This window comes from Fusicatenibacter saccharivorans (assembly GCF_027667425.1).
GTDB classification, from domain to species: Bacteria; Bacillota; Clostridia; order Lachnospirales; family Lachnospiraceae; genus Fusicatenibacter; species Fusicatenibacter saccharivorans.
In genome coordinates this window covers 405,503-462,879 of sequence record NZ_JAQEGR010000001.1, presented here as the reverse complement: position 1 = coordinate 462,879, position 57,377 = coordinate 405,503, and the positions used below count along the sequence as shown (strand labels likewise).

Below are 57,377 nucleotides of genomic sequence, written 5' to 3'. Positions count from 1 at the left end.
CCTTTGCCAACACTTAAAATACACATCAAGGCTACGCCGATACCCGTTCCAACAGATACCAGCAGGAAGTCTTTCAATAATTCCCACATTTTTTCATCACTCCTAACTTTCTACTAAATCTTTTGCAGGGGTCGTCTGCTGTTTGATTATCATTTCATGCTTTTCTGTGAGCTTTGCCTGCTGTTCGATAGTTTTCATGTAGTCTGTTCCGTTTCCCTTATCAATCCTTTTCAGCATTTTCAAGGTCGGTGCTACCTGCCGTTGTACCCACCGCAATGTACGGTCTAAGGTGTAAGGCTCTGGCTTTGTCGTCAGCTTCAAGCTCTGTCTGTTATCGCCGATAAACCACGCCCAGCGGTCATTGAGTTTCCAGTCATTTTTTCGCTTGTCTGCTTCTTCATCAACAAACCGCACATACTGGTTGATGATAGAAAAGGCAGTCTGCTCTGCGTCATAATAGGTCAGCAAATCTCGTACTGCATAATAGGCACGTTCATTTCTAAGCCGTATCTCAAAACGGTTGATAATGTCGGCTTCTTCCAGCGGTGTCCCTAACTTGACGTACTGCTCATAGTCCTTTTCATAGATACAGAAATACACATCTGATTTTAGCGAACCAAGATAAAGGGTGCGTCCCATATATTCTCTGTCGTCCTCTCTATGCTTGATAAGCTCGCCCGACTGATAAAACTTATAACTTCTGGACTTTCCGATATATTCCCGTTTCCTGCATTTTTCCGCAAGCTCTGGAATATCCAAAATACCCGTATGGTCGTTGATAGCAAGGTCGATACGCTTCATCACGCCACCGTCTATGAGTGCGTCCATGAGAAAGTCATACCAACTTCTTTGTTGTGCCAGCAGGTAACTTTCAAACTGTCGGCAACCACGCCCCTTTAACTCTAAAAGGACACCTTTTTCTTCGTCAGCCGACGTATAGATAAAGATGTCCCCTAAAGAATAATGCTCCGTATAACTGTAATGTCCGTAATCTTCATGGAGCATATAATTGATATTCAGTTTTAATATATCTTTGATGATGTGCTGTATATCCAGCGTGGGAAAACGAATTTTCACATAATCAAACAGCATGGTAAGCGGTACTTCTGGATTGAACCTTGCCAGTTCCTTATGCAGAGTTTCCAGAAGTTCCTTTGACGGCTTCATTTTTCCACTTTCTATCTTGTTGAAATATTCCCTTGTGATACCAGAAGCCACCGCCAGCCTGCCTTGTGAGATACCGTAAGCAATCCGTTTCTCCCGTAATTCTTTTATCCGTTGTTCTTCATTCAGAACCATACCCCCAATCTGTAAAGTGTGAAGTTTTTTAAGGCGACTTCACAGCCGATTTTTGCTAGAAAACCATGCCAGAAGCCTTATGTTTCCTATGTTTTTTGTCTATTGTCTATTTGCAAACGTACCCCTCTGTTAGATACCGAGGGGTTTTACCTGCTGGCGTGGCTTCGCCACACCAGCAACGGCTAGTCCGTGCCGTCGCCTTTCGCTTCGCACGTCGCCGTCCCGTCCTGCCTTGCTTGTGCAAGAGAGCCGATAGTCTGCAAAAAATCATGTCCTTTCGGGACTAAAGGCGTGTAAAATTCGCTTATCACGCTTGTTCCCACATCACAGTAGCCACGCCCCTTGATACGCTTCTGAAAAAACTGCTTTTTCACATCTGAACCAAACAGCATACCGTAACCTAATTCGCTGATACGCCCCAATCCCACACGGAAATTGAAGTTATCTCGGATACCGTCCGAGAAATACTTTGCGTCTGGACGCTGGCAGGCAACGATAAGGAAATATCCAGCCTGCCGTCCCAGCATGACAATTTTCTTTAACTGGCTAAGCAGGCTCACGCTTTCTTTCGCCCCCAGCATTTCAAAAAATGCTACATATTCATCAAAGATAAGAAAACAGGGTGGCAGTCCCAGATAGGCGTAGTTTTCGCCCGTCTTATAGTTAGGGTGTCGCTTCATTTCCTCGCTTCGCTGTACCATGCCCTCATAAAAGGCATGGACGCAATCTATCATTTCTTCTTTAGTGTGATACACATTTCCCATAACTGTCCCCAAGTCTGCAAGGTCACCGTTCTTCGGGTCTAAGATATAAAGGACAGCGTTGGTATGCAGTAAGGCTTCAATGAGCGTCAGCAGAAAATAGGTTTTACCGCCACCAGTCCCACCAGCAATCAGAGCGTGTGGGAGTGCGTCATATTCCCAGACAAGATTTTTCATCAGTCTAAGACTGCCGTTTTCTGCCCGTACTTCATCAATGGTAATGCGGTTCGCTATCATATCATAAAGCAGGGTATATTCGATATATCCGTCATGCAGGGTCTTGTCGGTCAGCTCACAATACAAGCCACTTTCCAATTTATCCTCTAACCGTAAAAGCTGGTCTTGATATTTCCCCAGCGTAATTTCACAGCGGATATGAAGCAAGCCTTTTTCCATTTGATAATAAATCTTCGGAAACCAGACGATTTTTTCCCTTGATCTGCTTTGCAGGTCAGTAAAAAAACCGCTGTCTTGTATGGTATCGGCTTCATACCACTTATTTTCCAGTATCATTCTTGCCAGCTTTTGACGGTGCAGGAGCTTCTTGAAACTGTCATAACAGAAGCGGTAATACAGAAAAGCGACCAATGCACAAACACCAGTCGCTATCAGTATGGTTATGAAGTTGCAAGGGGAAAGCGTCAAGCCATTCTCAAACAAGCTGAAATGCTCCCAATCGGTACGCATGAGCTGTTTGATATTCAGTAGCAAAAGAACCGCTACAAATACAAACAGAAGCGTTCCTATGGAAAAGTGATAGACAAGGTGCTTGTCGCTGGCTCTGATACGGTGTCCTTTGTTCCAAATCTTACGCATAAATCAATCACTCCTTTCTGGGTACGAAAAAAGCAGTCAATCCAAAGACTAACTGCTATAAAAAGTTATTTTCACAAATCAAACACAATGCAAATATTAAGCATTTCATTATTATACTCGGCTGAAATTGTACCATTCATCTTTTCAACTAATGCTTTTGAAATAGACAATCCCAGTCCAGTTGAATTTCTAGCATTATTAACTGTATAAAATCGGTCAAATAATTTTCCAACTTCTATTTCAGTCAAATTTGAAGCATGGTTTATAAAATGAATTTCTCCATTTTCAAATAATGTAACTTCTAAATCACCATTACTGTACTTGACCACATTATTCAATAAATTTGCAAATATTCTTGATATTGCAGAACGGTCAAGATTACGAACTATCTTTTTCTGTGGAATGATAATCTTAGGAGAAATTTGCTTTTCTTTTAAAATTGTATAGAATGAAGCGATACTTTCCTCTAATACATTGTTAATAGTAATAGGTTCAATTTTTAAATCTTCTTCTGAAGTTAAAATCACAGAATAACGAAATAATTCTTCTGTTAGTTGTTTTAGCATTTCTGTACGATTTTTTATGACAGCAATATATCTATTCACTTTTTCACTTTTTTCTTCTTGTTCAAGTAAATCCAAATAGCCATATATTGCGGTTAGCGGTGTGCGTAAATCGTGAGAAACATTTGTAACAGCATTTTTTAATTCTATATCGCCTTTTTGAAATTTTCTGCGTTCAGCTCGGAGCTTTCGTAGCTGGATATTTATTTCATTTGCTAAATGACACATATATTTATCGTTGCTTGAAATATCAATCAGAGTATTACTATCGGTTATGAGCTTTTCAGCGAATGAACATTCTATTTCTTTTGCAGATTTTCGTAATAAATGTATCTTGATAAGTAACAAGACAATCACTAAAATCAGTCCACTTATGAAAAGCCATAACCATAGCATAATTTTTCACTCCTTTACTTTAAATCTTTTTTCTTGAAAATCCAAACACCTGCACCAGTTGTAAGTATAACGATTACTAAGGAATATATAGGCAATCGTGTTAAATTAACAACTTGCATTGTTGAACATTGAATTGCTTGACCGCCTGGATTTACATCATAAATGAATTGCACAATTTCTCGTTTTGTTCCGTCTAAATATTTTGGATTTTCCATTTCTTGAGCTGTGTTTTCTCCATTTTCTCCTATCGAATAAGCTGGAATAGTTTTTGGAGCGTCCAACATTCTATTACATATTGCACCAGCAAACAAAAGCCCAAATGAAAATAGAATACAAGCTACTGCAATAATAGCTTTATTTTGAGAGAGCATTGCTACAAGTGTAAAAAGAGAAGCAAATGTAACTGATAAAACCAAGACAGTTACTCCTATCATTACAATCATTTTCATATCAGCAACAAAAAATCCAAGTAAAGGAATTCCAACGCTGAGATACGGAACAAAAAACACAATACACATTGTAATTGCAATAATAGAACAAGTTACCATATTTGATAAATAAATAGTTTCTCTTTTCTGTCCTACGATAATTTTGTTTCTGATTGTCCCGTCATTATGTTCTGTACCGATAAAAAGACTACAAAATACAGCAAGAATAATTCCTATGAACAATGCACACATGAAAAATCCATTGTCAAGATTATTGATATATCCAGACTGTTTCATATCCCTATATCTCAATAGTGGGCTAGCTATTCCAATCACAAACATAAAAGCTAATGAACCCCAAAAACATTTATTTTTCCTTAATCGAAAGAAATTAGCAGATAATAATTTATTCATGTCTTGCACCCCCTACCAAGCTAACAAAATAACTTTCTAAACTTTCATCATGTTCATGTATCGAAATAACTTCACAATCTTTTTTGGATAATTCTGTCGTTAATTTTGAAATATTAACTTTTTCAAAAATATCCGCTTCTGTATTAGAAAGTATTTTATATTCAATGTTCATAGTGTCTAAAACATAAGCAAGGGTTTTTGTGCTTGATACTTTTAAATGAGTACATTTTCGGCATTTACTTTCCAATTCAATAGAGCTAATCTGTTTTATCATTTTACCATTGTCAATAAAGCCATAGTATGTTGCCAGTTTTGATAGCTCGTCTAATATATGACTAGAAATCAAAACGGTAATTCCATGTTCTTGATTGAGCTTCAAGATCAATTCCCTAATTTCTATAATTCCTTGTGGGTCAAGTCCATTGACTGGCTCATCAAGAACGAGAAAATCTGGCGAACCTGCAAGAGCAACCGCAATACCTAGTCTTTGACGCATACCAAGAGAAAAATTTTTTGCTTTTTTATTTCCCGTATTTTCAAGACCAACTAATTTTAATATTTCGGAAATTCCATCATCAGAGGGAATACCTAATACTTTGTATTGCTCCTTTAAATTTTCATACGCTGTTAAATCAACATAAATTGACGGTGTTTCTACGATTGCTCCCATTCTGCGACGAGATTTTGTAATGTCTTTATCTATGTGCTTTTTGCCATAAAGAACATAGTCGCCAGATGTAGGCTCTTGTAAACCACATATCAACCGTATAAGAGTTGTTTTGCCTGCTCCGTTTTTGCCGATAAGACCATAAATCGAACCTTTAGGCACATTCATTGATAAGCCGTTGAGTGCTTTAAAATGCCCGTAGTTCTTACATAAAGAATTTGTTTTAAGAACATATTCCATGATTTTTACCTCCTGTTTTCTGATATAGTTATTCTATCTTGTAAGAGTAAAGAAAACGGTAAAGAAAACAGTAAAGAAACAGTAAAGATTTATTCTGTTCTCATTTTAAATCCAATTCCCCAAACAGCTTCAATATAATCTTTTCCACTTATATCACGAAGTTTTTTTCTTAAATTACTAATGTGCATTTTTAATGAGCTTTCAGTACAGTCTGGTGTGTCCTCACTAATTTTTTCTAAAAGAAATGACTTTACAATAACTTGCTTCGGATTTTGTATTAACAATTTCAAAATAGCATATTCCGTTCTCGTCAGTTTTACTTTTTTGTCCTCTATGAACACTTCATAAGTAAATGTATCCAATGTAATATCTTCAAATTCTAATGTTCTGTTTAATGAGGGTGTTTTAACTCTAAGTGCAACAGTAATTCTTGCCAATAATTCTTTTGTATCAAAAGGCTTAGTAACATAATCAACTGCACCACCAAGTAAAAGAGATACCTTATCTTCAACATCTACTTTTGCACTCATAACAATAATGGGAATATCTGATATTTGTGGTAATAATTCTTCCCCAGACAATCCCGGTAACATTAAGTCTAGCAAAATCAAATCTGGTTTTGTATCTGCTAAAAATAATAATGCTTCTGTACCAGAGTAAGCATGGGAAACCATATATCTTTCATGTACTAAAACTTCGTCCAACATTTTGTTTATATGAATATCATCATCAACAATTAAGATATGCTTCATTTTCATCACTCCATTATATTTGATATGAAATAATTATACCGTTATGCAGTATGCTCTACAATATAATTTTTACTCGGCAATCCTATTTTTTCTGTTGTCCCTGCGGTGTAGGGTTCTGTGGATTACCTGCGTTCTGATTGCCTTTATTCTTCAATACAATATCCTCTGCCTTTACATACCAGTCCACATCTGCACCCGTATAGGTTTTTCTTGATACCGTATCGGCTACGGGATTGACAAGCTCCACAACCGCATTGTACGGAAATTCCCTTAACGGTACTTCTGGCGGTACGGACACGGGGATAATTCCACCATGCAGACTGCACTTCAAATCATAGATACGCTTTTTAAGCTGGGTACTCGGTGTCCCGTCCTCATTCTGCAAGAACACATCTCGCACCGCTGTAAATTTTAATTCTCCAAATGTTTTCTCTTTGTCAATAACAAACCCGTTTGATAATCTCATAAATTCTTCACTCCTTTACTTTTCTTCAACTGCTACAATATCATCAGCAACTAACACATAATCGGTATGTCCCATATCCCCGATTGCGTAACCTCTGCCGTATAACTTCGGATTGACAAGTTTTACTTTCTGTTCATACTTGAAATGCTTTTCGCCAGCCTGCACGGGAATTTCTACCACAACATTTTCGCCTTTCTGTACGTCAGAATAAAGGTTATAGCTTCGTCTGGCTAAGACCCTGCGGTTATTTTTATCTCTTTCAAAGACTGGCTCACTTTCGCCTGCAAATTCAAGAGTTCCAAAAGACTGTGCCATATCTGGCACGACATATTTCATTTCCATATTGTTTTACCTCGTTTCTTTCTATTTTTGATAAATTGATTGTGATTTCTTATTCTGGCGGTTCGGGAAGTACCAGCAATCCCCCAGATAGTAAAGGGTAAAATCAATGCTTACGCACCCTTGACTATCCGTGTTCTTGCAGGTTGTTGGCAGACAAGCCAGAATAAGCAAAAATCTGCCGTTTGACAGCTTCGGCGGAGAGCGTGATTTTTCTTTCCTCATACCGTTACCGCCTTATGATTTCTTCATTTTACGGCGTTTGTAAAGATATGTTCCAGCCAGTCCACCAGCAGACGCAAGCAACATCACGATAAATGCCATTACATTTGTACTGTCGCCCGTTTTGGGACTGTCGCTAGGTCTGTTAGGCTTTTCCGGTGTCGGTGGTGTTTCGGGTTTCTCTGGTTCTTCTGGCTTTTCCTTAAAGGTAATCGTCTGTCCCTTATCCTCAATATCCTTATGCTCGGTAACTTTCTTCGGCTCGTCTGGATTGCTTAAATCGTATAATTCCTCAAAAGTTACAAGCTGTTTGCCGTCAAGAGAAGTAGCGTCAAACGTAAAAGCAACTTCCACTTTCATAGCTTCGCTGTCAGCAATAAAAGTGTAATCACTTTCCACACGTTTTCCATTGATAAGAAGTTCTGCATTTTCTTCTTTCAACATCTGCCAGCCCACAAGTTTGTACTGTGTACCGACTTCTAAGCCCTCTAAGGTTACGGTATCAATGATTGTAACGTCTTTTCCTGCTTTAAGCTCTTTATTGCCGTCCTTATCGGTAACGGTAGTATGTATCTTGATGATACGCTCTGTGATAAGTACCGTTTGCCCGTCGTCCTCAATGTCTTTGTGTTCTGCAACTTTTACGGGTTCGTCTGAATTGCTGAAATCATATAATTCTTCAAAGGTAACAAGGTTTTTGCCACCTAAAGCAGACGCATTGAATGTATAGGAAATTTCCACTTTCATTTCTTCATCATCAGCGACAAAGGTATAATCGTTTTCTACACGTTTCCCGTCAATGATAAGCTCGGCGTTTTCTTCCTTTAACATCTGCCAGCCTTTGAGCTGATACTTTGTGCCTTTTGTAAGTCCGTCTAATTTGACTGTATCAACGATTGTAACCTCTTTTCCTGCAAGGATAGTCTTTTCGCCGTCTTTGCTGGTCGCTGTGGTATGGATAGAGATTTCTTTTTCGTATTCATCAGTCAGCGTTCCTAAATCAATCACAAGGTTATTTCTTGATACCACGATTTCAAATGGTGGGATAAGTTCAAAACCTTTGTTGCTGTCAGAGCGTAATTTTTCAATGATATAAGTATCGTAAGGTAACGCACCTTTGCTGTCGTCTGGTTCAGAAGTCCCAAACCATACACCGTCCTCGCTGGTCTTGCCTGCGTTGGTATTGTGCTTATGGGAAGCCCAGTCAGCAGAAGTGGAGAATTGCCCGTTATCATCAGTTACTACAACATGACTTTCCCCAGTCGTCTTGCTTGTGATCCTAAAGGGAACATCAGCAAGACGCTTGTGTGTGCCTGCACCGATTTTTACGCCCTCAATATCTCCACGCTTAATCTGATTGTAGATAGAATGGGCTTCGTCGGTTAAGTCCACGATTTTTCCATTCTCTGTGATTGCAAAATCAATCGGTTTTGCACCGTCTGTCAAATATCCGTTTGGAGCTTCACTTTCAGCGATACGGAATTTTCCATAAGGTAAAAGGTCAGCAGAAGTAGAAGCGACACCCTCAAGGTCTGTATGGATTGTTTTTACCACTTCATTTTTCTTATATAACTTGCCCTCAACCAATACTGCATTATCATTTAAGGAAATGATGTCAAAAGCAGTATCTTTCAAAGTGGCACTTCCTTGTGGCTTCGTATCGCCCGTTTCTAAATCTCGTTTCTGAATTTTGACACCGCCACGGATAACCTTGTCTGATACGGAAAACTGGTTACTTCCAGTAAGTACGGCAAGGTCGCCGTCCTCGGTAATCTGTGTTACATATAAGCCCTTAATCTGTTCGGACTTATCGCCAGCCTGCATATATGCACCCTCTAACAAGTAGCCGTTTGGAGCTTTTGTTTCCTCAACGGTTAGTGTCCCAAGTGGAAGAACTGCCTTGCCGTCCTGCATATAGAAACTGTCGCCAGATACTTTGTATGTGTCCGCTAATTTTGTAACATAATGGATTGTACCGTCGCTGTCTGTTTCGGCGATTGTCTTTGTAACCCATGTTCTTGTAGCTTCGGCAGGGAGATTGTCTTTATTGTAGAAGCCTGCATAATACTTCCATGTAAATTCCGCACCTGCTAAAGAAGCGCTCCCTTGCGGATTGTCTTTCTGTGTTTCCATATCAATCTTGAAGAGTTCAATCAAAGTGTCTGTTACCTTTGGTGTATCTGATACGTTCAAGGTCGCTGTCCTTCCAGCTTCAACCTTTAAGGAATATATATTTGTATCAACCTTATATCCTGCTGGTGCGGATAATTCCTTGATATAGACTGTGTCAGCCTTTACCTCTACGACATCTGTATTTCCGTTTTCATCAGTCGTAAGGGTGGCAAGCTGTTTCGTGCAGTCCTTATCAGCAAAGACACCGTATGTCGCACCAGCGATAGAGTAATTCCCGTTACCGTCTGTAATGCTGGTATTACTGGAAGTCTTTTGAAGTTTCGCATTTCCAACATTGAGTTTCGCCCAGAATTGTCCCAATTCCTGCCCCTCGCCAGAGTAGATATAACCGCCACATTCATAGCGTCCTTTATTCTCTTTGACAAAGGCTCTTGCACCAGAGAAAACTTCGTCCTGCGTAGCTTTTGGAATTTCATTATAAGAAGCTCGCACGTTATCGCATTGCCAGCCAAGATGTACGCTCAATCTTTGCCAGACAACCAGCTGTCTTAAAAGGTAAGCGTGATTTTTGCTTATTCCGCTGTGGCTGTCTGTGTACTGTTTTACATATTCGATAGATAAGGCAACGTCGCTTATCTGGTCGGCACTCATACGGGTGCTTGCGTCAGCTCTGGTCTTGTAGCCATTCTTAAAGTCTGTGTTAATGTCGATACAGTAAGCGTCCTCGCCCTCAACGGTCAAATGTCCCTCATTAAAGGTAGAACCAATCGAACCGTCATTCATTACTTTTTCAACGATACCGACACGCTGTTTTGACTCCGTCCAGTATTGCTTACTTTCTGCATGAACGGGTGTAGTCGGCAAAGCAGTAACGACAGTTGCAAGAGCTAAGAAGCCCGTACACAATCGTTTTAACATCTTTTTCATAAATCTAATGCTCCTTTCATTTTTGGTAATAAAATAACCGTCCATAATGAACGGCTGAAAATAGAAAAGGAACGTCATTTTAGGCGTTCCATAGTCTATAAGTTATTCAATTTTTTCTTGTTTCAATACTGATGTGCTGTACCATATCTTTGCATATCTAGGAAAACTTGCGTATCAAGGCTCATTCGTTAGTAGTAAATAAGTAGTAAATTGATGTGTTTGTTTCCTTGAAAATGCTGATAGATACTGTGTTTTAGCGGATAATCAGATTTTTATTGTGTTTTTAAATAAAGATAACATCAAATTTGTTTTACTTCCAGTCGCAAATCAAAGATTCAAGATCGATGTAGATCGAGTAGGAGGCGGCTTTCGCCGCCGACCTCTCACACCACCGGACATGCGGTTCCGCATCCGGCGGTTCAGTTAACTTAACATCTTGTTTGACAAAAATATTCCTCTGCTGAGAGTAACCCGAACTTTTTCAGACGTGCATTTGACATTGCATAGCAAATAGTTTCTGTACGACAAACCCGAGCATATCCATGGAACCCTGCCGCACTTTTTGCATTCTTTTTACTAACACCCAGTTTTACCAGATTTTTATATCTGGTTTTAGGATTTTTCCAATGTTTCCATATGCACATTCTGAACCTGTACCTAATAACCGTATCGAGTCTTCGGGTTGCTGTAAGAATTGAGCCAATTTTAAAGTAATTGATCCAGCCTCTTACCACTTCCGCTATCTTTTGGGCTTTATATGAGTTACTTACACCCCACTTGCGGCTCGTTAATTTTCTGACTTTCTTCATTACCTTATCCAATGACTTTTTAGGGACTTTTATCTTATATTTCTTTTCTTGAAACTGATAATAGAAGGCAAATCCCAGATATTGTATTTCTGTGGGTCTCCCTATTTTACTTTTGCCCCTGTTCACTTTCAGCCGCAGAACATTTTCAACATACTTCGTGACCGATTCCATTACCCTTGCCGCAGCTTTTTCGCTTTTGACAAAAATAATACAGTCATCTGCATATCGTGCAAATTTAAGTCCTCGGCTTTCAAGTTCCCAATCCAATTCATTGAGCAGTATGTTAGCGAGAAGTGGTGAAATATTTCCCCCTTGTGGGGTTCCGATTTCTGTTTCTTCTATCTGTTCTCCAACCATAACTCCACTTACTAGAAATTTTCGGATTAGCGAAAGTATTTTTCCATCCTTAATCTCTTTGTTCAAAACAGATATTAACTTGTCGTGTTCTACCGTATCAAAAAACTTTTCCAAGTCAATATCCACGACCCAGTTATATCCTTCATTCATGTATTCAACTGCTTTTAATACTGCCTTCTGTGCACTTTTTCCGGGTCTGAATCCATAGCTGTTCTCATGAAATTTTCTTTCATATATAGGTGTTAATACCTGTGCAGCTGCTTGTTGTACCATGCGATCTGTGACAGTTGGAATACCAAGTTTTCGTTTGCTTCCGTCTGCTTTAGGGATTTCCACTCTCTTTACTGGCATTGGTTTGTATGACTGATTTCTTATACTCTCTCTGAGTTGCTGGCCATTTACTTTCAAATGAGAAAGCAAATCGGCACATTCCATTCCGTCTATTCCTGCCGCACCTTTATTCTTTTTCACCTGTTTGTAGGCACGATTCATGTTTTCATTTGACAGAATGCGTTCTATAAATATTCCTTGTTCCTCCATGCACTGTTTCCTTTCCTTTTCGTGAGTTCCGACCACTTAGTACTTGTGGTACTCCTCTCGGCATGTGTTTCGTCTAAAACTCTCAATTAGGACGTACTCCAGATGATTAACTGTTCTGTCCTTTGCTCCATCCGGTTTCCCGGACTTCTTCGCTGTCGGGTAAGGGACAAACCTTACGGTTATTCCCTCCCCAAAGAACGGAACGTGCGACTTTCACCGCATTCCGCTCACGTATCTATAACGCATAATATCCCATTTGCGCGGCTCGATTGGAATTCATAGCTCTTTTTCGGTTCAGACGGTGCCTTTTTGCTCGGCATTCAAAGTATTCCCTGTCAAGAAATGGATTCTTGTTTAAAGATATTTGCCCTTTTCGCACAATTGGCATATCCATCATCAGAAATAGGATGTTTTTGTCCGACATAAATGTCCACTTTCTGCCTTTATGCTCTTTCCAGTATTTGTTAACTATCCAGTGCTTGTTTTTGTTTGGGTGTCTGCGTTTGGACCATCTCCACAACATTTCCCATATGCGATGATCCAACGTATGAAAGCACTTCTTAGCACATGATGAGTGATGATAATTTGCCCATCCTACTGTCACCTCATTTATTTTCTTTATGAGTATTTCCTGTGTGGCTGTCTGGTTTTCTTTTATTATTTCACTGATTTTTCTCGTAATTTTCTTCATAGATTTATGTGACGGCTTGATAATCAGTTTTCCTTTAAATTTACGAAAGTTCCAACCCAGAAAGTCGAATCCATCATTAATGTGAGTAATGACCGTTTTCTCTTCTGACAGTCTCAGTCCTCTTTCTTCAAGAAATCTTTCTATCATTGGTTTGATTTCTTTCAGTGTTTCTTTGTCAGATGCTGTAACGATAAAGTCGTCAGCAAATCTCACCACATGTACTTTATGCGCATTGTACTTCACACTAAATGTCCTTTTAACTTTGCTTCTCCAGTATACATCCAGTATCATGGGTTCTAATCCATCAAGTACCATGTTTGCATAAGTTGGCGAGATAACTCCTCCCTGTGGAGAGCCTTCTATAGTCGGATATAACTTTCCCTTTTCTACATATCCACAACGCATGAACTCTTTCATAATTCTTTTGTTTCCGGGAATGTTATCCATCATCCACCGATGGCTGATTTTATCAAAGCAGCTTTTTATATCCCCTTCCAGAATCCATTGTGGAGAATCCTTTCTGCTAAGTACACTAAACGCATACTCACGTGCATCTTCAGGACTTCTGTATTTCCGAAATCCAAAGGAGATCCTGTCGGCAGTTGTTTCTGCCACTGGTTCCAGCGCAAGAAGTTGTAATGCCTGCATAGCCCGGTCTCTCATAGTAGGTATTCCCAAAGGACGCTTTTCTTTCTTGCCAAACTTTTCGATATATACCCTTTTCAATGGTTTTGCATGATATGTCTGGCAGTCCAGGCTCCTTACTGCGTTTACTTTTTCTTTATCAGATTTCCAAAATTCTCCATCTATACCTGGAGTTTTCTTTCCTCTGTTGCTAACCACTCGTTTAACAGCCAGAGCCTTCGCGTAAAATGAATTAGTTATTAAATACTGTAATCTCTTAACCAATCTCAGCTTTTGTTCTAATGTTGCCTTTACAATTCGAATCTGTAGCCTGTTAACTTGTTCTTCTGCTTTCTTCCAATCTATCTGGTTCCATTGAAGTTTCATGTCTGTATTGTCCTCACAAATGTGCCATTGAACTTGATACATTCACAGTTTCCAGTTTCTTCATGTAATTGATACGCGTTGGAAGTCTGCTTCCTTTCGGACAGGGCAAATCTTGAACCCTTATTTCATGCATTACACATGAACTTTCGCTTTTTCCAACATCCTCTGCCTTCTGTGCATTGTGCTTTTCTTACGATTAGCCTACCTTTTCCCAGGAGCACATAAGGTTTACCTTGTTTCGTCATTTAAATAATCTTGATATGTTTAGGTTCTGCCTATAGACCGGGAGTTCTCTGTCCGTTTGGCATGATACCATAGTAATTATCATGTCCCTGACTCCGTACTATTTTAGTCAAGGTGTATCAACCACTTTCACCTTTTACACGAGTGACGACCCTTACGACAGTTCACATATGTTAACCTTGCATATCTTTTCCTTGCAATAGGACAGATGTGGTTTCTGTCTTTCTCACGTTGTCCCGCTGCTCCGCACCTTTCATTACTTACTGGGCACTATGCGGTAGAAATACTACAAACGGATGTAGTAGTGAATTTATCACAATTTAAATGACGACTTGCAAGTCGCACACTATGACATCTGCTGACTTCCTATGATTCGTTGTTACTATGGCTGATGAAACCACTCATAGGATCTCCCCGGTTAAAATACGCTATCTTTCTCATCACCTATCCGCCATGTCTACTACCAGTCCTCTGTTAGCTATTGGACTTCAACTTGTTCAGCAGTCTTATCCGAACTGTAAGCCTTATACATGATTTCTGTCCGTCGGACCAATGGTTTGCCTCAGGCTTCCTTCAGATTCCATCTCACAATGGACACCCTTGCCTTGTTGGCTATGTGCTTCCCGCTAACAGGCGCACTTAGGACTTTCACCTTTAAGAATAACGTTCGCGCCGGGCGAACTGACATCCTCCCCCGCCTACAGAGGCGGGGGCTTCCTTTCGCAAAAAGCGAACCGTCGGTTCTCGTTCGATGACACCACTGTGTCAAGCATAAGCGAGCTATCCCCGTGTGCCCCACGGTTTTTTCTATATTCCTGTCACTGCAGGCTGTACATAAGACGCATACCCTCATTCCGGATATTGACTGCAGCATTGACATCCCTGTCATGGTGTGTACCGCATTTCGGACAGATCCATGCACGGATTCGCAGATCCTTCGTTTCGGTATTCTTATACCCGCATACACTGCACAGCTGGCTGCTTGCAAAGAAACGGCCTACTTTCACCAGCTGTTTTCCCTGTTCTTCCATTTTGTACTTCAGGAAATTCACAAATATCCCCCAGCCGTTATCCAAAACGGATTTGCCAAAGTGCAGCGCCTGTGACATTGCTTTCATATCGAGATCTTCTATACAGACGCAATCATACGCATCTGCAATCTTTCGCGATTGTTTGTGTAAAAAATCTCTGCGCTGGGCCGCTACTTTCTCATGCATTCTGGCAACCCGGATCCGCTGCTTTCCACGGTTTTTGGAACCTTTCTGCATTTTTGAGAGCTTTCGTTGTTCTCTCTTTAATTTCTGTTCCGCTTTTCTGTAATATCCCGGATATTCCGGTTCTCTGCCTTCACTGTCCCTGTACAGTTCCTGCATGGAAAAATCCAAACCAAGAAATTGATGCATGGGCTGTTTTTGTACTTGGTTTTCGTACTCGAACAGAACGCTTGCATAATAGTCCCCGCCCGGATTTTGACTGATGGTGACCGATTTGATCCGGTAATCTTCCGGTATCGCTCTGTGCTGTTTGACCTTCACATACCCTGCTTTTGGAAGCTTCAGGTGCCCATTTTCAAGGGCTACCGTGCCCTTCTGGTTATTCGTTGTATAAGAAGCGCGGGTTTTATGTCTGGATTTGAATTTCGGAAATCCAACTTTCGGATCCCGGAAGAAGTTATTATATGCCTTTTGCAGATTCATCTGTGCATTTGCAAGGGCTAGACTGTCAACCTCTTTCAGCCACGGAAATTCTTTTTTGTACTGCGCCGGGGTATTGTTCCGTTTCTTTTTCGTTTTCTCGTAATATTTGATTTTATCATCCAGCATTTTATTATAGATGAACCGTACACAGCCAAACGTTTTGGCAAATAGTGTTTTTTGTTCCCTGTTCGGATATATCCTGAATTTATATGCTTTGTTTGCCATAAGACCTGCCCCTTTTGCGGCTTTTTTCTCCCTGTGACTCAATATATTTTCTGATGACTTCTATTGGTGCGCCGCCTGTTGTAAGCAGGCAGAAACTCTGGCTCCAGAAACATTCTTTCCACAGTTTCTGCCGTATCTGCGGAAATTCTTTTTTCAGGAGTCTGCTGCTTGCACTTTTATATGCATTTATGAATTTGCTGATTTCTGAATTTGGGTGCGCCCGAAATAAAATCTGGACATGATCTTTATCATAATTCCATTCCTGCAACATAATGTTATACTTCGGTGCAATATACACAAAGATTTCCTTTGAACGTTCGGAAACCGTTTCATCAAAGACCTGCCTGCGGTATTTGACAACAAGGACAAGATGGTAATACAGCAAAAATACCGAATGTGCATTATTGTCTAATTCCATATATGTTCAGCCTTTCTTTTTTTCTTCGACTGATTTTATTATAACGCTTCTTATCCTGTATTTCAATATTTTATGACGGACGCAATTCATCCCCCACTTTAGAAGTCGGGGACTTCTTGCTGAGCATAGTTAAAAACTGAAAATGATACCTTCTATATTGTTTGCGATGAAAAAAGCGTATATCTGGTTACAGAACAACTTCCCATTGATATGGATTTAGCGCTCATTATTGATGACACGATAAATCAGTATAAGCATAAAACTCCTATGCCACTCAAGTCAAAGTTTAAAAAAATTTTTGATGATGCCTGGGGAAAGGCTCATTTGATGCAAATGGAAGATCTGCCGGCTGAAGAAAAATATGCTTTCTCTCTCTTTTACAAAAAGGCAAACGACACCATGACAGATGAAGAGAAAGAAAAAGATGAGTGGAGTTGGGATGATGAAGATCCTGTTGCTGATAAAGCAGACTTTTTGTACAGCTATAAACTCGCTGCTGACGTATTACAAAAAAAACGGTTATAGCTATGAATACGTAAAATTCGTTGCCGAATTAGACCATCACGATGTGCCAACTTTTAAAAACGATCTTGAGTGGTTGTATGACGGATTCTTTTGGCGGAGCACAATGGCAAAGTATATGTAATATCAAATGAGGAAGAAAAAATGGAAATAAGAGAGATGCTTTCTGAATCAAGAGCTGAATTCTCCAGGCAGTATAATATTCCTGTGCGAACTTTGGAAAACTGGGAATCCGGTAAGAGCAGCTGTCCTGAATATGTTCGTCAGCTTCTTGAAAAAGCTGTAAGGGAAGATGTGATGTCACAATAAAAATATCTAAATAGGGTGTACGTTTTTATACATTGTCAAATGGACAATAAAATGTTAAAATAAAGTCAGAGATTCAATTATTGAACAAAATGTAGACCATATCTAAGAAGTTATTTGTACAAAGAGGAAAAAATGAGTAAAGGTAAGAATATTGCTTATGTAAGAGTATCAACGGTTGAACAAAATGAAGCCAGGCAACGAGAGGCACTGGGAAAATATAATATTGATAAGTGGTTTATTGAGAAGGCATCCGGTAAAACGATGAAAAGACCTAAACTTCAGGAAATGCTGGGGTTCATTCGTGAAGATGATGTCGTATATGTGGAAGAATTTTCCAGACTCGGCCGGACTGCATATGATCTCTTAAGTATCGTGAAAAGAATCGAGAATACTGGAGCAAAGTTCGTAAGTCTCAAAGAAAACTTTGATACATCGACACCGACAGGACGTTTGCAGCTCACCATGATGGCAGCCATTGCAGAGTTTGAGCGAGAAATGATTCTGGAACGGCAGCGGGAAGGAATAGCCATTGCCAAAAAAGAAGGACGCTACAAAGGAAGAAACAAAATCGTTGTTCCTGGAATCGAAGAATACTATAATCGTTATATGACCCGACAGGCAACGAAAACGCAGATTGCAAAAGAATTGAAAATAAGTAGATGTACGCTTGACCGCTTGTTCCGAGAATATAAAATAAGTCAATGAAGAAATGGAGGCGCAATTTATGTATGAAAAAAATATTAATATTATTATGGGAAACCAAATCGCCACTTCATATGTTCGGAAAAGGGATTGTTATAATCAATTGAAAGGTTTCATGCAGCATGAATATCCTGGAAAGATTTGTGCTTTATATGGCCTACGAAGAACCGGAAAAACAGTAATGATGTATCAGTATATATCAGAACTATCGGATAAAGACAAAGAAAAAACAGTATATATTCTTTGCCTACGGGAATGTGATATGCTTGAATTGCGGCAGGCAATGGAAGATTTATACGATAAAGGCGTTCGCAACTTTTTCCTAGATGAAATAACGGAAGTTACAGACTTTCAAAAATATGGAAATACTTTTTCAGATTATTTTGCAGCAAAAGGAGCTAAAATCGTTATCGCTGGAACGGACTCATTGGGAATTATGCTTGCGCAATCCGATATTTTATATGATAGGATTCAAATGATACATACATCCTATATTCCTTTTGCGGAGTTTTCAAAACTTATCGAAAATGATTCCGTAGATGAATATATTGAATACGGAGGAACATTAACAAAAAGTCCATATAAAACATTGCAGGCCAGCGAAGAATATCAAAATACCGCTATTGTTGGAAATATTTTACATTCATTGGAGAAAAGCGAAGATGCAAGAAGGTATGGAGCTGCAATAACTGAGTTGTACGAACAGAATGAATTGAAATCTGTTTTGAATAAAATGATTAATAAGTTCAGCTATTACACTACGGTCAAAGCAGTTAACAAGTGTTTTAAAAGTGCCCCGCTGTATTCTACGATCCATAATATTCAAGAACCATCTTATGTGTCACTAATTAACACGGAAGAAGCCAATCAGGCAACCAAGAATGCTTTGGGAATTAAGGATTTGGATGAAATGCAAACGTCTTTAAGTAAGCGACATCTGGATGAACTAAAGAATTACTTGTTGGAACTCGAACTATTTCTCGAAATTCCATCATATATTTCATTGAATAGTGGGGAACGTTCTGAAGATTTAGAAATTTTTATGCAACCAGGTATGATATATGCCCATTCAACTGCTTTGATCAAAAATTTGGCGGATGATTCTATGTGGAAGGATACTTGTGGTATAGCTGACAGAAATTTATTTATTTTAAGAGCAGATCATTTCGTAAAAGGAATTTTACTTGAAAATATAATTCTTGCGGAAACATATAAAACATTCCAAAAGATTGATCTGGATCGTTATTACGTATCACAATTAAGCATCACCTTGAGAAACAACAACCAGCATGTTGAAGCTGATATGATACTGGTTGATAAGCAAAAAGGAGAAAGCTATCTGTTTGAAGTAAAATACTCTAATCAGATCGTAATAGATCAAACAAAGCATTTAAGAAACACTGATTTTTTGGAATATATAGATGAAAATTTTGGAAAGGTGAAAAGCCGTTTGGTACTTTATACGGGAGCTTCTTCAAAACAAAATGATGTACTTTATTTGAATGCAGCAACGTATTTAAAACGACTTTCGATAGTTTCCAATACTCCACGGCCAGAGATAAAACAATTACTTAATGAAAACTGCAATACTTCCAAACCAAATCTCAAGACTACATCAAGAAAGAAACCACGTAAACTATAATGAATAGAGAGCTATCATAATCACATTAACTTTAAAATCCGTGTCAATTATTGACACGGATTTTTTTCATAGACGAGGAGTTGATTTTTTAATATTTTTCTTTTTAGGTTGATCGGGAGACATATATATTTTTTTTGATTTAAGGATAGATCTTGATTGATGGACTATTAATTTGTTTAATTCAGTTACTCTCCATTTTGGTAAACCGTTTGATGAATCAGAAAATTCAAAGTCCTGTAAATTTCTTAGATCTGATCTTATATCTGGAGTCATTACCATGGCTGCAGTTTCTGAAAAGTCTGTACCGATTCGTGGAATTTTTTCGCTCAAATAGGAATCGAGATCACGAAAATCATCTTCCATTGCGTATGGTAATAAACTTTGATTGTGATCGAATACAGGTGCCATTTTTATCGGTTGAAGAGTATCAGTTTGAAATAATATTCCATAATTTCCTTTGTGACGGTCAGTGTTGACTATAAGGGCATCTAAAACTAGCATTCTACGAAAAGCGTTTTCGCTACCAATAGAAGAAAAGTATTGCAGGGTTTGGGCAATACCGGCTTCTACTCCGATGCATTTATAAGTTGGAGCGAAACCATATTGCTCATTTGTAAAAAGCGGACATTTAGAGGCTTTTTTTTCATGGTAATTTACAACATCGTATGGAACGGAGTCTGGACAAAATACAGCGGCTAGTTGTGAAGCATACATCTCACTGTATGGCTCAAGCCCAGCATTCGCACCACCTTCAGACCCTCTTTTCATGAGGAAAATTTGATTGTCTAAACGAGTCCAACACTTTGCAAAAGTTCCATCAGTAGAAAATTCAGGGGAAGCTGTTGAAAAATGTTCACCATATAAACCACCTTCAAAGGCTATCCGAGCAACAACGTCATCGAAAGGATTTTGGAATAACGAAACATTATTCCAGGAAAGATGACTCTTTGCTGGACGAACCCAAAACGTATCATTTAAAGTTGCAGCATGTGTAACTTGAAGGAAGCCTTCTAAATCATAACAGTTGCAACGCTTAAGCAATTTTTCAATGTGCTGGCGATTGCTAGGTGCTCTACGATTTTCGATCCAGTCTTTAAATGTTTTGAAACCAATTGGTAATTGTGAAAATATATGATGAATTTCAAAATATAAGTCATTAAATTCATCTCTTGTACAGCTTACAGTTGCAACAATATTATCTTTATTCATTAATTCATATTCGTTTGTATTAAAATATGATACTGACATTTTTAAATCACCTCCGTAGTAATGGAACTATATTAATTTTATCATTTTCCTCAAAATAAAACAACAACTGTAAATGTGGAAGAAAGCTATTTATTATTTTTTTTTCTGTGAAGCTTTATGCAGCTGTTCTATTTTACGCTGTAATATTTTCATGCTGTCAATATCTGATTGTGCAGCAAGTGTTCGAAGATCTTCTAAGGTCCACTCTTCTGTTCCTGCTGCATCGAGAAAAAGCGCAGCCTGTTCTTCAGAATGGGATGGATCATAAATGTATTCCTTTGCAAGTCTCTCACGTTCAGCCTGTTCTTGAATGTCTAGTTCTTCTTTGCGTTTTATTTTAGAGTCATGAAAAAAAGATGACCAGATTATTCGACGTTTAACGGGAATGTGTTCAAGCTGCTTCTCTTCTTCCTGGGCAATTTCATTTTCTTTAGCTTGATATACTTCCAACTGCTTTTCAAGTTCATCAATTCTATTATTCAGAATAGCAATTTGTTTTTCATAAGAAGCTGCAGTTCCCTGAGATTTCTGCAGCGATTCAGTCGCATCAACGAGTTGTTGCTGAATGGAAATTTTTTCTTTCTCTGAATCCTGCAGCTGATGAAAAATATCTTCCTTCTCAATGGAAATTTTTTCATGCTCCTTCTGCATAGCATTTATTCTTTCTTGCAGGTCACCTTTAGATTTATGTAGATCATCTTTCTCTTGCTGGACGGCAAATTGCTGCTGCAACAAAGCGGACATTTCGTTGTAAGCGTCTAGTTGGTTATGAATCAATGGAACGTATTGCTCCATTGATTTTTGAATCTGTTCAATATCTGCACTGCTTTTTTTTTCAATATAATATTTCTTCCGAATAGACTGAAAAATTTCTACAGAAGAATTTTTTACGGAATCTTCCAACATGGCTACGAGATCTTCCGGATCTTGATCGAAAAGACTGATCATGCGTAATTGCCATGATGTAGTATCCTCATTTATATAAGGAAGCATTTTTTCAATCCAATCTTTGGGAAATCCCAAATTCAGTAATAAACTTATTTTTCCACGCGCATTTTTTTCCTGTTGAGAATCTAAAATTTCATTACGTTTTTCTTCAGAATATTTTTGGAAAGCCATTTTCACTACTCCTCTTTATCTCTTTTGGATCTTTTTTAATTTTGATAAACGTCTGGATGCCTGTTGCAAATTTTTGATTTCTTTCTGTAGTTGTTTTTCTTTTTTACTATTAGATTCTTTTTGGTGTATCAATTCTTCGATCGGATAGTTTTCTTCGATCTCATCCAATCGGTTTTCAAATTTCCCTTCCATTTCAATAGGAACAGCGGCATTCGCAAATGCACTTTGAATGGAAAGATATTCGGAAATGACATTCTCTGTTTCTGAATCTTCACGGCTAGACTGTATTGCACGAAGTTCTCTTCGAATGGAATCGGTCATTTGATTCAATTCATCCAAGCGGGAGGACAAATCCTGAACGGTTCGAATTTTATTATCTTGCACGGTTTGCAGGTCACGCAAATTTCTATCAGCCTCTTTTGAATATTCTCGAATGTTCCCTGTGCCACTAGTAACTGTGCGTTCGGAATTTTTTAACCTCCAGTATGGAATCATATAACGTTTTTGATGCTGCGTAAGGTATAAACCATTTGCTGAACGAAAACCAGAGCCGATGGAAGATTCAAAACCTCGAATATGTGGTGGCAGTCGTTTTAATGATTCTGGAATTTCCATCTTATTTAATGAAATGCGCTTTTGAATACTTGCGACAGTGTATGATTTTCCAAGAACGTAATTTCTACGGTATCGTCCGGCCGGAGTTTTAAAATCTTTAAATGAAAGATATTCAGAATTCCATTTTTGTGAAAACCCAATTTTTACTTGATATGACTTCCTCATTATAGAAAGAAAATCATCGTAGGAATCAGATTGCGCTATTGCCATGTCAATAGCTTCACGTAATCGTTGACTTCCGGATGGATCTTTCTTTTCCCTCCATGTTCCATAATCAACGCCTTTTCTTTTTCCTGGAACGTAAGTCAATTTTTTCAGTCCATATTTTTCGCAAAGCTGATCCGTTATCGGTTGAATGTTACTCTTCCACTGTCCATCTGAATAATGATACTTTACTCCGTCTACTAAACTGACAGAATTAAAAACTATGTGAGCGTGCATATGCGCGTGATCTGTATGGACAGAAAAAACGTATTCATATTTTCCGGCGAGATATTTTTCACAAAAATCCTGAGCAATATTGAAGCAGGTGATAGCATCCGTTTCGCCTGGTGCGAAACTAATAATGAAGTGATAACATTGTCGGCCATCCAATTTGCGAAATTCTTGTTTTGTTGCCATCATCCGGTTATATACTTCCTGTGTAGTGGAACCCGCGTTTCCTCCGATATAACGCTCTTCTGTTTTGTCAGGATTCAAAATATAATCAATGCAATTATAGAGTCCTGCGTTAGGATTTCCGGATTTCCGTTCTTTGACATGACTCAGTTTGGTGATTGCCATTTTGAAATCTCCTCTTCCAATTTTTGAAAATCAAACTCTAATTTTTCAAGCTGCCGTTTACATTCAGAGATTTTTTCCAACATTTCTTCCGGATAAAAAGATCCTGCCGAATTTTTTTCGATCTGCAAAAGTTTGCTGTCAATATTGAGTAAGGCCTGTTCGACTTGACGAAAATTCTTTTTTAAAAAATGAAAATTTGAAATTGTGGAATCGTGTAAAACGCTGCATAAGTATTTTGAAATATTTATTTTTGTGGATTCCGGATTTTCCATTTTTGCTTTTTCTAAAAAAATATCATAATCAGTTTGAGAAATTCGAATGGCAACTACCTTCGTCAGTTTCTCAGAGGCAGTTGCTTTTTTATTTTCTTTTTCCATCAATACTTTCCTCTTTTCTGTACTCGGTGATAAAAATTTTCGAGACAAATCAATTAAAAAAAGCCCATGGACGTTTTACGACCATGACAAAAATATCCATGGACGTTTTATGACCATGGGCTTTTTGTGGAGAAAAATGCGTTTTTTATGAAAATCCCGGAAAGCCGCATAAACACTGGGGCTGCAGGCTCATGGACGTTTTACGACCATAAGAAACACATTCCTATTTCTTAATTAGCAAGATACGCAAATTGTAAACAATTTGCATCTTGTTAGGGAGTCCCCTAAGACCCCTTTTGCTCGATTTTATATCGAGCGTAGGTATAAGGTAATGTAAATTTTTACAATTCTTACTTAATGTAGATGAGATAATCTTCATCACTGTCTTCAAAATTTGTTTTATCACCATCATCAGTTGTGTTTGTTTCTATGTTCAATGCTCCAACAATTCCATCCATCACTGCGTCTGTGATGAGTTTTTTCAAAGAATTTTCTGGAGTGAAAATTGTGTCATATGCTTTTATTGCTTCAAGAAAAAAATCAGTTCGGTTTGCAAATCCATATTCATTGAAGCGTTCAATTTTTGAAATCAATTCGGGATTGCTCACATTGAAATGATAATTTTTGCTTTCCATTTGCTACCTCGATTCTATTTGAAAAACGGGACGTCCTCACCCCAAAAGGATGTCCCGCAAAAAATTAGTCAGCTAAAAACTCAAGATCATTTGAATCATAATGAGAAATTTTTTGTTCCGGAACAGTGCTGGATGTTTCTTCTGTTTCAGAATTTTCTTCTACGTCATCAGTTGATTCTTCTGAAGGTGCAGAATTTCCGGTCGATTGTGAAACTGAATTTTTCAACTCAGGAGAATAAGTGCTCTGCAAAAACTTCCACATCTCTTCAAGATCTGGCTTTCCATTTTTGCTTGCAGACTTCAAATAAGCTAAAGTCTCTTCGTAACTTTCTGTCTGATACTGAACAGTCAAACGTTCCTCTTCTGCCATAAGTTTATTGAGTTTATCCTTTGTCTTTTTGATTTCGGTCTGAACCTTTTTTAACTTTGCTGTTGTTGCCTGAGTTTTTTTTCTTTCCATTTTAGTTACCTCACTTTTAATTTTTTATGAAACACAGAATAGTGATTCTGCATTTTTCTGATTATTTTGAAATGTGTGGTGTGAAAATAATTCATTATTTTTGTATAGGGACAGTCTGTGATGCACGATAATGGACTGTGCAGCGTGATGATAATTTGCTTTGCACTGCAATTTCTTCTTGCGAATGAAAAAAAGTAAACTGCTTAATAACTTTAATATATTTCTCTTTATTGAATGGCTGCAGTGCCTGCAGTACAATGGCAGAGCGTATTTTTTTTGAAAAGAGGCACGGAAGATCGAGCATCCTGGCCCTTAATATTTTTCCGGTTGATGTATCGAAAAGTGCTATGAATAAATTTATTCCGTACTTACAATTCGGAAAAATAAATTGTTTGCTCTGCCATGTGTCTAAGTATGGAGAATATGAGATGCTGCACCAGTCAGAAGATCCAAAGCGAAAAGAGATAAACATGATTTTTGAAAATTCTGTTATTCGAATTTCAAATTTTTTTTCGAATCCATCCAATTCTTTCAAAGAAGGATTTGCTCGAAAAATAAAAAGCACTGCACCAACTTCATCATAATGTATATACGCACTATCTGGATAGCCGATGTATTTTCTGTTACTGCTGGATGGAAATTCGTCTGCGCATCTATTTTTCTTCTTCATAAAAAATCGTATTTACAGTCTTGGTGTTTTCTTTTTCTTTGGTTTTCTCTTAGCAGTTTTATTTACAACTTTCTTTTTTTCTGAATTCACTTCTAGTTCTTGCGGAAGTAATTTTGTTGCAAGCTCTGGAAAAGCTTTAACTATTTTTTGATCCAGGACAGTTGAGTGTTCCCTAAATAAGTCAAACATTTTCCGCATACTTTTATCCGGATGAAAATTGTTCGGATCGGATTTTTTCCAATCTTTGTAATGACCAGAAAGATGACTCTTTCTTTCGTCGGTTATTTCAAGCCCATAGTGTTGACAAAACATAATACTCATAACATCAGCTTCAAATTCTTTTTGATGCAAATTTGTATTCAGAGATTCTTCGACAGATCCATGTGCAAGAGCGTGTCCGAATTCATGTGTTAATGTTGAGAAAGCAGCGGTATCCTGTAAAGTTGAAGCAATATGAATTTCGTGTTCTGACGGACTGTGATAGCCATAAAGGGAAACTCCTTTAATATTTTGTTCCTGGTCTTGCAGAAAAACTTTAAGCCCAAGATTCTCTTCACAGTATTCTTTTAATATATTTGTGCAGCTTCTGTGAAATTCAGATGGAATTCCACGGTCAAGAAGCTTTGGATATTTTTCCGGAGGAAAGTTTGTCTGCGTAATATCAAATGTATATCCTTTTTTGAAATACGAAAGTTTCTCTCCTTCTATTTCTCCGACATCATAAGCGGCCTGCTGTTCTTTGGATGCTTTACTATAAGGAATATCTCCATCATCTGTTTTTAAAATAGTGATCGGTGTATGGACGTACACTTCCATTCCATGCTCACCTTTTTTTACAGAGTAACCAAGTTCTTTCCAGGCTTTAAAGGATTTACAGAGTAAAGCTCCTCTTTGCTGTTGAGCAATGAGCATCATGTTGCGTGGTGAATAAGCGTAAGAAAATTTGCTGGAGAACTGTAAAAATTCAACAATCTCTTCCGGATTTTGATTCCATCCATTAATAATCTCATTGATTTTCTTATCCAGACTTTCTAGTTCCTCTGATCTGTTTTTTTTCTCTTCGGCCATAAGGTATACTTCCTCTCTAAGTTACTTTAGTTTGCTTGTTTCATATAAAACTGCAGCATAAGACATAATTTTTCCGGTGGAAGAGTTAAACAATCTTTGATCTTCTTTTCCGGGATATGCCGATTCATAGCTTCTGTGATGTTTGATACTTCATCTTCGGAAAGTTCGAGTATATATCTTCGGATAACATCTTCCAGATTCCCGGAAAGATCCCAAGATTGACGCACATCATAAACAGAAATGGTTTCTGCGGCAGATTCTTCATCTGCCTCCAAGGAGGATGTGTTGTCTGACGTATCATAAATTACAGAATTCATTTTTTCGTTGACAGCATTCTGTAATTTTAAAGTGGCACTATCATCTTCCAATTTCTTTAACTGTTGAAGCAAAAAAAGATTTCCTTGCGGGCCATTCAGTTTCGGATCATCCAGATCCAGAGAACAAAATTCATCTTCGCTGAGTTCGAATAACATGCCGGAAGATTTCCCTTCTTTTAGATCATCGCGTATTTTTGCTTGAAGACCTTCATCCGGAAAATAAAATTTCTCCTGGTGATTTACTGTATGCAGGTTTCCGTTTTTATCACGGAAAATTTCAACTGGATGGGTATAAGGTCCATATTTTTTTGCCTTCAAATAAGAGGGATCATGGAATGGCTTATATTTTTTGTCGATGATTGGTTTACTTGCAAATGGAAGAATGATGCAACTGTCTTTATCCATTTGTGCAACTTCATTTGCATCCATAAGCGAACGCTGCAGGCGATCGTAGCTTGTGCTGCTGCTTCCGTTTTGACCGTATGAAACACTACCGGATGCCTTTTCGATTGTGGCAGCACCCAACATTTTACTGATAGTTTCCTGGGTGTCATACGCACCACGGCCGGAACCAAGAAATAAAAATACAGCACAGGAATCCATGAATACTTTCCATCCGTCACCCTTGTACATGGTTTGCAGCTGACTAATTGATTGCAGGAACAGCATGACAGCAATGTTACGAGATCGAAGGGTTGTGATTAAATGTTCAAAACCTTCCGGCCGTAACCCGTTGCCAAACTCGTCCATCCAACACTCAACACGAATAGGAAGAACACCATGGTAATTCTGATCTGCTTCTACCAAAAGTTCATCGAACAGCTGTTGATAAAGCATATTTCCCACAAAATTGTAGCTGCTATCGTTTTCTTTTAGGACTAGAAATAATGCTACTTTACTTTTTCCATCCCTGTGCCAACCGGTTCCAAGTTCCCATAAGTTCATATCATCTGCTTCAAAAATGCGCTGAATAGATTTCGAATAAAAGAACTTGAATTTTCCATTTAAAATTAAAAGAACGGAAGCAACTGTTTCGGGCGCACCTTCTTTTAATTTACGATAATCTCTGACAGCTGGATGATCTGGATACATATCTGCTAATGCATCCATTAATAAAGATAATTCTGTGGACTCTTCTTCATCCTCAGAGCGAGGTGGTACTTTTTTACTTTCCAGCTGCATGAGCTTTGTTACTTGATTTAAAGTTTGCGTAGCATATACAGGTTCCCATTTTAAACCGGCTTCTGCAAAAATCTTTTTTTTATCTGGTACAGATACAGCCCACACGAAATAAAAGAGAGACTGCAGATAAAGAGCGCAACCATCATCCCAGAAAGGGTCGCCTTTTTGGGCATCCGGGGGTTCCACAGACTTGAAAATATTCATAATCAATCGTGGAATATCATCTTCTGTTCGGATATAAACAAAAGGATTGTATCGATCAGAAGATTCCATGTTTTTTAAGTTCAAAACACGGATCTGATAACCGTTCTTTTGCAAATAGTTTCCATATTTTTCCACAAGTTCACCTTTAGGGTCCATGAATAAATAGGAAGAAATACATTTTAAAATATTTGGAGCAATCACAAATAATGATTTACCGGTACCAGGAGCACCGACAACAATCATATTATTATTTGGAAAGGATTTCGAACCGGATAAAGCCTGATTTACGTGTTTGGAAAGAATGCGGTTATTTTCCGGATGCTTAAGATCGGCCATGCGTTTATTTGCAGTGTCCGGATCATCCCATTCTGCAGAACCATGTTCGATGTCTGAATGTGTGTTGCGATGCGTATCCAAATAAAACGCAAGAAAAAATACCCATCCGGTCAGACCACATCCAAGACTAATCAATGTGTACTGATTAAAACAGCGCCATGGATGATTCATCCATGACGCTGTTTTAAGATTTATATCATTACCAGGTTCACCCAAAATACCTGCAAATACAAGGCAGATTAATTCGACCAAAATAAGAATAAGCACAAGACTTTTAATTGGAATCTTTTTTTTCTTTATCATTTTTTCTCCTTATATTAAAGCTTTAAGTCTTTTTTCCTTATAGGGGAAGATTTAGGCTTGTGTTTAGAAGCAGGATTTTGAGAAAACTTTAAAATCTTATTTTGATTCTGGCCGAACTGTTTTGTTATGTTTTTGCGTCGAACTGGATCATAATAAGGTAGTATTTGCGCTCCTTTCATATTCAATAAAGGATTCGATGTTGGTGAATCATTTTTAAAAATTTCATATTCCTTTTGTGGATCAATTGCTGAAACAAGAGTTTTTCCGTCATCAGCAATGGAAAAAAGAGGAAGTTTGATATGCAATTTAGAACCAGGAATACGAGAAATAAAAGTCTTGTCATCCATAATATCATCAACAAGACTACAATTAATGGTAACGGGAAAAGCTGCTTCTTGAGTAGAAACATCTGGAGAGCTTTGTGAAACAGTTTTTTCCATAGATTTTGCTTTTGATGATTGCTTTTGAGGAGCTTCGGACGGAGTTTCAGTTTCTGCATACGGAATATAATCTAAACGATGTGTTTCGTCAGATTGTTCTGTATACTTGGAAAATTCTTTTCCAGACAGACTGCCGGAAGGAGTCTGAAGAATCCCTTTTTCATCCGGACGATAGACATTATAATTTTTTTCCGGATCAAGAAAAATAATAAAGCCCTTACCATTGTCAACGGAAAGAGCTTCCTGAATACGAACATATTCTCGGTCACCTGTCTGCAGCGCAATTTCATCTTCTCTTCTGGCAGCTACTCTTTGAGAAGGAATATATCGTTCGATTAACCCTGGTCGGTTCTTTAAGGTTTCATAACGATCGACTTCTTTCCCAGCCAGGGCTTGCTCAAAAGACTGTGCATTCAGATTTTTTCCTTTCTGCCAATTTTTTGGATCGGTTTTTTCCTTTATTTCCGGCGAAGCTGTTTTCATATAATCTTCCTCTGACATACGGCCAGAATCAAAATATTCTTGTTCAGTTATATCTTCTACCAAATTTTTAGCTGCATCCGGAAATTCTTCTAAATATGCTTTAATAGCTGCTGCGAATTGTTGCAGAGATTGATTCGCAACGGCAATCTGGATGTGATTATCTCCATATTTAAGATCCGGAAGAACAGAATAGTTCACGCCACGTTCGTCCAATATATCCAGGAATTGCTCTAGTTGCTCATTATCTTCCGAAGCATCTCCGAGTGCAAGACTTTTGATTTTATAATTTCCGGAAGTAAGAGCTTTCAACTCTTCAAAATCCAGTGGACCACCAAGATCGAGCTGGTTTGTTACATAAGATTCGTATAATGCCTGCCATTTTGCAACGTCTTTTCCACGTATGGCAATTTGCTGGCAGGAATCCTGAATATCCAGATCAGGAAGGAGACAGTAGGTAATTCCAACCTCTGTCATGGAATCCATGAGTTTATCCAACTGTTCCGGATCGCGTGTGGGGAGATTTGCGATAATATAATCTCCATCACAGGCTTTCATGAATTGTGTAAAACTTTTGAAGTCTGACGTGGAGATTATATGTTGCTTATGTAGTTTCATACAAAATTGAATCAGTCGGAAGGGAGAAAGCAGAGCTTTATTTACTACCTTTCCGGTTACACTACCTGCGGAAGCTGCTGCTTTAACAGCCCCTTTAAGAACAATCATTTCTGTGTTGACCAAGATAGCAAGGTCACCACTTCCACCTGCATCTTCAGCTGCCATTTTTAATACCTCCTTTAAATAACCTTTTTAGTTGTCTTTTTTACCTGCTTCTCGGGTTTCTGCTCAGGACGTTGCATTTTAGAAAGTAATGTATTTGTTCTTTCCTGCAAATTACCCAATGTACGCTCCATAGCGTAAATCTTACGCTGGACAGAAGCAATCTTACCCTTTTCTGGGTCCCACGGGACATATTCAAGAAGTTCTTTTCCGGTCAATGCCCGGCCAACGTTTTTTACACTATTGGAAACATCTTGTACGGCCTGCTTTGCATCGTTCAGCCGCTGGAATAGTACATCGAGAGAATCCTGCGTATGCTGCATTCCCTTTTGCAACGAAGCCAAAGCTTTTGGAACATGAATTTTTTCAGCAAACGATAAAAGCGCATTTTTTCCAGCAGTTTTTAATTTACTCTTAGTCTGCAGAACAACATTGGCAAGGCGGGACTTGTTAAGTGTTATGAGTTTTTCACTCTGATCAAGATTATTCTGTACAGTATCAACACTGTCAGAATCATTAAAAAATCTTTCGTCAATAGAATTTACCTGTTCTTTGAGTTCCCGGAATTCTACTTGCATTTTCTGATGCTCTTCTTGTAATTTATCCAGATGACTTCCGAGATATTGCAACAGATTAGCTGCTTGAGACATATCATTTTTCAGAAGAGCCTGTAGTATCTCTTGAAATGGTTCCTGATCAACCAATGGAAGAGATATATCCATAAGATTTTCCATTTTTGCTTGTTGATGTTCTGCCTCCGGACTTTCCGGAGTGGTGTTTTGATGCTGCATAACTTCTTCATTGTTGGATGAAGGGATACTAATTTCAGGTGCAGAATTAAGATCAAGGACAGCAGTTTCTTCTGGAGTTTGTTCGGAAAGCGGAACTGCAACTTCTTCGTTTGGCTTTTCAAGAGTAATAGAACTTCTGGTTGGCCGCTGTGGAAGTTGTTTTCCAGAATTTAAACATTCCCTTGCTTCTCTTACATAGGAAAGTAGAGCATTTGCATAAGATACATTTTTTGAATCACAATTTAACTTCTGCAATCGTTTGGCTCCAAGTTCTGTATCGTTTAATTGTTGATGCCGCTCAAGGTAATCCGATAAAGCAGGTGGAGTGCTGTGCGTAACGCCATCCATTAACGTGTCGGCCACTTTAACTTTAGAAAGATCAAGGAATGCATTATACTCCTGCGGCGTACCATTCATCAAATAATGAAGTTCATAATTAAGAACACCGGATTCTTGGTGAATCAAAAAGCTATCTGCGTCTGATAATGGGATTTTGTCTCCGACGGACAACTTTTCTACTGTACTTTGCAATATAAAAATCATAGGCTCTTGTACATCTAATTTACTTTGAGAACCCCATGTTTCACGGCGTTGCTGCATAGTAGCCAAAGGGAGTTTGATTCCATTTTTAATCTCTTCATCTGGCATTCCAGAAGCTTTTTCCAAGTTGATTTCATTAAGCTCATCATTAGTCAGTTGATATATGTACCTTCGAATAACATCGTCCAAAAGCCCGGTCAAGTCCCAGTCTTTCTTTCGTTCTTCAAAATTATTTTCAATTTCTTGTGACATAAGAACCCTTCTTTCTTTTTAGTTCATGTGTTGTAACTGATCCTGAAAGGATGTTGAAGTGTTGGATAAACGATTGGCTGTACGTTTCATTCCATATAATTGCTGAGAGTATAAAGTGATCGCGTGTTCTCTTTGATTTAAAAGGTATAGATTGATTTCCTCTAATTCTTCGTTGGAAAGTTCGAGAGTATGACGATCCAGAAGAGTTTTTAATGTGGATGAAAAATCCCAATCCTTTTTCCGGGGGCCCAGTGACTCTGACATATGGTTTCCTCTTTTCTACAAGTCAAATTTTACTCATCGTTTTTTTGGGACGTTTCAGTGGATGCTGCGTAGGACGTGACTTCTGTTTGCGCTGCTCTTCATATTTGTGGTCAATATATGATAAGTCCTGATCGCGAAGCGCACGTACATTTTCAGCTCGTAATTCATAGTCAGATCCATTACTTGGCTTACCTTCTGCAGCGAGATCTGCCTCGATTTCATCAAGAGATTCATAGTATGATCGGTAAATACTCGCAACTTCTTCCACGTCTTCCGGGGTATAACCATTTTTCAAGGCAATAATTTTATGCTTTTGGACCCGAGGATCTTCTTCTTGCTCAACAGTCTTATTTGGTTCATCAAATGCTATTTCCTGATCTATTTCTTGACGTAATTTTTCTGCTTTCATTAGGTCAAGTGTAGACACCATCGCAGATAAAAGCTGTTTTTGATTTTCAACCAGTACTTCTTGTCGCTCAATTAATGTATCTATATCCATAGTTTCTTTCTCCTTTTTTGTAATAAAAAAGACTGCTTAGCAGTCTTAAATGATTGGGCGTTTTTGGGAACATTTTGTATGCTTGTTTACTGTTTTTTGCCTTTTGAAAATATTATTTGAAAAGATATTCTTTTTTGATATATTCTTCTAACGTCATTCCTGCGGCAGCAGATTCCTGATTAAGTTCTTCCTCTACAGGAATTAAATCCGGAACATAATCTGTAAATAGCGGCTCATCAGGCAAATCTAAACCAGAATTAAGGCAGTATCTACATTTGGATACATATTTATCAAAATCTGTCAAGTATTTTTGCTGCCATGATCCTTTCTTTACAGATTGCTCGTTAAAAATCTCGTGAATTTTCATGGATTTCTCAGAAAGTTCCGCTTGCATTTTGTCAATAGACTTATAGTATGATCGGCAAATACTAGCAATTTTCTCCGCTTCTTCTGGAGTATAACCCTTTTTCAAGGCATTAATTTTATGTTTTTGAATCCGAGGATCTTCTTCTTGCTCAATAGTTTTTTTCAGTTCAGCAGAAAGCTGTTTTTTATCTTTGATTGGTCTTTTTTGTTTTTGAATTAATGCATTAATATCAAATTTCATATTTCTTTCGCCTCTTTCATTTTTTCTCACTTTTATAATAACAGAAAATTAGGTATATGCAAGAAGCCGGGGATAGATTGCTGAACATAGGTTAAAGGGTTGGCTGTTTTTTTGTGGCTTTCTTATTCGTTGTTTGCTGCTTTGGAGAAATAAAATCATTTGCAGCATATTCCTCTACCGTCATTCCCGCAGCAGCAGCTTCCTGCTTAAGTTCTTCCTCTATTTTTTGCCTTTCTGCAATTAAAGCTGGATCGTAATCTTTTAACATCGGTTCATCGGGTAAATTCAAACCAGAATTAAGGCAGTATCTGCAGTCGGATACATAGTTATCGAAATCTATCAAGTATTTTTCCTTCCATGATTCTATCTCTACAGATGGCTTGTCAAACAGAACATGCACTGTTACTGATTTATCGGAAATTTCTTCATGTGCTCTCAAATACAGCACCAGCTTATTTAAAAGAAACAGTCCATTGGTACGGATTTTCTCTGCAAGTTCCGGTGTATTACTGGATGCCACCGAATCATAATACTCAGAATCATATGCATACATAAGTGCCATATTATGAAGGTGATCGATCAAGGAACCCTCATAATCACCGAAATCCTGGCGGCCTTCATAGGAAAAATTTTCTTTCCCCATATTATAATTCAACAGGAATTTTGTCTTTTCATAATAGTGGCCGCCATATTGTTCTCGAATATCGGCATCAATTAATTCAAACCTTTTATTTGCTTCTGCGATCGGAATAACCTCGCCATCTTCAAAATCGTTACACTCTGACCAAGTTATTGTAACAGTAGGTTCTTTACAGCGATCCTGATAGTCCTTTGCAACACGTTCGATGCAATCATATTCGGAATAAATACTGCTGTCAGCATACATATCATATGCCTCTTTTGCGAGATCTTTCGAATATTTATGTGGTACATCATATGAATTTTCCAATTCGGCAACCATAAAACTGGTAACAAATTCTTCGTGGGCTTCCATAACTTCTTCGGCCGTCAAGGTATATTCTTTCCCATCTCGTTGTATTTTCATGTTTTTAATTCTTCCTTTTTTTGATTTGTGGTTCAAAAAAGGCAGCCTCAAAATTAGGCTACCTTTTTCGGAAAATTTATAAGTATCAGTTTTCCTTGGAGACTATGAATTCCAGTTTTCGTTCTCCATATACGCTATTAAGATGTTATTGAGGCGCGAAATATTATGTTTATTTTGCTCGATTTGCTTTTGAATCCAGTTTTTCTGTGTCTGATTTGTAATGTCACTTAAATCATACTTAATAATAACGTAAGTATCATCATATTTTGAGATTGCCGGTGAATCCATGGGAAGAAAAATCCACTCGCCAAATATGTCTCCGGTTTTGTATAAGTAATCATCTACAACCAGAACATATACGCCGGTATGTTTGATTTTATTGATTTTGTTCTGCATTTTTCTCCATTTCATTTAAGGCAGATTCAGAAAGTGGTGCATCACCGGCATCAGAAGTATTATTGGAATCTTCCTGGTGCCCTGTGGTGTCTGATGTATTTGCATCCATTTTCTTCATTTCCAGTACCTCACTCTCTGTCATGCCGGCAAATTCAAAGGAAAAGTCCTGGGAATTTTTGTTGTATGTAACCAGAGTTACGGTTCGGTTACTGTCATTCAGTACGAGATAGAATGTTTCCTTACTTGGTTTATAGGTTCCATAGGCCAGATATTCACCTTCCGTTGCTGTGATATTGTTTTCCGTGATCCATTTATGCAGTCTGCAGGGAAGAAACCAGCTTTTATTGTAACCATAAGCGTCTGTACATATGGCTGTGATAGAGTGGGCGGAATCTTCTTTTACCGGTGTGCATTTCTTCAGCCAATCGTCTTTCTCTTCATCAGACATATAGATCCAGTTACTTTGATTGATAACTGGAAGATAGTCGTTATTTTCATAAATATAATCTTCCCCAAGGATATGGTATTTATCTTCTTCTGATACAGAGGAAGAAGTAACCTCCCTTTCACTGGAAGAAGATGTTTCCGTTGTCTGTGTTTCTTTTCGTTGCTCTTCTTTTTCACTCAAACTTCTTTGGTCTATGTAATCGAGTGTTTCCTGCAGCGTGCTTTCTATGGTACGTTCAGACTCAGCTTTTTGGATGTTTTCAATATTCTGTTTGATATAAGAGTCAATTTCGGATTGCTGGTCATCCGATAAGTCTTTTACGGCATCCTGAATCTGCTGGATTGCCTCTTCCTTTTTTTTACTGTAGTCTGATTGCTCCACGGTAATAGAATGTCCAGTATTTGAGTTGCTGGAATCTTTATGGATAGCGACCGCGCCTCCAACCGTTGCTATTGCAAGAGCGGCCGCCGCTATGCTTATGGCAACCTCTTTTTTTGAAAATTTTCTTTTACTCATAAATGCCTCCAACAAAAAATGTCGTAAGAGAAAGATGAAATTTCCCTTAGCGACCTTTTTTTCTTTTTAACACCTTTTTTATTTCGAAACATCAATCATGTAGTCAACAACCTTCTTGTAAAGCTGCCGTTTTTGTTCCGAATAACCGAAATATTCAAATGCAAGATCTGGGGAATATTCGGCTTTTTCGACAAGCCGCTGCATAGCCACCAGTTGCATCAGAACATCCTCTCGTTTTTCTTCCGTATCAAGCTGCAGCTCACTTCCTAGCTGCATCCCAAGAATTAAAATAGCTCCGGCTTTTATCCGTAGGATTTTGCATTCTATTTCTGTTATTTCCATTGAAATCCTCCCCATTTTCTTATAAGCATAGTCCAACCACTTTTTTCTTTAGCATTGGTTTTGTTTTCACGGATGTGATTGGCGTAACTGCCATGTCGGAGTTTACTATTGCAGGTTGTTCATCATCTTCCAGTATAAGAGCATCTGTTCCTTTCTCATCCATGTTCAGGAGCGCATTCAGTTCTGCCAGTCGCTTTAGCTTTTCAGCGAGTTCTTCTTCCTGTTGGAATGGTTTCGTTACTTCTATTTTCGCTGATTCTAATTGATTAGTTAAGGTTTCAAGTCTGTCTTTGGCTTCGGCAAGCTTATCCGGCATGGTTTTCAAAACATTGTTCAATCGAATAATATTTCCAACTGGATCAGGACCAATCTCAACAGGGTGGTTCATAGCTCCCTTAAGTCTCAAAACGAATTTTCTATTAAAGGAATCGAATGCTATATTCATTGAAAATCCGAGATATGTTCCGATTTTGGCAGTTCCATCCGCATCAGTTTGAAAAAATTTTATGATAGCGTTTCCTGCATCCTTTCTTGTGTCATACACACCTGATCCAACCTGCATATGGAACTTATCTTTGCTTGTGGCAGCATTTTGTTCATAGAGAGCTATATCCTGTTCAAGTTTTTCGATTAGTTCTTTCACCATAACGATTTGGCGTGGATAATGCTGAACAATATTATCTTCCATCCGGTATTTTTGACTTGTATAGTTTGCTTTTAACAGTCTTAAACGTGATACCTGAATGTCAAGATCCATTTTTTCTTTGATATATGGATTTCCGGTTGCAAGAGCCTTTACTTCCGCATAGGATAGAGCGGATTCGTCTACATCTTCACAGCTACGGACCGGCGATTTGCTTGTCATGATCTGGCTGATGAATTTTTGCTTGTTTTCGATCAGCTGCCAGGAATAAGCATCAAATGTTCCTTCTGTAACATAAACATCGGTGTACAAGGGGTACAAACAAGATAAAATAGAAATGAGGGGCGATAGAGCGGAAATGTCAGATTTTCCACTCTATCTGAACACGGTCGCTGGTGGCCTTGATCGTAGAGATCAAACCATCGGCGGCTTTTCTTTTGTCGTCAAAATCTATGCTGTCCCAGTTGTCGAGATAATAGGATAACTTCTTTATCTGCTGGGGCGATATGGTTTCAACACTCAATTCGGCGATTGCCTTTGAAATGGTCTGGCGTCGGGTGTCCAGTTCTTCAATTTTTTTGTTGGCGTAGGCAAGCAAGGTCGCATTGGCTCCGGTCAGCGTATCCAGCAGCTTTTCAATTTCTGCCTCCACCTGTGCCAGCTCCACTTGATAGGCGGTCAGTTTCGGATTGACTTTTTCCTCCCTGCCGTGGAGTATCTGAAAATCTTTGAACTTTTCCTGCATGGCCGAGAAAATGAATTGCTCAAATTCTTCTTTGCGGATTTTCCCGCAGCCCGGACAGCCTTTGTTTTCCGTCCGTTTGGTACAGCGGAAATAGCCGGTGCTGTTTGGTACATGGGTGGCTTTCAGAGCATACCCACAATGCCCGCATTTGATTTTTCCGGCCAGCCAAGTATTTTTTGGTTTCCGTCCCTGCTGGAAGGTGGTGTTTGCCATAAGTTTTTTCCGACATTTCAGCCATGTGTCAGAGGAAATGAGTGCTTCGTGGGGAGCGATAACAAGCATCTGGTCTTTTAAGCACCTGTCTTTGTCCTCCTTCACATCCCGCCCCTGATAGAGATAGCAGCCGTTTGTTCCGGCAAAGTCAGAAGCGTCATTGACAATCGCTGCGCCCTGGCTCTTGAAAAATTCGTACAGCTCCAAATCGGCCTGTGCGTAAACAGGGTTTCTTAAAAGCTGGGAAAGAAATGTACGGAACATGGATTTGCCATAAATTTTTATGTCATGTTCCTCGAAGTATCGAGTAATATCTCCGAAGGAGGTTTCCGGTTCAGCGTACATTTCAAACATCAGCCGTACATGGTCGGCGGCTATGGGGTCGGCAACCATTTTCTTTGTGCGGATACCCTCTACCACAGTAGGCTCTAACTGATAACCGTATGGTGCCTGCCCGCTCATGTGGAAGCCTTTCAGGCACCGGGAATAGTAGGCGTCTGTGACACGCTTCTGAATTGTCTCACGTTCAAGCTGGGCGAATACAATGCAGATATTCAGCATAGCCCGGCCCATCGGGGTCGAAGTATCAAACTTTTCCGTGGAGGATACAAACTCCACATCGTACTCTTGAAACAGCTCCATCATCGTTGCAAAGTCCAGAATAGAACGGCTTATACGGTCCAGTTTATACACGATGACCCGCCTGACCTTTCCCTTGCGGATCTCGCCCAGCAGCTTTTGAAACTCCGGCCTGTCCGTGTTCTTGCCGGAATAGCCCTTGTCCTTGAATACCCGGCAGCTACCACCTTTCAATTCATACTTGCAAAAGTCGATCTGACTTTCAATGCTGATACTGTCCTTGCGGTCTACTGACTGTCTTGCGTAAATACAATCTTCTCTGATAAATTCCATATTGGGCTCCTTTCCTTGTTGGAATGGAGCTACCAACCTTACAACTATATTATACCATCAGCAGCCCCGGACAACAATGTTGCGAATGATTAGGGAAATCTGTCCCCATATTTGCTGAACACCTCGTAAAGACAACGCTCAATTTCTTTTTTGCGCTGTGCTTTCTCCTTCGGGGAAAGTACCGGCGTGAGGCTTTCCAGCACAATGATCTTCCCTTGAAATGCGACAGACTTTGTTTCTCGTTCATAAGTGACAGCTTGCGTCATTGAAAACCTCCTTTGCGAAAGTGCGTGTATATGCCAGCCTTTCCCACTTGTCCCGTGGGGAAATGTCAAAAGACGGCACCCAGCAGGTGCCGCCCTTTGAGCTTTCTCCACTTCGGGTCAATGTGGCCCGAGGTCAGTAAGGACTGGAAAGGTACTTTTCTTTGGCGTCCTCCACGCTGTTGAGGTCGAATACTTCATAAAGCTGCCCCACAACACGCCGTATATCCTTCTTTGAAAATCCGCAGTTCTCCATTGCCATAATGACATAACCACGGCAGGCGTCATTGCTCCATTCGTCCGGTTCCAAGCCGGGGATCATTCTAAACGCATTTCCCATAAAGTGCTCCTTTTTTGAAAAGATGGGGAGCCGCGCCGGATCGGTTGGCCTATCATCAGACAGCATTGCCGGGGACTCCCCATAGGTTTTCACTTCATTTCAGACACATCGGACGGACATAGGCTTCATGCCCCATAGTATTTCAACTCTCCCCATTCTGATGGCAAGGCGTTCTCATTGCCTGCGACGGCTCACGGCTTGCAAGGCCGCTTCAACGCTCGGACTGTGACTAAACGCAAGTATCCGGGTTCTGCGCCTGTTCCGGTGGAGCCAGCCTTGCCCCACCTATGGCATGGACCTGTTCGCTCGCTCAGTTTTACAAAGACTGTATTCTTTGAAATCTGAGGTCATGGCGGGTCTGTCACACAGCGCGTTCCCCTTCGTATCCGGGTGTCTTTTTATTCAATTTTCAATCTGCATGAGGCTTGTCTGAACCTCGGGCCATTGTGACCCGAAGTGTTTTGCCTCTCATAAGCCATTTCATTTTCCGGCCTAAATCGGTACGCCTTACAAAGAATTTTTCAAAATTTTTTCTAAGCGCCGCAGACCTCGCTCGATTGCGACACGAACTACTTTTTCATGGACGCCCTCTGCCCGGGCAATGTCCTGTTTGGTCATGCCGAGAATGAAATGAGCATAAATCCGTTTTGCCTGTTTGTCCGGCAGACTGGAAATCGCTGCGTGAAGCTCCTGCATGGTCACTTTCCGCTCATACAGTTCATGGGGAGATAAGGCGACAAAGACAGCTTCATGCTCCAGCCCGTCATCCCGATCAAGGGAATAGTAGGCTTTGTGGCGGTATGTACGCAGCCGGTAGGCAGCCTCTTTACGATCAAACTCTTTGAACATTTCTGCAACTTCTTCCGATACTTCCATGAAGCAATCCGATGTATAGAATGGGTAATAGTCCCGCAAATTGATAATAGCCATATTGACCTCCGTTTCGGTGTTGGGTGTTGACAAGTGATCGAAACGAAGGCCGGAGGAGAACGGCACCGGGGCTGGACTTCGGGCCAAATTGGCCCGAAGCAAAGCAAAAGAAATGCGCCCGCACAGCAAGACGCTATGCAGACGCATGAAATTACATTATCATAATTGTACTGATATATTGTACCTTCATAACCAGACTGTCCCGGAGGGGGAGCTACGCTTTTTTTAGCTGGTGAAGGTCATGGGAATTGTGAGAAAGTAAGATGGACACGGCGACACCCTCCTATGGGCCGCCGTGGGGTTACTGAATATCCAAAGAGAAACGGCGGCTCTGAAAATTGAGCCGCCGTTTCAAATAGGCGTATTGATAGGCTGCTGTACGACGGCTTTTTTTCTTTTGCCGTCGTGCGGCAGATAGATGGTTTGTTTAGTTATGGCTTGCATTACCTATGGGCTGATTTCCAGACATTCCGACCTGTGTATGCTCGTCAAATTCCTCTTGACTGTATTTCTCGATGCCAGTTAATGTTCCGTGATGTTCGCTGTTCAAGTGGTCGTAATCACGAACGGTATAAATGTCTATTGTGCCAACACCGCTTCCAAGCGTTCTCATTTCGCCTCGGAATTTTCCGCTGGTGAGACTTTCACCATTAGAAGTGAGAACATCCCGGAAATAGCGGACTTCCTCACCATTGAAATACCACTGATCTTTTTCGGCATCATAAGTTACTCCAAATGCCTCATACTCTGCAACGAGCTTTGCAATTTCGCTATCTTCAAGCGGCGTTCCTGCCATAGCAACGGATGTGCTGTTTTTCAACGCCTCAATATCCCGTGCGTCAAATTCCTGCTGGGTAAACTCTTTCAGGTCAATCAGCTTGCCCGCCGGATCAACGGAGCCGTCAGCCGCTTTTGAAAAGCTCTCTAAATCCCGTACAGCATACACATCTACTGTGCCGTTCTCATTTAGAAAATCAATACCGGCGGTTTCATTGTTACCGATGGGATAATAGTCCTCAAACCAGCGAACCAAATTCCCATTATAGGTAAGTTCATCTTTGACCGCATCATAGGTCATCCCATATTGTTCATAAGGTGCAAACATTTTTTCTTTGTCTGCGGCGGAGAGTGCCGAGCTGTCCTCGCTGTTTCCCAGCGCCTCAGAGCCGCCAAGAGGTTGACTGATTTCTTCCTTGATAACGGGATTACCTTGTTCCTGGCTGTTCTGCGGTGTCGTGCTGCATCCAGCCAAACAGCCTAACAAGAGCATGGACGCAGCGCATAATGCCATTCGTTTCATAGTTCTCACCAATCCTTTCTTTGAATGTACCCCAAGTATAGCAAAGCATTTTGGGATACCTTTGGGATTAGTTTGTGATTTATGTGTAGTTAAAAAGGAGCTGTACCAAAATTTCGTTTTGATACAGCCCCTTCATGGCGTATGGAAATGTGTCTGCTGTACGACGGCTTTTTTTGCCGTCGTACAGCAGTTTTGTAGTCTATTTTACATACTGCTCTAATTCTTGTGCCGCTGTTTCTACCAGCTTTTCGATGTTACCGTTTTTGTCACGAATAACTTTTAGGTTGATACCATCACTTATGCCGTTATCACAGTAGGTATCGTGGTCTGCATCATAGAGAATATGGATGGGTTTGCCGTCATACATCCATTTTTGAGTCGGCTGGTCATAGGAAACGCCAAATGCGGTGTAGGCGTCTAAACTATCATCACGATAGTTCGGATCGCCCAGTTCAAAACTACCGCTGTTTCCAGTAATTCCAGCCGCATCAAATTCCTCTTTTAGTTCTTTTTGCTTTTCAGTTCTGGCGTTAAAATCAGCATCCGAGGATTGCTTCAAGCCTGTCAAAGATCCATTTGCATCTCTGATCGGCTCTACATCTACCACGCCATCCTCATAGAAGAACGAGTTTGCGTTCTCTGGACTGATCTGATCTTTGAAATAACGCACCATCTGGCTTTTATAAAAGAAGCGGTCTTTCTCCTGATCGTAGGTCATGCCATAGGGTTCATAAATGGAATACTGTTCCGCAATCTCGCTCCGGCGGATTTCTTCGGCCTTGGCCTGTTCTTCCGAGGAAATCACTTCATCGCTTTCATAGGCTTGCGCTGTGGATGAAGAATTTGAGTAAAGAGTATCACTACTGTTATCGGCTTGTTCCTGGCTGTTCTGCGGTGTCGCGCCGCATCCAGCCAAACAGCCTAACAAGAGCATGGACGCAACGCATAATGCAATTCGTTTCATAGTTTTCACCAATCCTTTCTTTGAATGTACCTAAAGTATAGCAGAGCTTTTTGGGATACCTTTGGGATTAGTTTGTGATTTGTGTGTAGTTAAAAAAGCGGCAAGTTGTTCACCTGCCGCTGGTTGTCCGCTAAATCGTGAAGAAGAATTTAACACCGTTTTCTGTGTTGCAAGCCTCACAATAGCTGTTATGTTGTTGTAAAATTCTTTGAACCATATAAAGCCCTAAGCCGCTGCCGCCTGTTCTTCTACTGCGGGATTGCTCCATACGATAAAAAGCGTCAAACAATTTGGGGATATCATCTTCGGGTATATGTGTACCTGTGTTCTCTACGGAGAACAAAAAGCGTCCGTTGGTATTTTGTAAAATAATATCAACGCTTGCTCCATGCGGCGAATACTTTACAGCATTTGAAATCAAATTGGAGAACACCTTTTCAATCAGTAATTTGTTCCCATTGATAAAAGTGGGAGACTGTATAGCAAGATGTATTTGCAGCTCTTTTGTTGCCACTAAATCATCAATCTCCCTCAAATAGCCATGTATCATGGGAGCGCAATCAAAATGCTCCATTTTGAAATCGACATTGGTTTCCAGCCTTGAAATCGTTAATATTTCCTGCACCATCGTTTCAAGCGTAGCCGCAACTTCCAAGGATCGGGCAAGATACTTTTCGTGGTCTTTATATGCCCCTATACCCAATAGCATCCCCTCTAATTGACCCTTGATAATGGTGATAGGGGTTTTCAGTTCATGGGAAGCGGAAGAAAAGAAATCCTGTTGTGCCCGTTCCAGCACCTTTTGATGTTCAATATCCTTTTGGAGCTGGAGATTTGCACTTTGCAACTCCTCCAAGGTAGCAGACAGTTTCCGGGACAGCGTATTCAAGCTATTCTCCAGTACACCCAGCTCGTCAGAACGACGTTCCTCAAGTTGCCATTCCAGCCGCATATCAGACATTTCTTTAGAAATCCGACAGATTTTTAATACCGGGTTTGTAATGATACGAGAATACCCCCAAGCGGTTGCCAACGATACAAGGAGAATAACGCAAAACAAAATCGGTAATACGCTTACAAATGATTGCCGCAGTTCTGCGATTTGAGAGGCTTCTCCATAAACTGTTAAAATATATTGGCCATTATCATCTGCAAATGAGAAGTAATAGCTGTTGGATATAATCGGCGCACTTTCATAAGATGTTCCACCAAGAGCCTCACTGGCAATCCCATCGTTAAAGTCATTTTGATTAGACGGTGTTTCCATCAGAACACCATCAGCAGTATAAAGCTCCACCATACTAATCGCCGTGTTTTGAAGAAACTGGTCAAAAAGTCCGCCGCTATCCTGCATACGGATATGTTCTAATTCATAAATAAAGTCACTTGTCTGTTCATCTAATGACGCATTGAGATTGTTAGAATAGGTCCTGGGCATATACCAGGCCAGAACGCCATAGACAAGAAAGCTCACGCATAGCAAAACTGCCACAGTCAGAATAAAGACTTTAGCAAACAGACTGCCTTTAATTCTCTTTATCAACTTTATATCCCACCCCTCTGATTGTTTGAATGAAATCTATTCCCAATTTTTTTCGTAGATTTTTGATATGGGTATCAACAACACGCTCGTCCCCATAAAAATCATATCGCCACAGCTTATCCAACAAGTTCTGCCGGGTCAATATCCGGCCCTGATGGGTCAGCAGTTCCCGCAGTATTTCAAATTCCTTTTGTGTCAGTTCAAAATTAGCTCCGTCCACGGTGGAGGTGTAGCTGTCACAGTTCAAACGCAAATTGCCATAAGCAATGATTTGATACTTTTCATCTGTTCCCCGGTTACTGCGCCGAAGTACAGCCGCAATTTTGCGGAGCAGGACAGGCATAGAAAACGGTTTTGTAATGTAGTCATCCACCTGCAAATCCAATCCTTTAATCTGATCTTCTTCTCCGCTTAATGCGGTTAGCATAATGATGGGAACATCAGATTGCTTGCGTATCAATTCACAGACACCGTAACCGTCAATTTTGGGGAGCATAATGTCCAACACAATCAAGTCATATCGTTGCCCCGCAAATAGCGATAGTGCCTCGACACCATCATTTGCAACAGCTACTTCATATCCTGCTTCTTGTAAAAAATTCTGTAAAAGTTCTTGAATATCAAAATCGTCCTCAACGACTAAAATCCTTTGCATAATAACACCTCCAAAGATAGCGTATCATAGATTTTTGTGATTAAAGTGTAGTTTTCGAATTTTCTTTCTGTTATTATACCTTGTCCGTGTAACATCGGCAACCTTGCCGACGGGCAATAAAATACTACTAAAACATAAAATCGTGTTTCGTTCTCATAGTCAAACCCGAAATGTAAAATAATATAGGGGTGATATGAGAATGTACCAAGACACCAGACGGCTTGACTTCCACGCATTAGGCCGGGAGATCAAGCGCAAAAGAGAGGCGAAAGGTTGGACGCAGGAATATCTTGCACAGCTTGTAGACCGTACCCCACGCTCTATCATGTATTTTGAAAACCGGGGTCAGCATCCAAGCCTGAATACCTTTTACCAAATCGTCACCTTGCTGGACATTTCCGTAGACCAATTCTTTTATCCTGACAGGCAGAATAGCGAAAGCGACTGCCGCCAGCACATTGATAGACTGCTCAACTCAATGGACGAAAAGGAATTGACGGTCATGGAGGCCACAGCAGAGGGACTACAAAAAGCCAGAGAAACGGAGGTTCCAGAATAAGGGCCTCTGTTTTTTTGCGCCATTTTCGGGGCTGCCGCTAAGTGGCAAGCAATGCCTCTGTGGCCACAAGTGGCACAAAGGCGGCTTGTTGGGGCTCGCCCCAAACCCGTATCTTCGGGCCAACATGGCCCGAAGTGTCAGCGTCGCTTTGCTCCTTATTTTCATAACCTTAACGCTCCTTTTCCTGCTTTCTTCCCGGCTCGGTGTAGCCCATCAGAGTGTCAATGTTCGCCTTGATTGTGACGATCTCCTGCATATCCCGTCGTGCCTTCTGGTATTCTCCATAGAGCTGTTTTTTCTTTGCTGTGAGCTTGCGGCCTTCCTCCTTCAGCACATCCATTTTAGGGAGCTTCGCCCCGCCCAGCAGAGAGCGCATTTCCGCTTGTGCAGCCCGGTACAGTTCAAGGTCGGCCTCATGCTCCGCAAGGAATTTCCGGCTGTACTTCGTCGCCTTATACTGCTCAAAGACTGGGCGGGTTTTGGCATACTGAACCGTTGCGGCCTTTAGCCCGGCATTGGTTTTCATGGCCTGCTCCGTCTGCTTGACCTGTTCGGAAATAACATGGAAACGGTCTGCCGCCTCGGTGGCTTTCTTCGCCAACTGCTCATAATCGGTCAGGTTATTGTCCTGTATATAGGCAAGAGCGGCGGCCATCTGCTTAATGTTAAATACCTTCGCCCAGCGTTCATATCCCGGCCCCTTACCGGCAGCCAGCTTTGCTTGAATATCCACCGCCAGACTGATTTTCCGCTCCGAGCGCCCGGGGCGTTTTTCTTTGCCCTCAATGGCGGACAGAACATCTTGCAAGTCGTAGCCGTCCCCCAGCGTGGAGGCACGCAGACGGGTGAAGCGTTCCTGTCCCTGCCCGGTCAGCCGGAAGCTGATACCGCCGCCCCGAACCGTCTTGACCTCATACCCGGCCCGCTTCATCAAATTGAGAAATTCGTCCAAATCAGCGGGGCGTTCCGCCAACGCAGTATCAATGGCAAGGCGCAGCCTGTCCTGATAGGAAAGCGGCCCTTTCCGGTCTTTCTGCCACTCTCCATAGTTCCGATACTTGCCCTTGCTCCGGGGCTTCGGGTTCTCCACGATGGATAGCCCGTTTTCAAGGCACAGCCTGTCAGAGAGCCGCCGAAGGGCGAAGCTGGAGCCCCAAAAATTTCGGAATTTCCGGGTGCAGTCAAGGGTGGTGGAGTTGTAATAAATGTGACAATGGATGTGCTGCTTATCGGTGTGCGTGGTAACGATAAAAGCGTGCCGCCCCTTTGTCCAGCGCATAGCCAGCTCATAGCCGATACGGTTCGCCTCCTTCGGGGTGATCTCGCCCGGATAGAAGGATTGTCGTATCTGATAGCACAGCACATTATTTTCTTTCTTCTGTTCCCGGCCCGTCATAGCGGCATAGCTGGCCTTTGCCAAAAGGAACTCGTCCGCCACGGTGGCCGGATCACATTCATAAGCGGAGATATACTTTCCGCTTTCTGTTTTCTCCGGGTCCTTGCCATAGTCCAGACAATCCCGGATAGCCTCAGCAATCGTTTCGCCTTCGCCCGCATGGCGCTGTAACAAAGTTGTGGTAGCCAAAAATCATTCCTCCTTTCCATGAGAAAGGGGCGGCCCATTCAGACCGCCCCGACTTCGGGCCAGTATGGCCCGAGGCTGCTTAACTTGCCAGAAACCGGTACAGAGCGGATTTGCCTCCGTCCAGCGCCCAAAGAAGGGAGCCCGCCGCCGCTTGCAGTCCATACGGCGAAAGAAGGAAGGCAAGAAACAGAAATACAATCCCGCCTATGGGCGTCGGCGTGAAAAAGAGAGCGACACCCAGCACCGTCAGGATCACAGAGGCAATCGTCAGCAGGACGGCACAAATATCAAATAGGAACACCAGCAGAGCCGCCAGAAGGGACAACGCTAAAGCAAAGGGAGCAACCAATATTTTCAGCAGTATCTTCATCTTCAAAACCTCCTTTATCTATCCTTCCTACCTCTATTTTATCATGCTTGCCCGGGGACATAAATGTTGCGAAAGATTAGTAAATCCTGTCCCAAACTTTTGGGTCATACTGGCCCGAAGTGGTAAAAAAAGAGCAGGGCGGCAAGCCCCGCAACGGAAGCCTGCCGCCCTCGTCTTACTTTGCCACCAGCTCGGAAAGCTCCCGCAGCACCTTTGACACCTCGCCCCACAGCTTTTCATAGTCCCGCTTCAATCCGTCGATTTCCTCCGGGTACACGCCATAGGTGTGTGCGTGTACGGCGACCTGATTGAGATTGTTGGAACAGCGCCGTTGCAGAGAGATCAGCTCTTTTACGGGCGTAAGGTCGATGTGCAGGATATACCCGTTCAGAGCCATTTTCCGTACATAAGCCCCGGCGTTGGAAATGCCCGCCTCGGCCATCCGCTCATGGATGGCCGCCAGCTCGTCCGGTGTTACCATGACGTGCAGATGGACATTCCGCTTGCGGTTCTCCATCAGCGTTCCAGCTCCCGGCCTTTCCGGCGTTCTTTGGGCTCCTTTACCTTATCCAGCGGTTTTGCGTCCAACTCCGGGGGCGTGGGCGGGATGGGCGTGTTGTTGGGTACGCCGTCGATCATGTTGCAGTTCTGCTCTGTGGAGAGCTCGGCGGTTTTCAGATAGTTGTCTTTTTCGTGCATGGCGATCCTCCTTTATCGTTCCTCATGGTTTTTATGGTTTCGCTTCTGGCCGGGTTCCTTCGGGGGTTCCTGCCCTCTGGTTTCATCTTTGAGCCGGGCAATAATGGATGGGCGCACCCGGTCAGGATTGCCCGGTGCTGGTTTCAGCTCATAATCCTCCATCTGCTTTTCGGTCAGCGGCTTTGCGTAGGTCAGTTCGCCCCATGCCATCAGCCTGCCGTCTGCCACAGGACGCCGCCTGTCATCATCGTAGTTGACGATGGAAAGAGGCTGGTTATCCGGCGGCTTCGGGTAAGTTCCTATGTCCACGGGCCGCTGGGTGGAATAATAGCGGTAAACGCCCTCCGGTCCCAGCTCGGTATGCTTGACCGCCGCATGGTAAAACTGCTGATAGTCGTCCACCCGGCGGTCAAAGTCCCGCTGCGCCCACGCCTGACTGGTTCCATAGCGGCCCCAGTAGTAATCCCGATGGCCGTTTTCCCCCTCGGTAAACTGCCAGGTCACAAAGGGGCTCGGCGCTCCCGGATTATGCCCCAGCGCAAAGCCGTGTCCGGTTTCAAAGGTGGCAGCTTTCAAAATCACATATCCTTGTACTGTCTCCAAGAGATCCCTCCTTTCTGTGCCTCGGGTCAACATGACCCGAAGTGCTGGATGTTACGAAATAAGAGGGCAGACCGGGGAGGAATGTAATAAGATATTCCCACCCCAGAAACACCCTCAAAAAAGCCCGGAATGTCAAGCCTTTGGAGGCGGCAAATCGTAACAGCCGCCCGGCCTTTTCTCCCGCATTTTCCTCATGCGTTCCCGGCTTTTCCGACGGTTTCCTTCGGCCTTGCAGACGTCGGAGCAGTAGGCTTGACGCCCCTCGGGCCAAAATGCCTTTCCGCAGACCGCACAGGCCCGCAGTTCCGGGGAGATTCCTTCCGTTGTCAGCGCCGCTTGAAGCTCCGGGTCAAGGGGCAGGACAGCCTCACGGAAGTAACGGCAGTACGCCCCTGTCCAGCACTTGTGCAGCATATAACAGGCACAGTCCAGAGGAAGGCACAGGCCGCTTTCCCTGTCATAGTTGGCACACATCCCCGTGACCAGAGAACGGATTTTCTTCTTCTCGTCACGGGTCAGCTCCCGGGCGTCCATTTAAGACTTCGGGCCACGATGGCCCGAAGGGCGGGGCTCCACGATCAGCGCCCGGAACTTCTTCCGGCACTGTTTTTTCTTTCCTTTGCACTCCTTGTAGTAACGGCATCCCTTACAAGGGTCGTCATTGTCCCAGCCGGGGTGCGGTACTTCCTTCATCATTCGTTCAAAAGGGCTGCTTGTAAAATTCATTCTCATTCCTCCGTATCTTCCTCCCACAGCGGGGTATCTTCGTCCTCGGGTTCCTCTGCGATCTCCTCCAGCTCCCCGTCCTCATATTCGCAGTAATCATCTTCCAAATCCGGGGCCTCATGCTTCGGCTTGTAAATCTTGAAATAGTAACCAATTCCACCGCCGGCCAGCACCACCGCGCCGATCAGGAGCAGAGAGAGAAGGGGGCTGTCCTTTTTCTCCGGCTCGGGTTCCGGTACTTCCTCCACCGGTTCAGTGGGCTTTGGCTCTGGCTCCGGGGTCACTTCTTTGGGCGGTTCCTTACCCTGTTCGGCAAGAGGCAGAAGGTCGTCTGTGGTAACGGTATTGAGGAAATAGACGTTCTCGCTGGTTTTCTGTTTGTCGATCACCAGATAAAACACGCTCTCGTCTGCGGTGGTGATGGTGTAGAACTCCTTTCCATCCTCGTCGGTGGCGTTGTCCACCACGGTTCCCGTCCCGTCCAGGGTAAAGGGGTTCTGGGTTTCCGGCTCTGCTTCGGTTTCTGCCGGGGAGGGAGCTGTCTCCGGCTGCGGCTCGCTGCTCTGTGCATAAGCCGGGACTGTAAAGATCAGGCAACACAAAAGGCTGGCAGCCATCGCCGCCAGCCTGCGGTATTTAATTTTCTTCATGGGCTGTGTCCTCCTTTTCGGGTGCCTCCGGCTTCGGGTCAGTATGACCCGAAGCGGTAAGGCTGTTTTTGGGGTCATTCAAAAAAGCCATAAGCTGGGCGGGCGTCAGTTTGAGGGAGCGCACCGCCTGCACGATCTGGCTGTTTTCTTCCTCCTGTTTCTGCTTTTCCAGCTCCCGGATTTTGGCCTGCCACTCGGCAGCCTTCTCCCGGGCTTTTTCCAGTTCCTTATCGAGCTTGTCGATCTTGTTCATGCAAGGACTCCTTTCCTCTGGCTCACAAACGCCCGAAGGCATAGAAATGTGTCTGCCAGTAGCTTGAATTGATGTTTGCGTATTGGATGGGCGAACCACAATGGAGCATCATCCCGTCGCCCACATAAATCCCCACATGGGACACAGGGCCGGGGCTGTCATAGGTTCCCGTGAAAAAGATAATGTCGCCGGGCTTTGCCTCGGAGGGGGAAATGATAGCGCACTGGTTGTAAATGCCCTGCGCCGTGGTACGGGGCAGGTTGTGGACGCCGCTGGCCGTGTACACCCAGCAGACAAAGCCCGAACAGTCAAAGGAGGTGGACGGGCTGGAGCCGCCCCACACATAGGGCCAGCCGATGTACTTTGTGGCTTCTTTCATGAGCGCCGCAAAAGCCGGGTCATCCAGCGCCTCGCCGGGTATCTCATAGCTGGGGCCGGTATCTTCGCCGCCGTTGTAAATCCCTTCCCACAGATAGGGTTTGTTGCCTTTGAGCTGCTGCATAACGGTGTAGATTTCCCGCTGCTGTTCGTTAAGCCTCGGCAGGATCACGGCGGGCAGCGTCTTGTTTGTGAGGGTCACATTGAGAATGTAATACTCATAGGGGACTTCCTCGGTGGTGGTTTCCCCGGTCTCCGGGTCGGTGCTGGTTTCGGTGCGGTAGCGTATCTCGACTTTCTCCGTCAAGGTCAGCTCATACTGTGCCTCGAAGATCTCCCGCAGTTCGTCCTGCACCTGTTCCCGGAAATACACATGGTACTTTGCCGAGAGATAGGACGCCAGCTCATAGGGGTTATGGCCGATCTCGTCCACGGAATAGCGGTACTCGTCATAGCCGGGATGGGTGCTTTCGATGTTCGCTACCGTCTGCGCCAGCTCGTTTTCCAGTGCCGTGTAGTCCTCGTCCACGCCCAGCAGGTCCGTATCCTCCGAGGCGTAGGAGGTGCCGGATAACGCATTGGCAAGGCCGCTGCCAAGCGTGGGAAAGATGGAGCTTACCGCCGACACAAGAAAACAGAGCAGCAACAGCAGGAGCAGGACCAGCACCGCCACGGGATGACGTGTCACAAACTGCGCCGCCCGACGGGTCGCAGTTCCCGAAGCGGCAGCGGTTTTCTTTGCGGCCTTTGCGCCCTGTTTTGCAGCCGCCTTTGCTTCTTTGGAATACCGGCGTTTCAGTTTCCATTTCTGCTGCACACGGGAAAGCGGATTGCTGGCAAGTTCCGGGTGCTCGGAGGCCATCTTTTGAAAATCCACATTGGCCCGGGCTTTTATGTCCTTCCGTTCCCACTTTGCCACCTTCCGGGCTGGGTGTTCCCGCCAGCGGCGTTTGGCATAGCGGGTCAGTTTCCGGGCTCCGGCCTCTGCGGCCAGCTCGGATTTATGCGCTCCTTCCACGCCCACATTTTCATGTTCGACTTCGTTGATTTTGTTGTGGAGATAAAACCATGCCTCGGTGCGGGCTCCCCGGACAGCTTTCTTCGCAAGCCCCGGTGGCTTCTGCGCCGCCCGTTTCGCCTCGACCTTATCCAGCTTCTCCCGGGCCTTTCCCAGCTTTTCCCCGGCGCGCTCCGCTTTGGCCTGCGCCTTCTGGTACTTGTCCTTTTTGCTCCCGGCCTTCTCGGCGGAGCCTTCCGGCTCCTGCGCCTTTCCGGTATCCTGCGGACCGCCCTTGTCATCCTCCTGCCTCATGCGGTCAGAAGGGCGGGCTTTCCGGCTGTCCTCTTGAAACTTGCCGCTTTTGGACTTCGGGCCATCGTGGCCCGAAGGACTGTCCTGCCCGGTATCCTCGTCCTCAAACCGCAGACGTCGGGATGGTGCGGGGGAAGGTCCTTCCCGTTCAGCCGGTCCGGGGCGATTGCCCCCGGTATCCTCCGTCGGCCCCGGCCTTTGAAAATTCCGTTTGTCCGGTTTCTTTTCGATGATGTATCCCTCCTTTCCAAACCTCGGGCCAGCATGGCCCGAAGTGTGTTATGCCCGGTTCATTTCCTGTTTTTTGTCCTCCGGGCGGGTGGTCATAATGGCGTACAGCTCGGTATTCTGCGGGAAGCGGTCAACAAACGGGATGGTGGTGTTTCCGAAGAACAGCAGCCCTTCGCCGGAATTGGTATGGGTCACATAGGAAAGCTGATGGGGGCTGATCCCAAGCTGTTTGGCTAAAATCTGCCGGTCTCCCTGTGCCTGCGAGAGAAGCACAAGGAAGTCCGAGTTTTCAAAGATGTTCTCAATCTCCGGGCTGGCAAGGAAATCCTTCACGTTCTGCGTTAAGGCGCTGGGTACGCAGCCCTTCTTACGGAGCATTTTCCAGATCGCCACACAGTAGCTTGCCGTCAGCCGGTCACGCAGCAGCACATGAAATTCGTCGAAGTAGCACCATGTAGCGATACCGCGCAGGAAATTCATGGACACCTGCGAGTTTACCAAGTCCTGCATAATGAGCATGGCAATCGTCCGAAGCCCGGCACCCAGCTTTTTTAAGTCAAGGCATACCAGACGGCGGTTCAGGTCCACATTGGTTTCATGGTTGAACACGTTGAGAGAGCCCGACACATAGATTTCAAGGGCTGTTGCCAGCCGTACCGCCTCGCCCTCGGGCTGGGAACAGAGCAGGTCATACAGGGTTTGGAGGGTCGGCATTTTGCTTGTTTCCGGGTTCTGCAAATGCTCTCGGTACATCTGGCGCACACAGCGGTCAATGACGGTACGCTCCACCGGCTGCAAGCCGTCCTTGCCGCCGACGATTAGCTCCATCAGCGACAGGATAAAGTCGGCTTTCAGCGCCATCGGGTTTTCCTCGTCAAAGCTCAAATCAATGTCCATCGGATTGATGTGGTGGGGGCTGTCCGGGGCGATCTCGATGACCTGACCGCCCAGCCTCTTGATAAGGGGCGAATATTCGCCCATCGGGTCAACCACAATGATCCGGTCACGGGTGGCAAGGAACACGTTCACAAGCTCCCGCTTTGCGGCAAAGGATTTGCCGGAGCCCGGCACGCCGAGGAACAGGCCGTTGGGGTTTTTGAGCTTTTTCCGGTTTGCCATGATGACGTTATGGGAAAGTGCGTTGAGCCCGTAATAGACGGCTTCGCCATCCATGCGGAGCTCCTGCGTCATAAAGGGAACGAAAATGGCCGTGGAGCTGGTCGTCATGCCGCGCTTGATCTCAATGCCGTTATGGCCCAGCGGAAGGCTGGAAAGAAAACCATCCTCCTGCTGGAAGTCCAGCCGCTTCAAGGTGCAGTTGTATTTCTGGACGATACCCGACACCGTGAACAGGTCATTGTCCAGCTCCCGGCGGGTCGGGGCCATGTTTACCACAAGGAAGGTCAGCAGGAACATTCTTTCATTCCGGCTCTGTAAATCTTCCAGAAGGGTCTTTGCGTCGTTGCTGTACGTTACAAGGTCGGGCGGAAGTATGTCCATGTCGTACCCTGACCGAGCTGCCTTCTTTTGTTCCTCCACCTTCATCTTGTCAATGTCGGAGACTTTGGCCTTGATAGATTTTACGGCGGCGGCCTGATCGACGGTTTGGATATGGAGAGTGATGGTCATTTCCGCATCCATTTCCAAAAGCTCCGCCAGCAGCTTGTCCGAGAGCTCTGAGGCCAAAATCTGCAAGTAGGAGGCAGCGCCCCAAGTCGTCCCCACCCGGAACAGACGGCTGAAACGAAAATCGAAACTGTCCGGGGCGATAAAGTCTTTGGTGGAAAGCCCGGTTTTGGGGATCATATCCCATGAAAACCGGAAGGGGGAGCCGCTGCCGGGGTGAAGCTGCCCGTGAAGAAGCTCCAGCCGTTCCAGCCCCGAAAGGGAGCGGCACTTGACGCCCAGCTTTTTGAAGTTCCCGCAAATGTCCGCCTCTACACGTTCCAGCCTTGCCCTGGCGGTGGAAAGGTCATCCACATTCACGCCGAAGGTCAGGAGCTTTGTGCGGACAATGCCGTTGTTGCTTTTGGCGATCTGGTTTTCCAGCATTTCCACATACTCACACCGGACGCTGTTGTAATCATCGTCCTGCATGGGGATGTTCACGCTGTACCGGCTGCCCGGGCGGCTCCGGTGGTTGAGGAAGGAAAGCTGGAACGGAAGGCTGCTGTCAAAGTAGTTGAGGCAGGCGCTCCACCCGTCAAAGATGGCCGCCTGATCTTCGGACTGTGCGAGCTGGTAGTTGATGTCCTCGTATTCAATGGTTTTGGTGTAATAGCGGTCCGCTACCCGGCACACCCCGTCCCGGTACATTTCCCGGTAAGGGAGGGTCTGCTGGGCGGTGGTGGGAATGTTCTTTCCCTTTGTGAACAGGCCGAGAAGGCTCTGCTTTTCAGGCTTTTTGCCTGCGAGCTTTCCGGCCCTTCTGCTGTTTCGCAATCGGCTGCGCCTCCTTTCTGGCGCTAAGCAGCGCATAGAAGTTTTCGGTTTTGTAAGGCCGCACACGGGGATAGAGGAACCGGGTGCGGATGATGTTTTTCAGCACTTTTTCCAGCGGCAGACCGTCTCGTTCATACATAGCCAGAAAGAAGAACGGGAGCATGAGGCCGATCATCAGGAACATGGCGGCACTGTTCCCGATACTGCCACGGGAAAACAGGTAAGCCGGGAGGCCCACCGCCGCCGCGCTGGAAAAACAAACAAGCTGACGCTTCGTTAGGTTGAAGGCCAGCTTTGTCTTGATTTTGGAAAGGTCTTTTGGTACTGGCACATAGGCCATTTTGGTACACCTCCTTTATTGCTTCGGGCCAGCATGGCCCGAGGTTATCTTGCGGCCTCTTTGGCCGGGGCTGTGCTGCGGGCAGCTTCGGCGGCCTCTCGTCCGCTCTGCCTTGCCCGCCAGTATTCGGGGTGATACTGCCGGATGGACTGATTGAGTTTTTCTTCAAACTGTCCTTTGTCCTTAATGCGGTCAGGGATTTTCCACAGCTTTTTGTCCAGCAGCTCCCGGAGCACTACGCTTTCCTGTGCGTCCTCCTCATAGCAGATATAGCCCTTGTCCTTGAAACCGCATTTTTTCGCCGCCGGAGAGAGGACGGCGGCTACCTCGTTTGCCACCATCGTTCCGCCGTGGCTGGCGGTAGATACCAGAAACACCCCTGGACAGAGGGTTTCACAGCTCTGCACCTCGCCCCACGGGGAACTTTTCGGCGCATGGAACATTCCGCCCGTCCGGTTCCGGTCCGCCTGCATGAGCGCCGCATTTTCCAATATGGCGCGAAGTTCCGGGGAAAAATAGGCATATTCCCGCAGGACCCGGGCGGCGTCCCCACCGCAGGCGTTCATCAACAGGGTATAGGCGTCGCTGTCCGCTTTGGTACAGCGGCCCAGCAGTTTTCCGTCGTAATAGCAGGCCGCGTCATAGCCCGTCCGTTTGCGTGGCATGGTTTCCGCCTCCTTTCTGCTTCGGGCCAGCATGGCCCGAGGTCAACGCTCTGCGCTGCGGCTGGGCTTTTCCTTCGGAGGCCGTTCTGCCTTTGCCTGTTCGGCAGCCGCTTTTCCGGCTTTGAGCTGGTCGCTGATGGACGCACGCCCCACAGAGCCGCGCTCCGCCATCTGTTCCAGCTTTGCCTCATAGGCTTGCAGAACAGCGGTGTTGAGCTGTTCCCGGAACTCCTTTGTGACAGGGTAGGCCATATCCCGGTAGCCGCCTTTGCCGTCCGGCTGGCTGGGCATCCCAAGAAAGAGCCCCTTGCTGCCCTGTACGATTTTCAGATTTTCCACCACAAAGCAGTCATTGAATTTCACGCTGGCAAAGCCCATGAGGTTTTTCACAGGTTCGATGACCCGCACGCTTACATCCAGCTTTATAGGGGCGGCTGGTGTTCCGCCCGCAGTTTTTTCCTGCATGGATTTCTCCTTTCCGCTTCGGGTCAGCATGGCCCGAAGTCTCTTAATGGCAGCCGAAGATGGATTTTGCAAGACTGCCTGTTTTGAATAAGGTAAAACACAGCAGCACCGTATATCCCACACAGCCCCAGATCGCCCCGATGGGGTCGCCGTCGGTGGCGATACTCTGGATCAGCACCGCATAGATGGCGACACAGACCAAGATCAACAGACCTTGAAAGCCCACCGCAAAGAGGGAGCGGAAATAGTTCTGCCCCATGTGTCCGGTTTCCCTGTTGGGGACGGTGGCAAACGGGATAGGCGCTAAACTTGTGAGTAAATAAATTTCAATCATACGGCCATATACGATAACGAAAATCACGATGTTTAAGGCAATCATGGTAAGCTGGATCAGGAAGGACTGGAGCCAGAGTCCGAACAGAGGGCCTAACTCCATCGCTTCAAGCTCTGTCCGCAGACTGCCCAGCACATCCGGCGTGATCTCTGTCCCGTTCTGGATAATGCCCGCTGACTGCTGTATCACATGCTGGCTCACATCAAAGACCGCCAGCACGATATTGAAGGTATTCGTCAGGATCATCACAGCCACAAAGGTTTTGAACACCCACTTAAAAAACATCCATGTGTCAACTTCATGGAGGTTGTTGCGTTCTATGAGCATCTGTATCAGTTCATAGGTCATAACAAAAGTGAGGATGACCCCGGCGATTGGCAGAATGGCAGTTTCGGAGATCTGTCGTATCATGGAAAAGACCCCGGCGTTCCAGTCCGCCGGGGTCGTGCCTACCTGTGTGGCGATCTCGCCAACGCTCTGATTGACGTTATCGAAAAGGCCGTCCAGATTTCCCATGATACCATCGACGAGCAGACCTTTCAGCCATTCAACGATTGCGTCGATGATAAAGTCCATACATCAGCTCCTTTTCTGGAAAAAGGGACAACGGGTGACACTTAGCTGAACAGGCCGGACAGCAGAGGGATAAGCTGAAGGCCGATCAGAACGACACCGCCGCCAGCCATGAGCTGCTTAATGCCCTGTGATTTTGCCGCAGGGTTATCCGACCCGTAACCTTCCAGAAGGTTGATGACGCCCCACACCGCCAGACCGGCGCCAAGAGCCATGACCAGAATTTTAAGAATGTCGATTGCCTGATTGAAAAATTCCATATACGTTCCTCCATTTTGTTTGTTTGATGGTTTTGGGTACAAAAAAAGCCGCCCACATCGGCGGCGCTTCGGGTCATCATGGCCCGAAGTTACACAAACTCGTCGCTGTCCAGATCAT

General features: G+C 43.1%; 62 protein-coding genes and 1 pseudogene (2 of these 63 running past the window's edge). 5 read left to right on the top strand and 58 right to left on the bottom strand.

The features are described from left to right. From PGS38_RS02150 to tnpA, 14 genes are all read right to left on the bottom strand, one after another. A protein-coding gene (locus tag PGS38_RS02150) for a DUF3789 domain-containing protein (RefSeq protein ID WP_003061156.1) crosses the window boundary here: on the bottom strand, positions 1–89 show its 5' portion. The gene continues 46 nt to the left of window position 1, outside the view; the window shows 89 of its 135 coding nt (coding positions 1–89); the start codon lies at positions 87–89; its stop codon lies beyond the left edge, outside the window. Between the two features lie 13 nt (positions 90–102). Continuing rightward, entirely contained in the window at positions 103–1,299 is a 1,197-nt protein-coding gene (gene mobT / locus PGS38_RS02145; protein ID WP_003062030.1) for a MobT family relaxase, read from the bottom strand. A gap of 182 nt (positions 1,300–1,481) precedes the next feature. Further along, a complete protein-coding gene (locus PGS38_RS02140) occupies positions 1,482–2,876 on the bottom strand; it encodes an FtsK/SpoIIIE domain-containing protein (protein ID WP_118640435.1) in 1,395 nt (464 codons plus the stop codon). 71 nt (positions 2,877–2,947) lie between these two features. Further along, the gene (locus PGS38_RS02135) at positions 2,948–3,838 is read right to left on the bottom strand and encodes a sensor histidine kinase (RefSeq protein ID WP_117719197.1); all 891 of its coding nucleotides are present in this window, start codon (positions 3,836–3,838) and stop codon (positions 2,948–2,950) included. An 11-nt stretch (positions 3,839–3,849) separates the two neighbouring features. Beyond that, a complete protein-coding gene (locus tag PGS38_RS02130) occupies positions 3,850–4,677 on the bottom strand; it encodes an ABC transporter permease (protein ID WP_117719196.1) in 828 nt (275 codons plus the stop codon). Further along, complete coding sequence (locus PGS38_RS02125; RefSeq protein WP_022621470.1) at positions 4,670–5,584, bottom strand: ATP-binding cassette domain-containing protein; 915 nt, start codon at positions 5,582–5,584, stop codon at positions 4,670–4,672. Before PGS38_RS02125 ends, PGS38_RS02130 begins: the two co-directional genes overlap by 8 nt. Before the next feature lie 89 nt (positions 5,585–5,673). Beyond that, complete coding sequence (locus tag PGS38_RS02120) at positions 5,674–6,336, bottom strand: response regulator transcription factor (RefSeq protein ID WP_028088146.1); 663 nt, start codon at positions 6,334–6,336, stop codon at positions 5,674–5,676. 82 nt (positions 6,337–6,418) lie between these two features. Further along, positions 6,419–6,802, bottom strand: a complete 384-nt coding sequence (locus tag PGS38_RS02115; RefSeq protein WP_055297303.1) for a YdcP family protein — start codon at positions 6,800–6,802, stop codon at positions 6,419–6,421. Between the two features lie 15 nt (positions 6,803–6,817). Beyond that, positions 6,818–7,144 carry a YdcP family protein gene (locus tag PGS38_RS02110; protein ID WP_002606075.1) on the bottom strand — a complete coding sequence of 109 codons (327 nt, stop codon included), beginning with the start codon at positions 7,142–7,144 and terminating at the stop codon, positions 6,818–6,820. Between the two features lie 234 nt (positions 7,145–7,378). After that, on the bottom strand, positions 7,379–10,423 hold the full coding sequence (locus PGS38_RS02105) for an SrtB-anchored collagen-binding adhesin (RefSeq protein WP_270475822.1): 3,045 nt from the start codon (positions 10,421–10,423) through the stop codon (positions 7,379–7,381). Between the two features lie 428 nt (positions 10,424–10,851). Continuing rightward, entirely contained in the window at positions 10,852–12,129 is a 1,278-nt protein-coding gene (gene ltrA / locus PGS38_RS02100) for a group II intron reverse transcriptase/maturase (RefSeq protein ID WP_082426135.1), read from the bottom strand. A gap of 235 nt (positions 12,130–12,364) precedes the next feature. Next, positions 12,365–13,831, bottom strand: a complete 1,467-nt coding sequence (gene ltrA / locus PGS38_RS02095; protein ID WP_082424990.1) for a group II intron reverse transcriptase/maturase — start codon at positions 13,829–13,831, stop codon at positions 12,365–12,367. 1,061 nt (positions 13,832–14,892) lie between these two features. Beyond that, positions 14,893–15,996: an RNA-guided endonuclease TnpB family protein gene (locus PGS38_RS02090; RefSeq protein WP_055265145.1), complete on the bottom strand. Its 1,104-nt coding sequence runs from the start codon at positions 15,994–15,996 to the stop codon at positions 14,893–14,895. Further along, complete coding sequence (gene tnpA / locus PGS38_RS02085) at positions 15,977–16,414, bottom strand: IS200/IS605 family transposase (protein WP_117812949.1); 438 nt, start codon at positions 16,412–16,414, stop codon at positions 15,977–15,979. The genes PGS38_RS02090 and tnpA overlap by 20 nt, the downstream gene beginning before the upstream one ends. 210 nt (positions 16,415–16,624) lie before the next feature. On the opposite strand from tnpA, the gene PGS38_RS02080 reads away from it, so the two are divergent. The 4 genes from PGS38_RS02080 to PGS38_RS02065 all read left to right on the top strand — a co-directional run bounded on the left by PGS38_RS02080 (position 16,625) and on the right by PGS38_RS02065 (position 19,589). After that, positions 16,625–16,939 (top strand): hypothetical protein, encoded by a 315-nt coding sequence (locus tag PGS38_RS02080; protein ID WP_117812948.1) that lies wholly within the window; start codon positions 16,625–16,627, stop codon positions 16,937–16,939. Between the two features lie 141 nt (positions 16,940–17,080). Beyond that, positions 17,081–17,245, top strand: a complete 165-nt coding sequence (locus PGS38_RS02075) for a helix-turn-helix domain-containing protein (protein ID WP_117812947.1) — start codon at positions 17,081–17,083, stop codon at positions 17,243–17,245. Positions 17,246–17,377: 132 nt separating this feature from the next. Continuing rightward, positions 17,378–17,950, top strand: coding sequence for a recombinase family protein (locus PGS38_RS02070; RefSeq protein ID WP_055265151.1), 573 nt, complete (start codon positions 17,378–17,380; stop codon positions 17,948–17,950). Between the two features lie 19 nt (positions 17,951–17,969). Next, positions 17,970–19,589: an AAA family ATPase gene (locus PGS38_RS02065; protein ID WP_055265153.1), complete on the top strand. Its 1,620-nt coding sequence runs from the start codon at positions 17,970–17,972 to the stop codon at positions 19,587–19,589. A gap of 66 nt (positions 19,590–19,655) precedes the next feature. Here PGS38_RS02065 and PGS38_RS02060 read toward each other — a convergent pair whose 3' ends face one another. From PGS38_RS02060 to PGS38_RS01930, 27 genes and pseudogenes are all read right to left on the bottom strand, one after another. Next, positions 19,656–20,837: a HipA protein gene (locus PGS38_RS02060; RefSeq protein WP_117812946.1), complete on the bottom strand. Its 1,182-nt coding sequence runs from the start codon at positions 20,835–20,837 to the stop codon at positions 19,656–19,658. 93 nt (positions 20,838–20,930) lie between these two features. Beyond that, on the bottom strand, positions 20,931–21,956 hold the full coding sequence (locus tag PGS38_RS02055; RefSeq protein WP_118640433.1) for a hypothetical protein: 1,026 nt from the start codon (positions 21,954–21,956) through the stop codon (positions 20,931–20,933). Between the two features lie 15 nt (positions 21,957–21,971). Continuing rightward, positions 21,972–23,354, bottom strand: coding sequence for a relaxase/mobilization nuclease domain-containing protein (locus PGS38_RS02050; protein ID WP_117812944.1), 1,383 nt, complete (start codon positions 23,352–23,354; stop codon positions 21,972–21,974). After that, positions 23,336–23,731, bottom strand: a complete 396-nt coding sequence (locus tag PGS38_RS02045) for a hypothetical protein (protein ID WP_117805178.1) — start codon at positions 23,729–23,731, stop codon at positions 23,336–23,338. Before PGS38_RS02045 ends, PGS38_RS02050 begins: the two co-directional genes overlap by 19 nt. A gap of 350 nt (positions 23,732–24,081) precedes the next feature. Beyond that, positions 24,082–24,366 (bottom strand): hypothetical protein, encoded by a 285-nt coding sequence (locus tag PGS38_RS02040; protein WP_117805179.1) that lies wholly within the window; start codon positions 24,364–24,366, stop codon positions 24,082–24,084. Between the two features lie 64 nt (positions 24,367–24,430). Then, a complete protein-coding gene (locus PGS38_RS02035) occupies positions 24,431–24,826 on the bottom strand; it encodes a hypothetical protein (protein WP_117812943.1) in 396 nt (131 codons plus the stop codon). A gap of 94 nt (positions 24,827–24,920) precedes the next feature. Then, positions 24,921–25,496: a hypothetical protein gene (locus PGS38_RS02030; protein WP_118640432.1), complete on the bottom strand. Its 576-nt coding sequence runs from the start codon at positions 25,494–25,496 to the stop codon at positions 24,921–24,923. 12 nt (positions 25,497–25,508) lie between these two features. Continuing rightward, positions 25,509–26,564 (bottom strand): ArdC family protein, encoded by a 1,056-nt coding sequence (locus PGS38_RS02025; protein WP_117812942.1) that lies wholly within the window; start codon positions 26,562–26,564, stop codon positions 25,509–25,511. A gap of 26 nt (positions 26,565–26,590) precedes the next feature. Further along, positions 26,591–28,906, bottom strand: coding sequence for a VirD4-like conjugal transfer protein, CD1115 family (locus tag PGS38_RS02020; protein ID WP_118595993.1), 2,316 nt, complete (start codon positions 28,904–28,906; stop codon positions 26,591–26,593). Positions 28,907–28,920: 14 nt separating this feature from the next. Beyond that, entirely contained in the window at positions 28,921–30,609 is a 1,689-nt protein-coding gene (locus PGS38_RS02015) for a hypothetical protein (protein WP_118595994.1), read from the bottom strand. 14 nt (positions 30,610–30,623) lie between these two features. Continuing rightward, positions 30,624–32,189, bottom strand: coding sequence for a DUF6674 family protein (locus PGS38_RS02010; RefSeq protein ID WP_117805185.1), 1,566 nt, complete (start codon positions 32,187–32,189; stop codon positions 30,624–30,626). A gap of 18 nt (positions 32,190–32,207) precedes the next feature. Then, positions 32,208–32,453 carry a hypothetical protein gene (locus tag PGS38_RS02005; RefSeq protein ID WP_118595995.1) on the bottom strand — a complete coding sequence of 82 codons (246 nt, stop codon included), beginning with the start codon at positions 32,451–32,453 and terminating at the stop codon, positions 32,208–32,210. A 22-nt stretch (positions 32,454–32,475) separates the two neighbouring features. After that, positions 32,476–32,952: a hypothetical protein gene (locus PGS38_RS02000; protein ID WP_117805187.1), complete on the bottom strand. Its 477-nt coding sequence runs from the start codon at positions 32,950–32,952 to the stop codon at positions 32,476–32,478. Between the two features lie 112 nt (positions 32,953–33,064). Further along, positions 33,065–33,559, bottom strand: a complete 495-nt coding sequence (locus PGS38_RS01995) for a hypothetical protein (RefSeq protein WP_117805188.1) — start codon at positions 33,557–33,559, stop codon at positions 33,065–33,067. Positions 33,560–33,650: 91 nt separating this feature from the next. Further along, entirely contained in the window at positions 33,651–34,604 is a 954-nt protein-coding gene (locus PGS38_RS01990) for an LPD25 domain-containing protein (protein WP_118595996.1), read from the bottom strand. A 102-nt stretch (positions 34,605–34,706) separates the two neighbouring features. Beyond that, a complete protein-coding gene (locus tag PGS38_RS01985) occupies positions 34,707–35,000 on the bottom strand; it encodes a hypothetical protein (RefSeq protein ID WP_118595997.1) in 294 nt (97 codons plus the stop codon). Then, complete coding sequence (locus PGS38_RS01980) at positions 34,981–35,964, bottom strand: hypothetical protein (RefSeq protein WP_118595998.1); 984 nt, start codon at positions 35,962–35,964, stop codon at positions 34,981–34,983. The genes PGS38_RS01985 and PGS38_RS01980 overlap by 20 nt, the downstream gene beginning before the upstream one ends. A 78-nt stretch (positions 35,965–36,042) precedes the next feature. Continuing rightward, positions 36,043–36,306 (bottom strand): hypothetical protein, encoded by a 264-nt coding sequence (locus PGS38_RS01975; RefSeq protein ID WP_117805192.1) that lies wholly within the window; start codon positions 36,304–36,306, stop codon positions 36,043–36,045. A 678-nt stretch (positions 36,307–36,984) separates the two neighbouring features. Continuing rightward, positions 36,985–37,246, bottom strand: a pseudogene (locus tag PGS38_RS17920) (helicase); the annotation flags it as partial. A gap of 64 nt (positions 37,247–37,310) precedes the next feature. Beyond that, the gene (locus tag PGS38_RS01965) at positions 37,311–38,819 is read right to left on the bottom strand and encodes a recombinase family protein (RefSeq protein ID WP_119188437.1); all 1,509 of its coding nucleotides are present in this window, start codon (positions 38,817–38,819) and stop codon (positions 37,311–37,313) included. Between the two features lie 89 nt (positions 38,820–38,908). Beyond that, complete coding sequence (locus PGS38_RS01960; RefSeq protein WP_199695818.1) at positions 38,909–39,085, bottom strand: hypothetical protein; 177 nt, start codon at positions 39,083–39,085, stop codon at positions 38,909–38,911. A 133-nt stretch (positions 39,086–39,218) separates the two neighbouring features. Then, positions 39,219–39,422 carry a hypothetical protein gene (locus tag PGS38_RS01955; RefSeq protein ID WP_243110687.1) on the bottom strand — a complete coding sequence of 68 codons (204 nt, stop codon included), beginning with the start codon at positions 39,420–39,422 and terminating at the stop codon, positions 39,219–39,221. 507 nt (positions 39,423–39,929) lie between these two features. Continuing rightward, positions 39,930–40,352, bottom strand: coding sequence for an RNA polymerase sigma factor (locus PGS38_RS01950; protein WP_004064265.1), 423 nt, complete (start codon positions 40,350–40,352; stop codon positions 39,930–39,932). A gap of 427 nt (positions 40,353–40,779) precedes the next feature. Beyond that, positions 40,780–41,652 (bottom strand): hypothetical protein, encoded by an 873-nt coding sequence (locus PGS38_RS01945; protein ID WP_243110688.1) that lies wholly within the window; start codon positions 41,650–41,652, stop codon positions 40,780–40,782. Between the two features lie 199 nt (positions 41,653–41,851). Beyond that, positions 41,852–42,616: a hypothetical protein gene (locus PGS38_RS01940; protein WP_119188440.1), complete on the bottom strand. Its 765-nt coding sequence runs from the start codon at positions 42,614–42,616 to the stop codon at positions 41,852–41,854. A 130-nt stretch (positions 42,617–42,746) separates the two neighbouring features. After that, complete coding sequence (locus tag PGS38_RS01935; RefSeq protein WP_119188441.1) at positions 42,747–44,159, bottom strand: sensor histidine kinase; 1,413 nt, start codon at positions 44,157–44,159, stop codon at positions 42,747–42,749. Then, positions 44,143–44,814, bottom strand: a complete 672-nt coding sequence (locus PGS38_RS01930; protein ID WP_119188442.1) for a response regulator transcription factor — start codon at positions 44,812–44,814, stop codon at positions 44,143–44,145. The genes PGS38_RS01935 and PGS38_RS01930 overlap by 17 nt, the downstream gene beginning before the upstream one ends. A 199-nt stretch (positions 44,815–45,013) precedes the next feature. Here PGS38_RS01930 and PGS38_RS01925 point away from each other — a divergent pair, with 199 nt between their 5' ends. After that, a complete protein-coding gene (locus PGS38_RS01925) occupies positions 45,014–45,373 on the top strand; it encodes a helix-turn-helix transcriptional regulator (RefSeq protein WP_119188443.1) in 360 nt (119 codons plus the stop codon). A 169-nt stretch (positions 45,374–45,542) separates the two neighbouring features. On the opposite strand, the gene PGS38_RS01920 is transcribed toward PGS38_RS01925, so the two are convergent. From PGS38_RS01920 to PGS38_RS01840, 17 genes are all read right to left on the bottom strand, one after another. Then, positions 45,543–46,958, bottom strand: a complete 1,416-nt coding sequence (locus PGS38_RS01920) for a relaxase/mobilization nuclease domain-containing protein (RefSeq protein ID WP_008401432.1) — start codon at positions 46,956–46,958, stop codon at positions 45,543–45,545. A gap of 79 nt (positions 46,959–47,037) precedes the next feature. Further along, entirely contained in the window at positions 47,038–47,328 is a 291-nt protein-coding gene (locus PGS38_RS01915) for a CD1845 family protein (protein WP_005927606.1), read from the bottom strand. 175 nt (positions 47,329–47,503) lie between these two features. Continuing rightward, complete coding sequence (locus tag PGS38_RS01910; protein ID WP_005927607.1) at positions 47,504–47,845, bottom strand: plasmid mobilization protein; 342 nt, start codon at positions 47,843–47,845, stop codon at positions 47,504–47,506. After that, positions 47,845–48,027, bottom strand: coding sequence for a DUF4316 domain-containing protein (locus PGS38_RS01905; RefSeq protein WP_003500078.1), 183 nt, complete (start codon positions 48,025–48,027; stop codon positions 47,845–47,847). Before PGS38_RS01905 ends, PGS38_RS01910 begins: the two co-directional genes overlap by 1 nt. Positions 48,028–48,039: 12 nt before the next feature. Further along, positions 48,040–48,630, bottom strand: a complete 591-nt coding sequence (locus tag PGS38_RS01900; protein WP_243110689.1) for a defense against restriction DarA-related protein — start codon at positions 48,628–48,630, stop codon at positions 48,040–48,042. 132 nt (positions 48,631–48,762) lie between these two features. Beyond that, positions 48,763–49,164: a cysteine-rich VLP domain-containing protein gene (locus PGS38_RS01895; RefSeq protein ID WP_064786966.1), complete on the bottom strand. Its 402-nt coding sequence runs from the start codon at positions 49,162–49,164 to the stop codon at positions 48,763–48,765. Further along, complete coding sequence (locus tag PGS38_RS01890) at positions 49,165–49,356, bottom strand: hypothetical protein (protein ID WP_003500082.1); 192 nt, start codon at positions 49,354–49,356, stop codon at positions 49,165–49,167. 2 nt (positions 49,357–49,358) lie between these two features. After that, positions 49,359–50,006, bottom strand: coding sequence for a DUF4366 domain-containing protein (locus tag PGS38_RS01885; RefSeq protein ID WP_270475809.1), 648 nt, complete (start codon positions 50,004–50,006; stop codon positions 49,359–49,361). Beyond that, positions 49,993–50,259, bottom strand: a complete 267-nt coding sequence (locus PGS38_RS01880; RefSeq protein WP_005927622.1) for a DUF4315 family protein — start codon at positions 50,257–50,259, stop codon at positions 49,993–49,995. Before PGS38_RS01880 ends, PGS38_RS01885 begins: the two co-directional genes overlap by 14 nt. Before the next feature lie 22 nt (positions 50,260–50,281). Then, a complete protein-coding gene (locus PGS38_RS01875) occupies positions 50,282–51,949 on the bottom strand; it encodes a C40 family peptidase (RefSeq protein ID WP_270475807.1) in 1,668 nt (555 codons plus the stop codon). Positions 51,950–52,228: 279 nt separating this feature from the next. After that, a complete protein-coding gene (locus tag PGS38_RS01870; RefSeq protein ID WP_416388402.1) occupies positions 52,229–54,658 on the bottom strand; it encodes a VirB4-like conjugal transfer ATPase, CD1110 family in 2,430 nt (809 codons plus the stop codon). Next, the gene (locus PGS38_RS01865; RefSeq protein ID WP_003500106.1) at positions 54,576–54,962 is read right to left on the bottom strand and encodes a PrgI family protein; all 387 of its coding nucleotides are present in this window, start codon (positions 54,960–54,962) and stop codon (positions 54,576–54,578) included. The genes PGS38_RS01870 and PGS38_RS01865 overlap by 83 nt, the downstream gene beginning before the upstream one ends. Positions 54,963–55,006: 44 nt before the next feature. Further along, on the bottom strand, positions 55,007–55,660 hold the full coding sequence (locus tag PGS38_RS01860; protein ID WP_050005645.1) for a DUF7007 domain-containing protein: 654 nt from the start codon (positions 55,658–55,660) through the stop codon (positions 55,007–55,009). Between the two features lie 9 nt (positions 55,661–55,669). After that, entirely contained in the window at positions 55,670–56,092 is a 423-nt protein-coding gene (locus PGS38_RS01855) for a SpoVG family protein (RefSeq protein ID WP_117613993.1), read from the bottom strand. Between the two features lie 43 nt (positions 56,093–56,135). Beyond that, the gene (locus PGS38_RS01850; RefSeq protein WP_118596896.1) at positions 56,136–57,002 is read right to left on the bottom strand and encodes a VirB6/TrbL-like conjugal transfer protein, CD1112 family; all 867 of its coding nucleotides are present in this window, start codon (positions 57,000–57,002) and stop codon (positions 56,136–56,138) included. A gap of 41 nt (positions 57,003–57,043) precedes the next feature. Then, positions 57,044–57,259: a Maff2 family mobile element protein gene (locus tag PGS38_RS01845; RefSeq protein ID WP_016306504.1), complete on the bottom strand. Its 216-nt coding sequence runs from the start codon at positions 57,257–57,259 to the stop codon at positions 57,044–57,046. Between the two features lie 89 nt (positions 57,260–57,348). Beyond that, positions 57,349–57,377 carry the final stretch of a VirD4-like conjugal transfer protein, CD1115 family gene (locus PGS38_RS01840; RefSeq protein WP_270475805.1) on the bottom strand. It continues 1,795 nt past the right edge of the window, so the window shows 29 of its 1,824 coding nt (coding positions 1,796–1,824); the start codon falls outside the window, past its right edge; its stop codon occupies positions 57,349–57,351.

Coding starts and splice junctions, on each gene's coding strand:
- mobT (WP_003062030.1), bottom strand. CDS start 1,299: ATGGTTCTGAATGAAGAACAACGGATAAAAGAATTACGGGAGAAACGG.
- PGS38_RS02140 (WP_118640435.1), bottom strand. CDS start 2,876: ATGCGTAAGATTTGGAACAAAGGACACCGTATCAGAGCCAGCGACAAG.
- PGS38_RS02130 (WP_117719196.1), bottom strand. CDS start 4,677: ATGAATAAATTATTATCTGCTAATTTCTTTCGATTAAGGAAAAATAAA.
- PGS38_RS02125 (WP_022621470.1), bottom strand. CDS start 5,584: ATGGAATATGTTCTTAAAACAAATTCTTTATGTAAGAACTACGGGCAT.
- PGS38_RS02120 (WP_028088146.1), bottom strand. CDS start 6,336: ATGAAGCATATCTTAATTGTTGATGATGATATTCATATAAACAAAATG.
- PGS38_RS02115 (WP_055297303.1), bottom strand. CDS start 6,802: ATGAGATTATCAAACGGGTTTGTTATTGACAAAGAGAAAACATTTGGA.
- PGS38_RS02110 (WP_002606075.1), bottom strand. CDS start 7,144: ATGGAAATGAAATATGTCGTGCCAGATATGGCACAGTCTTTTGGAACT.
- PGS38_RS02105 (WP_270475822.1), bottom strand. CDS start 10,423: ATGAAAAAGATGTTAAAACGATTGTGTACGGGCTTCTTAGCTCTTGCA.
- ltrA (WP_082426135.1), bottom strand. CDS start 12,129: ATGGAGGAACAAGGAATATTTATAGAACGCATTCTGTCAAATGAAAAC.
- ltrA (WP_082424990.1), bottom strand. CDS start 13,831: ATGAAACTTCAATGGAACCAGATAGATTGGAAGAAAGCAGAAGAACAA.
- PGS38_RS02090 (WP_055265145.1), bottom strand. CDS start 15,996: ATGGCAAACAAAGCATATAAATTCAGGATATATCCGAACAGGGAACAA.
- tnpA (WP_117812949.1), bottom strand. CDS start 16,414: ATGGAATTAGACAATAATGCACATTCGGTATTTTTGCTGTATTACCAT.
- PGS38_RS02080 (WP_117812948.1), top strand. CDS start 16,625: ATGGATTTAGCGCTCATTATTGATGACACGATAAATCAGTATAAGCAT.
- PGS38_RS02075 (WP_117812947.1), top strand. CDS start 17,081: ATGGAAATAAGAGAGATGCTTTCTGAATCAAGAGCTGAATTCTCCAGG.
- PGS38_RS02070 (WP_055265151.1), top strand. CDS start 17,378: ATGAGTAAAGGTAAGAATATTGCTTATGTAAGAGTATCAACGGTTGAA.
- PGS38_RS02065 (WP_055265153.1), top strand. CDS start 17,970: ATGTATGAAAAAAATATTAATATTATTATGGGAAACCAAATCGCCACT.
- PGS38_RS02060 (WP_117812946.1), bottom strand. CDS start 20,837: ATGTCAGTATCATATTTTAATACAAACGAATATGAATTAATGAATAAA.
- PGS38_RS02055 (WP_118640433.1), bottom strand. CDS start 21,956: ATGGCTTTCCAAAAATATTCTGAAGAAAAACGTAATGAAATTTTAGAT.
- PGS38_RS02050 (WP_117812944.1), bottom strand. CDS start 23,354: ATGGCAATCACCAAACTGAGTCATGTCAAAGAACGGAAATCCGGAAAT.
- PGS38_RS02045 (WP_117805178.1), bottom strand. CDS start 23,731: ATGGAAAAAGAAAATAAAAAAGCAACTGCCTCTGAGAAACTGACGAAG.
- PGS38_RS02040 (WP_117805179.1), bottom strand. CDS start 24,366: ATGGAAAGCAAAAATTATCATTTCAATGTGAGCAATCCCGAATTGATT.
- PGS38_RS02035 (WP_117812943.1), bottom strand. CDS start 24,826: ATGGAAAGAAAAAAAACTCAGGCAACAACAGCAAAGTTAAAAAAGGTT.
- PGS38_RS02030 (WP_118640432.1), bottom strand. CDS start 25,496: ATGAAGAAGAAAAATAGATGCGCAGACGAATTTCCATCCAGCAGTAAC.
- PGS38_RS02025 (WP_117812942.1), bottom strand. CDS start 26,564: ATGGCCGAAGAGAAAAAAAACAGATCAGAGGAACTAGAAAGTCTGGAT.
- PGS38_RS02020 (WP_118595993.1), bottom strand. CDS start 28,906: ATGATAAAGAAAAAAAAGATTCCAATTAAAAGTCTTGTGCTTATTCTT.
- PGS38_RS02015 (WP_118595994.1), bottom strand. CDS start 30,609: ATGGCAGCTGAAGATGCAGGTGGAAGTGGTGACCTTGCTATCTTGGTC.
- PGS38_RS02010 (WP_117805185.1), bottom strand. CDS start 32,189: ATGTCACAAGAAATTGAAAATAATTTTGAAGAACGAAAGAAAGACTGG.
- PGS38_RS02005 (WP_118595995.1), bottom strand. CDS start 32,453: ATGTCAGAGTCACTGGGCCCCCGGAAAAAGGATTGGGATTTTTCATCC.
- PGS38_RS02000 (WP_117805187.1), bottom strand. CDS start 32,952: ATGGATATAGATACATTAATTGAGCGACAAGAAGTACTGGTTGAAAAT.
- PGS38_RS01995 (WP_117805188.1), bottom strand. CDS start 33,559: ATGAAATTTGATATTAATGCATTAATTCAAAAACAAAAAAGACCAATC.
- PGS38_RS01990 (WP_118595996.1), bottom strand. CDS start 34,604: ATGAAAATACAACGAGATGGGAAAGAATATACCTTGACGGCCGAAGAA.
- PGS38_RS01985 (WP_118595997.1), bottom strand. CDS start 35,000: ATGCAGAACAAAATCAATAAAATCAAACATACCGGCGTATATGTTCTG.
- PGS38_RS01980 (WP_118595998.1), bottom strand. CDS start 35,964: ATGAGTAAAAGAAAATTTTCAAAAAAAGAGGTTGCCATAAGCATAGCG.
- PGS38_RS01975 (WP_117805192.1), bottom strand. CDS start 36,306: ATGGAAATAACAGAAATAGAATGCAAAATCCTACGGATAAAAGCCGGA.
- PGS38_RS01965 (WP_119188437.1), bottom strand. CDS start 38,819: ATGGAATTTATCAGAGAAGATTGTATTTACGCAAGACAGTCAGTAGAC.
- PGS38_RS01960 (WP_199695818.1), bottom strand. CDS start 39,085: ATGACGCAAGCTGTCACTTATGAACGAGAAACAAAGTCTGTCGCATTT.
- PGS38_RS01955 (WP_243110687.1), bottom strand. CDS start 39,422: ATGGGAAATGCGTTTAGAATGATCCCCGGCTTGGAACCGGACGAATGG.
- PGS38_RS01950 (WP_004064265.1), bottom strand. CDS start 40,352: ATGGCTATTATCAATTTGCGGGACTATTACCCATTCTATACATCGGAT.
- PGS38_RS01945 (WP_243110688.1), bottom strand. CDS start 41,652: ATGAAACGAATGGCATTATGCGCTGCGTCCATGCTCTTGTTAGGCTGT.
- PGS38_RS01940 (WP_119188440.1), bottom strand. CDS start 42,616: ATGAAACGAATTGCATTATGCGTTGCGTCCATGCTCTTGTTAGGCTGT.
- PGS38_RS01930 (WP_119188442.1), bottom strand. CDS start 44,814: ATGCAAAGGATTTTAGTCGTTGAGGACGATTTTGATATTCAAGAACTT.
- PGS38_RS01925 (WP_119188443.1), top strand. CDS start 45,014: ATGTACCAAGACACCAGACGGCTTGACTTCCACGCATTAGGCCGGGAG.
- PGS38_RS01915 (WP_005927606.1), bottom strand. CDS start 47,328: ATGAAGATACTGCTGAAAATATTGGTTGCTCCCTTTGCTTTAGCGTTG.
- PGS38_RS01910 (WP_005927607.1), bottom strand. CDS start 47,845: ATGGAGAACCGCAAGCGGAATGTCCATCTGCACGTCATGGTAACACCG.
- PGS38_RS01905 (WP_003500078.1), bottom strand. CDS start 48,027: ATGCACGAAAAAGACAACTATCTGAAAACCGCCGAGCTCTCCACAGAG.
- PGS38_RS01895 (WP_064786966.1), bottom strand. CDS start 49,164: ATGGACGCCCGGGAGCTGACCCGTGACGAGAAGAAGAAAATCCGTTCT.
- PGS38_RS01890 (WP_003500082.1), bottom strand. CDS start 49,356: ATGAATTTTACAAGCAGCCCTTTTGAACGAATGATGAAGGAAGTACCG.
- PGS38_RS01885 (WP_270475809.1), bottom strand. CDS start 50,006: ATGAAGAAAATTAAATACCGCAGGCTGGCGGCGATGGCTGCCAGCCTT.
- PGS38_RS01880 (WP_005927622.1), bottom strand. CDS start 50,259: ATGAACAAGATCGACAAGCTCGATAAGGAACTGGAAAAAGCCCGGGAG.
- PGS38_RS01875 (WP_270475807.1), bottom strand. CDS start 51,949: ATGAGGCAGGAGGATGACAAGGGCGGTCCGCAGGATACCGGAAAGGCG.
- PGS38_RS01870 (WP_416388402.1), bottom strand. CDS start 54,658: ATGCGCTGCTTAGCGCCAGAAAGGAGGCGCAGCCGATTGCGAAACAGC.
- PGS38_RS01865 (WP_003500106.1), bottom strand. CDS start 54,962: ATGGCCTATGTGCCAGTACCAAAAGACCTTTCCAAAATCAAGACAAAG.
- PGS38_RS01860 (WP_050005645.1), bottom strand. CDS start 55,660: ATGCTGGCCCGAAGCAGAAAGGAGGCGGAAACCATGCCACGCAAACGG.
- PGS38_RS01855 (WP_117613993.1), bottom strand. CDS start 56,092: ATGCAGGAAAAAACTGCGGGCGGAACACCAGCCGCCCCTATAAAGCTG.
- PGS38_RS01850 (WP_118596896.1), bottom strand. CDS start 57,002: ATGGACTTTATCATCGACGCAATCGTTGAATGGCTGAAAGGTCTGCTC.
- PGS38_RS01845 (WP_016306504.1), bottom strand. CDS start 57,259: ATGGAATTTTTCAATCAGGCAATCGACATTCTTAAAATTCTGGTCATG.